The organism is Streptomyces sp. NPDC002734 (assembly GCF_040295685.1).
Classification (GTDB): Bacteria; Actinomycetota; Actinomycetes; order Streptomycetales; family Streptomycetaceae; genus Streptomyces.
In genome coordinates this window covers 168,872-225,491 of the sequence record NZ_JBEOVU010000005.1, presented here as the reverse complement: position 1 = coordinate 225,491, position 56,620 = coordinate 168,872, and the positions used below count along the sequence as shown (strand labels likewise).

Genomic DNA, 56,620 nt, shown 5'->3' with positions numbered 1-56,620 from the left:
CCAGTAAGCCGGACGAGCACCGGGACTTCCCGCACGGTCACCTCGAAGCGGTCCACCTTTCGGAGCTGGACTGCGCGGTGGCCACTTTCGAGCCCGGTTGGCGGTGGTCGCGGGACCTCGCGCCGATAGCCGGGACCGACAGCTGCCAGGTCCACCACAACGGACTGGTGGTGCAGGGCCGGATGCACATCCGCATGGACGACGGCGCCGAGTTGGAGGTCGGCCCCGGGGAGGTGTTCGTGTGCTCCCCCGGGCACGACGCGTGGACCGTCGGCGACGAGCCCTGCACGGTGTACGACTTCGCCGGTCAGATGGCGAACAGGTACGCGAAGTCCTAGAAGGCGGCATCCGGAGGTGCCGCCCGCCGACGCCGGGAGCCCGGCGTCGACAGCGCTGAACCGTGGCCGGGGGCGGTGTGTGCGAGGTGTGACGCCTCGCGGGCACTCGCCCCCGGCCTTCGGCGTTCGCGCCGCCCGTCCGTCCTGGGGGTGACCGGGGACGGGCCGTCGGTCCTCAACCGGGGAATCCGTTGCGGAACGCGCGGCGGATGGGTCCGGGATTTCTTTTCACCTGATCAGGTCCAGGACCAATCCGCCCCCGGGGGCGGTACCGGATTCCCGGCGTGAGGGACGAGGAGAAGGATCAGCGGGGCCGGCCGGGGCCGTGGTCACGCGCGGCGCCGGCGGCGCTGAGCGGGCTGACCGCCTGCGCCGCGGCGCTGGCGGTGGCCGAGCTGGTGGCGGCGGCGGTGCGGCGCCCGCGGTCCGGTCCGGTCGTCGCGGTGGGAGGCGCGTCCGTCGACGTGACGCCCGCCGCGGTCAAGGACTGGGCGATCCGCCAGTTCGGCGCCGACGACAAGCTCGTGCTGCAGCTCGGCATCCTCGCCGTGGTGTCGTTGCTGGCACTGGGCCTGGGCGTCGTGGCGGTGCGGTACCGGTGGGCCGGGATCGCCGGTGTCCTGCTCCTCGGGTGCGTCGGGGCGGCCGTCGCCGTCGGCCGCCCCGACTCCGCCGGGGTCGTCGACGCACTCCCCTCGGCCGTGGGCGCCGCGACGGGGGCCGCGCTCCTGTCCCTGCTGGTGGGCCGCCTGACCGCGGCGACCGTGAGGGTGCCCGCCGGCCCTGCGGGACCTACCGGACCCACCGGACCTGCGGCGCCTGACGCCCATGCAGGGCCTGACAGCACAGGACCCGACGCGTCGGCAGGACCCGAGGGCGCGGGGCCTCGCACACCCGCGGCACCCGCGGCACCCGAGACACCCGAGGCACCCGAGGCACCCGAGGCCCCCACGGGACGGAGCCGGCGCGGATTCGTCGTCGCCGTCGCGTCCACCGCGGTGGGCGCGGGCGTGGCGGGTGTGGCCGGCCGGGTGCTGAACGCCCGGCACGGTCAGGGCGCGGCCGCCTCACGCGCCGCGGTCGTGCTGCCCCGTCCCGGGTCGCCGGCGCGGCCCGTGCCCAGGCGGTCCGGGCTGCGCGTCGCCGGGGTCGGCCCGTTCGTCACCCCGAACCGGGACTTCTACCGTGTGGACACCGCCCTGGTGGTGCCCGAGGTGGACGCCTCCCGCTGGCGGCTGCGTGTGCACGGCAGGGGCGTGAGCCGTCCCGCCGTGTACTCCCTGGACGATCTGCTGCGCCGGGAGCTGGTCGAGCGGGACATCACCCTGACCTGCGTCTCCAACGAGGTCGGCGGCCCCTACGTGGGCACCGCGCGCTGGACCGGCGTCCGGCTGGCCGACCTGCTCGCCGAGTGCGGGGTGCGGCCGCCGTCCCGGGGCGGCCCGGCGGACCAGCTGGTGGCCCGCTCGGTGGACGGCATGACGATCGGCAGCCCGGTGGAGGAGCTGATGGACGGCCGCGACGCCCTGCTCGCGGTCGGCATGAACGGCGAGCCGCTGCCGTTCGCGCACGGCTTCCCGGTGCGGATGGTCGTCCCCGGCCTGTACGGCTACGTGTCCGCCTGCAAGTGGATCGAGGACATCGAGCTTTCGACGTTCGCCGACTACGACCCGTACTGGGTCAGGCGGGGCTGGGCGCGCAGGGCGCCGGTGAAGACCCAGTCCCGGATCGACACGCCCAAGCCGTTCGCCCGCCTCGGGACCGGCACGGTGATGATCGCCGGCGTCGCCTGGGCCCAGCACCGGGGCGTCGACAAGGTCGAGGTGCGGGTGGACGACGGTCCCTGGCAGGAGGCGCACCTGGCGGCCGAGGCCACCCGTGACACCTGGCGTCAGTGGTCCCTCGCCTGGCCGGCCACCCGGGGCGGTCACACCCTCACCGTGCGCGCCACCGACCGGGACGGCCTCGTGCAGACCGCCGGACGCACCCGCACGCTTCCCGACGGCGCCACCGGCCGGCATTCCGTGGTCGTGACCGTGGAGTGATCCCCCGGCACCGGTGATCGGCCCGGCTCGCGGCTCCGGCCCCGGCCGTCCCGAACCACCTTCCGTGACACCCCGTTCCGTGACACCCCCGGACGCAGCAGAGCGCTGCGCCGTTCCGACAGGAGAACTCGATGAACACCCGTATCCGCCGTACCACCGGTCTCCTCGCCGCCGCCGCGGTGCTGCCGCTGACGCTGAGCGCCTGCTCGAGCGACAGCGGCGACGCGGACGCGGCCGGCTCCTCGAAGAAGGCGTCGGCCTCGGAGAGCAGGGGCGGTGACGAGGGCATGGGCGGCTCGGCGACCGCGAGCGGCGTCGACCAGCCGTTCGGCCCGGCCTGTTCCTCCGTCCCGAAGGAGGGCGCCGGCTCCTTCGAGGGCATGGCGATGGACCCGGTGGCCACCGCGGCCTCCAACAACCCGGCCCTGTCCACCCTGGTGACGGCGGTGAAGAAGGCGGGCCTGGTCGACACGCTCAACAACGCGCAGGACATCACCGTCTTCGCCCCGACCAACGACGCCTTCGACAAGATCCCGAAGAAGACCCTGGACGCGGTGCTGAACGACAAGGAGCAGCTGACCAAGATCCTCACCTACCACGTCGTCGGCGAGAAGCTGGCGCCCGCCGACCTGGAGAACGGCTCCTTCACGACGCTGGAGAAGTCGAAGCTGACGACCTCCGGCTCGGGCGAGTCCTTCACGGTCGGCGACTCCGCCAAGGTCGTCTGCGGCGGGGTGAAGACGGCGAACGCCCACGTCTACATCATCGACTCGGTGCTGATGCCGGCGAGCTGACGCCCGGAGCGGATGAACGAGGGGGGAGCCCGGCGCCGGCCGGGCTCCCCCCTCGACGTGCGCCGGACGCCGGGCGCCGGACGCCGGGCGCCGGGGCGTCCGACGCAGGGCGTCAGGTCGGCACGCCGAGCAGGGCGACCGGTTCCGAGGTGGGCCGCCGCGAGCCACCGGCCGGCTCCACCGTGATGCCGACGCCCGAGGCGTCGTCGACCGGACCCCGCATGAGCATGGTCTGGCTGCCGCGTCCGGGGTCCATCAGGCCGGCCGGGCGCATCTCGTCTCCGTCGGCGAACCAGAGCTGGTAGACCTTGCCGGGCGGCGGCGCCGCCATCCTCGACGCGACGAACACCGCCCGGTCCTGCTCGGCGGAGACCACCAGCGTGCCCACCCCGCCGGCCACCTTCGCCGAGCGCGACACCGCGTCCGGTGCGGCCAGCACCGCCGCCGCCTCCTCGGCCCGCCGTTCCGCGAGCGCCGCCCGGTCCCGGGCGTCCTGGGCGCGCTCGTACTGCCACAGGGCGGCGCCGCCGAAGGCGGACGCGGCGGCCACGCAGGCGGCGAGCGCCCACCGGGCCAGGACCGGCCCGCTCCGCGCACCGCCGCGCGGGCGCCGCGGGGGCGCGGTGTCGGGCGGCACCTGGCGCACGGTGGTGACGCGCCGCAGCACCTCCTCGCGCAGGGCGGGCCGTGGGCGCACGGTCGCGGCGAGGGCGAGTCGTGCGGCGGTGGCGGTGAACTCCGCCGCCTCCTGCGCGCAGGTCGCGCAGTCGGCGAGGTGGCGTTCGAAGGCGGCCCGTTCGTCGTCGTGCAGCGCGTCCAGGGCGTAGGCGCCGGTCAGGGCATGCGGGTCGGTGGTGGTCACGCGGTCACCCCCAGGCAGTCGCGGAGCCGGATGAGTCCGTCGCGCAGCCGTGTCTTGACGGTCCCGAGCGGAAGGGCGAGCGCCTCGGCGACCTCCCGGTAGGTCAGGCCGCGGTAGTAGGCCAAGGTGACCGACTGGCGCTGCAGTTCGGTCAGGGTGCGCAGGCAGCGGCGTACCTGCTCCTGCTCCAGGCGCGTCTCGACCTGCTCGGTCACCTCGTCGTAGGCGGGCTGGTGCCCGAGCAGGGCGGCCTTGGTGTCGCGGGCCGCCGCGGCTTCCACCGACCGGACCCGGTCGACCGCCCTGCGGTGGGCGAGGGTCAGGATCCAGTTGACGGCCGTGCCACGCTCGGGGCGGTACCGCGGTGCGGTGCGCCACACCTCCACCAGGACGTCCTGAGCCACCTCCTCCGACTGCGCCCGGTCGCGCAGGACGGCCCGGACGACGCCGAGGACGGAGCCGGCCACGGCGTCGTAGACCGCCGCGAAGGCCTCGTGGTCGCCCAGCGCCACCTCTCGCAGCAGGTGCTGGAGGTCGGGTTTCGCGGTGCGGCCGGTGGCGATGTGCACTGGTTCCTTCACGAATACGTCTCCCGTGGGCGTGGCGGGGCAGGGCAGGGCAGGGCAGGGCGTGCACGGGTGATCCGTTGCCGGGAGGGCCGCGGATTGGTGCGTGCCGGCCCGTGGGTGCGTGCGGAGGTCCGCGTCGCCCGGCCGCGGCCGCGCGACGAGCCGTGCAGGCATGGTTCGGCCATGCGGGGGCGCGCGGATGCGGCTGCCGACGGATGGCGGGCGACGTCTCGGCACGTGGGGTCCTCGTAAGCCTCCGCTTCCGATGCGGCCGACCGGACGGGAGGACACGCAGCGTGGCCGGGCGTGGCCGTGGGCGACCGGGCGCGGCCGACCGGAACCCGCGGTCCGCATCCCGTCGTGACCGGCCCCTGGCTGCACCGGACCACTGCCACTAACCTGCTCCTCGTGCCGGTCGATCAGGCGTCAACGGGCGCCTTCCAGCTCACGTGGGAACTACGGAAGCACGGTTGGGCCAGGTGTCATCTGGCCGAGGGATCGCGGCGGACCTCACTCACGGTGAGTTACGGCACGGACGCGCTGGCGGACCTCGTCTCGGCGGCCGGTCTGCTGTACGGGGGGTACGGGGAGCGGCGCACGGCGCGGTTCTTCTTCGACGCCGAACCGCAGGAGTTGCGCTGGGTGGTCCGGGCCGGGGAGGCGGCCGGGGAGGACGAGGTGGACGTCACCGTCTACCGGTTCCCCGACGTGGGCGTCGTTCCGGCCCTTCCGGACGCCGAGGGCACGGTGCTGTGGCGGTCGGCCCATCCGCGCGGGGTGTTCGCGCACGCCGTGCTGGACGCGGCGCAGGGCGTGCTCGCCGAGCACGGCGAGGCCGGTTACCGCGCGAGGTGGGTGCTGCACCCCTTCCCGGCGGGCCCGCTCCAGGATCTGCGCCGCCTGCATCTGCGGGACGACGGCTGCCCGATGCCGCACTGAAGCGGCCGGCCCGGGGCTCTCGCCGCACCGGCCGCCGCACCGCACGCCGGAGCGGCTGATTCCGGGCGCCCGGCGTCCCCGGCGCCCGCACCGCTCCGTTTCCGGGGTGAAGCAGCGGGCAAGCGGGCGGCATGACGGGTATATCGACGACGTGGCGCGCCCGGAGCACCGCTCGGCGCGCCGCCAACAGCTCCGCGATGGACCGTGCGGCCCGAGCCGGTTTCGCGGCGCGCGGCGTGCTCTACCTGCTCATCGGGTTCATCGCGCTGCGCGTGGCGTTCCACGAGGACGGCGGCAAGCAGGCGGACCGCTCCGGCGCGCTCGCCGAGATCGCCGGCAAGCCGTTCGGTTCGGTGCTGCTGTGGGCGCTGGGCATCGCCACCGCCGGGATGGCGCTGTGGCGGCTCTCCGAGGCGGCGTTCGGCGCGTCGGGGCCGGACGGGCACAAGGCGCGCAAGCGTCTGTTCTCCGCCTGCCGCGCCGTCTTCTACGGCTTCGTGGCCTACTCCGTGCTGGCCTTCGCCGCGCACCAGGGCGGTGGGGGCGGCGGCGGTGGCGGCAACTCCTCCGACCGGCAGTCCCGGGACTTCACCGCCAAGGCGCTCGAGATGCCGGCGGGTCGCTGGCTGGTGGGCGCCGTGGGGATCGGGGTGATCGTCGCGGGCGCCTGGATCCTCATCCGTGCGGTGCGGCGGAAGTTCCGCAAGCACCTCAAGACGGCGCAGATGGGCCCGCGGGTCCGCCGGACGGTCGACGTGCTCGGCGTCTGCGGCGGCGTGGCGCGCGGCGTCCTGTTCGGCACGATCGGGGTGTTCGCGCTGATCGCGGCGGTCCGGTTCGACCCGGACAAGGCGAAGGGCATCGACGACACCCTGCGTTCCTTCACCCAGACTTCGGCCGGTCCGTGGCTGCTGGTCGTGATCGCCGTGGGGCTGGTGGCCTTCAGCGGCTTCTCGTTCGCCAGCGCGCGCTACCGCAAGACCTGACGGCGACGGCGCGGCGCCCCGAGCCCCGGACTCCGGGTCACTCCGGTACCGGTCACCGGCTCATCCGGTCGCCGCGCCGTTCCGCACCACCGCGTCCGTCGCGCCGTTCCGCACCACCGCGTCCGTCGCGCCGTTCCGCACCACCGCGTCCGTCGTGTCCGCCGCTCCGTCCGCCGCCCCGTCGCCGGCCGGGGCGGCGTTCTCGTGCTGCGGCCGGGCCGGGTTCCAGAGGCGGTCGGCCTCGCCGCGGGCGAGATGCTCCTGGTAGATCCGCACCTTGAACCGCATGACGTCCAGCGCCTCCCGCAGCTCACCGATCTGCGCCTCGACCCGGCCCTCGTGACGGCGCAGCAGTTCCAGCCGTTCGGCCTCGTTGCCGGGGCCCTGGCGGACCAGCTCGACGTACCGGCGGATCAGCGCCAGCGCCATGCCGGACGAGCGCAGTTTGGTGCAGACGGCCAGCCACTCGAGGTCTTCCTCGTGGTAGATCCGGCGGCCGTTGGACAGGCGGCGCACCGGATTGGCGAACAGGCCCTCCTGCTCGTAGAACCGCAGCGTGTGGACGCTCAGTCCGCTGCGTCGTGCCACTTCACCGATGCTCAGGTCCATGAGCGGCCCTCCGTTCCGTCGATCACTGCGGTCAGGCCCTTGATCTAGAGCCGACTCTAACTTCTAGCGTCGGGTCACCGGCCGGTTCTCGGCCGGCCGGTGGGACGTCGGAAGAGGACGGGGAACAGGCATGGGCGTGTGGTTCGTGACAGGGGCGTCGCGTGGGCTCGGCGCGGAGATCACCCGGGAGGCGCTGGAGCGGGGACACCGCGTGATCGCCGCGGCGCGCGACACCGCGGCGGTGCTGCGGGCGTACCCGGTGCGGCCGGAGGGTCTGCTGGCGGTGCGGGCGGACGTGACGGCGCCGGAGCAGCTCACGGCGGCGGTGGAGGAGGGACTGGCCGCGTTCGGCCGGATCGACGTCGTGGTCAACAACGCCGGTCACGGCCTGGTGGGCGCGGTCGAGGAGGTCTCCGACGAGGCGGCCCGCGCCCTGTTCGACGTCAACGTGTTCGGGGTGCTCAACACGCTGCGGGCGACCCTGCCGACGCTGCGGGCGCAGCGTTCCGGTCACGTCGTCACCATCGGGTCCATCGGCGGATTCGCCACCGCGCCGGCGGTGGGGGTGTACGGGGCGTCGAAGTTCGCGCTCGAGGGGATCACGGAGGCGCTGTGGGGCGAGCTGGCCCCACTCGGCGTCCACGTCACCGTCGTCGAGCCGGGCGGCTTCCGCACGGACTTCCTCAACGGCTCCAGCCTCCGGGTCGAGCCGGCCTCCATCGCCGACTACGCGGCCGGCGCGGGCCCGGTGCGGGAGGCCCTGGCCGGGAACGACGGCCGCCAGCCGGGGGATCCGGCGAAGGCGGCGAGGGCGATCGTGGACCTCACCGAGGGCGAGGAACCGCCGCTGCGCCTCCAGTTGGGCGCGGACGCGGTGGAACGCGTCGAGGCGAAGCTGGACCTGGTGCGACGCGAGCTCGACCGGTGGCGCCACGTGGCCCTCTCGACGGGGGTGTGACGCCGCGGGGTGGGCGCCGGGCCGCCGGGGCCGGGAGTGGGGCGGCTACCCACGGGCCGTGAGTACGAGCGCTCATGTCCGGGCCCTCACGGCGGCCGTAGCGTGCGGGCATGGCGAAGAACCTCGGTCGGCGGCAGGGCCGTCCCATGCGGCGTTACGTGGGTCTGGGCATCGGCATCGGCGTGGGCGCGGTCCTGCTGACGCGGTTCGGGCCGGTGCCCCCGCAGACCGCGGCGCGGGTGTGGGAGCAGCTCGCGGCCCGCGCGTCCGCGGTGGACCCGCAGCGGCTCCTCCCCCACCACAACCCGCCCGGCCAGGCCGCGGCCACGTACCGCGCCACCACGGCCTGGTGCCGTGAGCGGGCGGGCCGGGCCGGCGCGATGGCCCGCCGGGCCGCGAAGGCCGCCCCGTCCCACACCGCCCTCACGGCCCGCCGCCCCTCCCCCCGGCCCCCGCACCCCCGCCGCCGGGACTCCGGCCCCGCCGTCTGACGCCCAGCCCGGACCGGCAGAAGCCGCCCGGCCGCCGCCGCCCACGAAGAGGTCCCGGACCGCTCACGGTCCGGGACCTCGGTGTGTGCACCGTGGAAGGGCTCCGCCCCGCTCACGCGCCCGGGCGGTGGGCCTTGCTGCCGCTGGCGGCTGCCGTGACGGCGCAGACGAGGGCGGTGGCGGCCAGTGAGCCGGCGGTGATCAGGGCGACGCCGACGACGAAGAGGCCGCTGGCGTCGTCCGACCAGTCGTACCAGGCGGCCGCGGCGAGGCCGGCCGTCGTCCCGAGCACCGCGCCGGCGAAGTGGCGGCGGGAGGCGGCCCACACCACGGGCGCCAGGAGGGTCAGGACCAGGCCGATCACCTGCCAGGCCTCGTACGGTCCGGTGGTGGAGCCGTCCGGGTGGACGTCGCGGTGCTGGTCCCAGCCGAGCCAGGCGGCCCAGAGGCCTGCCGCCACGACGGCGAGGAGGAGTCCCGCGAGAACCTGACGGGGGACGGAGGGCGTGATCGTTCGCGTGGTCATGGGCCCATCGTGGACGGTTGCCCCCGCCCGTCCGCAGAGTGCGCGTACTCAGCTTGGGAGTGAGTATCCCGAGGCGGGACGGTGCGCGGTGGCGGGCGGTCGAGCGCGTCCCGCCGGTTAGGCTCCGTGGCATGACCAATGCTGAGGGTTCGGTGTTCGACGTCGAGATCGGTGCGCTCACGGGCGGTTCCGCGGAGCTGGGCCGGTACGCCGGGAACACGGCGCTGCTGATCGTGAACGTGGCGTCCAGGTGCGGCCTCACGCCGCAGTACAACGGGCTGGAGAAGCTCCACGAGCGGTACGCGGAGCGCGGGTTCGCCGTGCTGGGCGTGCCGTGCAACCAGTTCATGGGGCAGGAGCCCGGGACGTCCGAGGAGATCGCCGAGTTCTGCTCGGCGACGTACGGCGTGACCTTCCCGATGACCGAGAAGGTGGACGTCAACGGTGAGGACCGGCACCCGCTCTACCGGCGGCTGACGGGCTTCGCGGACGCCGAGGGGCACAGCGGGGACATCCGCTGGAACTTCGAGAAGTTCCTGGTGGACGGGGACGGCCGGGTCGTGGCGCGCTTCGCCCCGCAGACCGAGCCGGAGTCCGACGAGGTCGTCTCCGCGATCGAGAAGGTCCTCGGCCGATAGCCCGCCAAGGGGCGCGGGCGGCGGGCGGGGACCGGCGGCGGGCGGGGACCGGCGGCGGCCGGCCGTCGGGCACGGCCGCGGACGTGTGGTTGACCTTGCCCCTGGGTCAAGGCCCAGTCTCCCCGTCACCGGGCCGAGGGTCCGGTGACGGAGGAGGCCATGGGCGTGGACACGGGTGACGACGAGCTGATCAGCATCGGCGTGTTCGCCGCCAGGGTCCGGCTGTCCGCGAAGGCGTTGCGGCTGTACGACCGGCTGGGGCTGCTGCCCCCGGCGCACGTCGACCCGGTGAGCGGCTACCGCTCCTACCGGCCCGCTCAGGTGGAGCTCGCCCGGACGATCGTGCACCTGCGGCATCTCGACATGCCGCTGGCGGCGGTCGCCGAGGTGGTGGAGCTGATGGGCCGGGACGGTCCGGCGGCCGCCGAGAGGGTGGACGCCTACTGGGCGGACGTCGAGGCGCGGCTCGCCGGGCAGCGGGCCCTCGTGGACTTCCTCCGTGCGCGACTGGACGGAAGGACCTCCCTGATGAGCGAGCGGTACACGACGGAGACGGCGGACGTGCCCGGGTGCACGGTGCTCACCCTGAAGCGGCACGTCCTGGTGGGCGAGCTGCCCGCCTGGATCGGGACCACCCTGGACCGGCTGCACGCGGTGGCGGCCGAGGAGTGCGGAGGCGTCCCGGCGGCGCCGTTCGTGGTCTACCACTCGGAGGTGTCGCAGGAGAGCGACGGGCCCGCCGAGGTGTGCGTCCCGGTGCGGGACGCGGAGGCGGCACGGGAGTGGGCGGCACGGCACGGCAAGGGCGTGGGCGTGCGCGAGGAGCCCGCGCGGCGCCTGGCGTACACCCGCATCGCCAAGGCCGAGGTGGCCCAGCCGATGATCCTCAACGCCTTCGAGGCGGTGGAGCGGTGGATCACCGAACGGGACCTGCGCGTCGCCGGGCCGTGCCGAGAGGTCTACTTCGCGGACTGGTCCGCCGCGGGGCCGACGGACCCGGTGTGCGACGTGGCGTACCCGGTGGAGGCGCCGCCGGGGGCCTGAGCGCTCCGCCCCGACGGCGGTGGCCGTGGCCCGGCCACCGCCCGGCTGCCGCCCGGTTGTCCGGCTGTGAGCCGCCCGGCTGGCCGCCGCCCGGCCGCCCGGTTGCCCGCCCCGCGGACGCCTAGGGGCTCTGCGGGGCATCCTCCGGCTCGGGGCACGGTGTGCCGCGCTGCATCCGGTAACGGGCGGCGAGGTGGTACGTGCCCGGGCCGGGGGCGTCCAGGACGGTCCAGGCGACGCCCCAGGCGTCCTCCTCGCCGGACGCCAGGCAGCCGTGCGTGTTCGAGCCGTCCGGTCCGGGCGCCGGCAGGAGTTCCCCTTCGGCGTCGTAGAGGCCCAGCCACGGGGAGTGCGCCACCCGCACCGTGTAGCGGCCGGCGCGCGGCACCCGGACGGTGAGCTCGCCCTCGTCGGCGCGCAGGACCTCGGCCGGCGCGTCGGCCAGCGGGGTGGGGTCGACGACGGCGTACAGCCGCCAGTTGTCGTCGGCCCACACCTCCTCCAGGTACGGCAGGCCGCCCTCTATCAACTGCCGTTCCTGGCGGCCGCCCTCGCCGTCCGGCGACCCGTGCAGCGGGAGCACCACCTGGTGCACGGCCCAGCGGCGCAGCCAGGCGCGGTAGCTCCCGGCGTCCAGCGTGCCGTCGTAGAAGAGCGGGTTGCGCTCCCGGTCGGCCTGGCGGTTCCAGCCGCGGGCCAGGTTGACGTACGGGACCAGGGCGGAGGACTCGGCGTGCGAGCTGGCGGGGACCACCTCGACGCGGCCCGCCCCGGTGTCGGCGCGCTGCAGCCGGTCGACCAGCGGGGCGAGGTCGCGGGCCCAGATGGCGTCCGGCTTCATGCTGATCACGTCGGTGACGGTGCCGACGCCGACCCAGGCGGTGAACAGCGTGAAGGAGGCCAGCACCGCGTACCGCCGCCGGGTGCGCGGCGCGGTCGTCGGCAGCGCGGCGAGCAGGGCGACGCCGGCGAACAGCATCGGCAGGCGGGTGATGTTGGAGCCGATCTGGGAGCTGACCGCCCACACCAGCAGGGTCGCGGCGGCGTAGACCAGGCAGGTGGTCCGGACGGTCCGCCACCGCGCCGGGCTCACCGCGTACACCAGGAGGGCCGTCGTCACCGGCAGGACGGCGGTCAGGATGCCCATCGGCTGCGTCCCGGAGAACGGGAACAGCCAGGCGGAGGCGGCGACCACGACGGACGGGCCCAGCCCCAGCGCCCACGCCCCGGGACGGCGGCGCTGAAGGAACAGGGCGACGGCGATCAGGCCGAGGAAGAGCCCGGCGACCGGCGACGCCATGGTGGCGAGGGCGGCCGGCGGGGCCACCCACAGCGCCTTCGCCCAGCGCCGTGGCCGCCCGCGCAGCGGCAGGCAGAAGACGCCGGCGACGGCCGCGAGGGCGAACAGCACGCCGAGGCCGAAGGTGACGCGTCCGGAGACGGCGTTGCAGAGCAGGCCGAAGACGCCGGCGAGGGCGGCCGGCCACACCTGCCGGTGGCCGGACCCCTGGCGGGTGCGGCAGAGGATGAGGGTGAGCAGCCCGGCGGAGAGCGTGCCGGAGAGCATCATCGTGGCCCGCACGCCGAGGACGTGCATCAGGTAGGGCGACAGCACGCTGTAGGAGACCGGGTGCATGCCGCCGTACCAGGCCAGGTTGTAGGCCGAGTCCGGGTGCCGGCCGACGAACTCGGCCCAGGCGTCCTGCGCCGCCAGGTCCCCGCCGCTGTTCGCCATCGCGAAGAACCAGAGGACGTGGAGGACGCCGGTGAGGGCGGTGACGACGGCCACCGGGTGGCGGAGGAGACGGCCGAGGCGGGCAAGACGTGACCGGGGGGCCTGGGCGGCCCGCGGGTGCTCCGTCGCGGGGCGGTCAACCGCCCCGTCCTCCGCACCGGCCCCTCGTCCCGGTTCCGGCTCCGTCCCCGGCCCGGCCGGTGGCGCGGAGCGTGGCGCCGGCACACGGTCGGTGCCGGTCCGTGCGGCGGGCGCCGGCCCGTGGGCGGGGTCCGTGCCGTCCGTGACGGTGGACGGCGTCTCCGTCGGTTCCGCTGTGCTCACCTGGACGAACCTCTCTGCCCCGGGCGCCGGTCCCGCTGCCCGCGCGGTCACGGCACAGCCCGGCGACGCTAGCACGGCGCCCCGGTGCGGACCCGCCGGACCGGCGGGTCCGCACCGGGGCGCGGATGGAGCGGGTGGAGCAGCCGCGGGTGATGCGGCGGGGGGAGCGGCCGCGGGTGGTGCGGCGAGAGGAGCGGGGGCGGGCCGCGGGGCCCGCCTTCTCAGGCGACGCGGGTGAGCCTGGCTCCCGTGGACGGCTCCTGGAGGTCGCTGCCGAGCTGCACCGGCACCTTCACGGCGCCGCCCTCGGCGTCGCCGACGGTCAGCGAACCGACCTTGGTGCCCTCGGGCGCGGCGTGCGGCATCGCCGGGTCGGGGGCGAAGGTCAGCTTGACCTCGTGACCCGCCCAGCCGACCGCCTTGACGTCCTCGGAGACGACCACCGGCGTGCGCCCGCCGAGCTGGTCGTCGACGTACCCGACGACGTCGCCCTTCTTCAGGATGGTCTCCGACTCCAGCGCGTCCTGGGTGGCCAGCATCGCCGTCTTGGACACGGCGTTGACGGTGTCGAGGATGAACGGCTTGTGCTGCCCGAGGACCGCCCCGACCAGCGTCACGGTCTCGCCGCCGACCTCCTTGGTGGCGGCGAAGAGCAGGTTGCCGCCGGCCTTGGTGGTCGAGCCGGTCTTGATGCCGATGGCGTTGTTGTACGGGACCAGGGTGTTGTAGTTGTAGTGGATCCGGCCCGAAGGGTCCTTCCAGGAACCCTTGTTGGTGATGTTCACCATGGCGGGCATCTTCATCATCTCGACGCCCAGCTTCACCTGGTCCTCCGCCGTGGAGACGGTCGTCTCCTTGAGGCCGGAGGGGTCGGTGTAGGTGGTGTTCTTCATGCCGAGCTCGGCGGCGGTCTTGTTCATCTTCTCGACGAACGCGGCCTCCGAACCGGCGTCCCAACGGGCCAGCAGCCGCGCGATGTTGTTCGCGGACGGGATCATCACGGCGGACAGCGCGTCGCGCAGGGAGAGCTTCTGGCCCTCCTTGACGGTGTTCAGCGTGGACTCGTCACCCGTCTTGTCGTAGCCGCCCTCCTTCTCGGCGAGCGCGTCGACGGGGATCGAGGGACCGTCCTCGCCCACCTTCAGCGGGTGGTTCTTCATGATCACGTAGGCGGTCATCGACTTGGTGACCGAGGCGATCGGCACGGGCTTCGCCTCGCCGAACGAGTCGACCGTGCCGATACCGGTGACGTCCATCCAGCCCTGGCCCTCGTCCGGCCACGGCAGGGCGACCGGGTCGCCGTCGAAACGGAAGGACTCCTCGGCGGTCAGCACCAGGGACGGCTCGGGCAGCGGGCGGACCATCTGCACGACCGCGAGCACGATCGCCAGCAGCACCACCACCGGGGTCCAGATCTTGACCCGGCGGACCAACCGGCGCGGCAGGTTGTCCGGCGGCGGCGGGGTGTTGGTCAGCTCGGCCAGCAGGTCCAGCGGCGGCTTGGGCGGCAGCGGCTGCTGGGTGGTGCGCTCCGGGCCGATCTGCGGGATCGCGGTGGTCTCGGTCGACGCCGCGACGGGGGCGGGGCCGGCGGATCCCGCGGAACCCGCCGGGGAGCCGGGGCGCCCGGGGGGCGTCGGGCCCGCCGGGGGCGTCGAGGGCTTGCGGGTGGGGGACGGCGAGCGGTCGCCGACCTTCAGCTGCGTGGTGGGCTGATCCACCGGGGGCCTGGCGGCCGGGCGACCGCCGAGACGGATCGCGGTGGTGGGCTGGTCCACCGGCTTGCCGGAACCCTTGCCCTTCGCGTCCGGCCCGCCCTCCGGGGGCGCGACCTTGCCGAGGGTGCGGGTCGCGTCGCTCTTCTCCTCGGCGGGCAGCGGTGCGGCCGCCCACCCGGGACGCCGCGACCCGGAGGGGTCCGTCGCGTCGGGGGCGTCGGGCCCGTCCGTGTCCTCGGGCTCGGCCGTGTCCTCGGGCCCGTCCGTGTCCTCGCCTTCGGGGTCGCCGGACGGGTCGTCGGCGTCGCCCGCGGCAGCGGCGTCGCCCGCGGAGTCGGCATCGGCATCGGCATCGGCATCACGGTCGCCGGACGGCGCGTCGGCGTCTGCGTCTGCGTCTGCGTCTGCGGTGCCGGAACGCTCGTCGGCGTCATCCGCGACGGCGTCGGCGGCGTCCGGGTCGGCAGCGTCCGTGTCGTCGGCACCGTCGGAGTCGTCGGAGCTGTCGGCACCCTTCGGCGCGTCCTCAGGCGCGTCCTCGTCCGCCTCCGGGTCCGCCTCCGCACCGGCCGCACGCGCGTCACGGTCGGCGGGGCGCGCGGCCTCGACGGCGTCCGCCACCGGCTCGTCGCCGTCCCGGTCCTCATCGGCGTCGGAGTGCGCGTCGGCGGTCGCAGGCTCGTCGCGGACCTCGTCCGCGGGCTCGTCGGCGTCCACGACCGGCTCGTCCCGGACGTCACCGGCACCGGACGGAACCGCGTCGCCGATCCCGTCGGACGGCTCCGGGCTCAGGCCGGCGGCCGGAGCGTCCTCGCTCACGCCCGCCGCCGCGCCGTAGGCCGGCACGTTCGAGCCGTCGGAGTCCTCGGCACCGCCCGCGACCGGCTCGTCCTCGGCCTCGGCAGCACCGGCCGGAACCGCGTCGGACGGCTCCTCCTCGTCCCGGCCACCCACCGGGGCGTCCTCGTCGAGGCCCGCCGCCGCGCCGTAGGCAGGCACGTTCCGCCCGTCGGAGTCCTCGGCACCGGCCACAACCGCGTCGACCGGCTCGTCCCCGGCCTCGGCCGCGGCGGACGGCTCCTCGGCGGAGGGCGTCCCGTCCGTGTCCTCGGAGGCGGTCACGCGGTCCGCGGGGTCCTCCTCGTCGGCGCCCACGCTTGACGCGTCTGCGTCAGACGCCTCCGAGGGGGCCTCGTGGGCCGTTCCGGCGGCCCGGGGGCCCTCCGGCCCCTCCAGGGCCTCCTGGGCGCTCTCAGGGCCGTCCACGGCCGTCAGGGGTTCGGAGTCCTCCGCGACAGGGGCGGGCCCGTCGGACGCGTCGGACGCGTCGGACGCGTCGGACACCTCGTCCGCACCGCCCTCCACACCGTCCTCGGCCCCGTCCGCGTCCCGCTCGGAGGGAGGGTCCGCCACGGCGGTGCGGGCGAAGGCGGCGCGCGGGTCGGCGGACGCCGACGCCGCGGCGGTCTCCGCAACCGGTTCCCCCGGGCCCGGCGTCATACCCGCCGAGGACTCTCGCTGCTTCGACCTGTCGGGGGACTCGCCCGCCACCTGTGCCTCCTCCATACGCCGCACTCCCCGTGCGCCTGCCCAACCAGCCGACCGTGAACTCCGGCGGCCACCGTCCGGACCAGGTTCCAGTCTCGCGTCAGCGCTCCCGGCCCTTCCGCAGGGACGAGAACGACATACCTGCCGGTTCCATCCGATAGCGGACTCGCACTCTCGACAGATGAGTGTGAGAGGGGTCACCCTGTCGTACATCCACGCGGGGAGGCATGGATGGGCAGGAGCCGCAGAACACTTCCGGAGGAGCTTCTGCTGCTGGCGTTGGACCCGGCCACGGGTACCACTGCACAGCCGCAGTCGCTCGACCTGGGTCTGGCCGGAGCACAGCTCGTCGAGCTGGCCATGGCCGGACGGATAGCCCCGGACGGGGATCGTATCTCCGTGGTGATGCCACGGCCGACAGGAGATCCGACTCTGGACCACGCACTGGAGTTGCTGCGCCGACGCGGCGCCCCGGTACGCGCGGTCCACTGGATCGGCGGACCCCGTTTGGGGCTCCGCCAGACGTACCTCGCGCACCTGGAGCGGTGCGGCATGGTTCATGCCGTCGCCGGTCCGATGTGCGGAGTACTGCCGACGACTCGCTACCAGGCGACGGACACGGCGATCAGCCGGGAGATCAGAGCCCGGCTGGACACGGCGATCAAGACGGGTGTCCCACCGGACCCCCGCACCGCCGCGCTCGCGGCGCTGGCCCACGCGGTCGGCCTCGGCAAGCACCTGTATCCGGGCAACGAGGGCCGCTCGGCCCGTTCCCGGCTGCGGGACCTGATCAGGCACGACCCGATGGGCGGCCTCGTCGCGCACGCGGTCATGGACGTCCAGAACGGCGCCGCGGCGCAACCACGCCGCGCCCAGGCGCCGGCCGCCCGCACGCCGGTCCCGGCGCACGGGCGGGCGACCGCTCCGCAGCAGGCGCCCCGGGGTGTGACGGCCGAGCCGCACCCGGGGTCGATGATGCGGGCCGTCGCACGCTGACCTCGGCACGGGCACATGCCCGGACGGGCGGCGGACCTTCCCGGTCCGCCCCCGTCCGGGCATGACCCGTTCCCCGGGGCCGTCGCCGGACCCCTGCGGGCCAGCCGTCAACTCCCGACGTCAAGTCGAACCCGAAAGCGTGAACCGTTGCCGCGGATCCGCTCCCAGGAGGGACGCCGGGTGACCAGGACGTCACGCATGGGCAGCGATTGTGCGCCGTTTCCCAGCGGCGGCCCACACCCAGGTGGCAATCTGCTGAACAGCAGATACGCAAAGTTGAGGTACGCAGCCGGAGGTGCCGTCCGTGGCGTCCAGTGTCAACCCCACCGTCAGGCGCCGCCGCCTGGGCCAGGAGCTCCGCAGGCTCCGCGAGCAGAAGGGCATGACCGCCGAGGAAGTGGCGGAGCGGCTGCTGGTCTCGCAGTCGAAGATCAGCCGGCTGGAGAACGGCCGCAGGTCCATCAGCCAGCGTGACGTCCGCGACCTCTGCGGGGTCTACGAGGTCGACGACCAGCGGATCGTCGAGTCGCTCATGCAGATGGCCAAGGACTCCCGCCAGCAGGGCTGGTGGCACTCCTTCGGCGACATCCCGTACAGCGTCTACATCGGTCTGGAGACCGACGCGGCCAGCCTGCGCGTCTACGACCCGCAGGTGGTGCCGGGGCTGCTCCAGACGCGGCGGTACGCGGAGTCCCTGATCACCGGCGCGCTGCCGGAGACGGCGGCCGCGGACATCGAGAAGCGGGTGCAGGTGCGCCTGCGCCGGCAGCAGCGGATCAACTCCCGGGAGAACCCGCTGCGCCTGTGGACGGTGCTCGACGAGGCGGCCCTGCGCCGCATGGTCGGGAACCAGGCCGTGATGCGCGAGCAGCTGGAGCACCTGGTCGAGCAGGCGCAGATGCCGCACGTGACGGTGCAGGTGATCCCGTTCGACCTGGGCGCCCACCCGGGGCTCAACGGCCAGTACGCGATCCTCGAGTTCCCCGACGCGTCGGACTCCAGCGTGGTCTACATCGAGGGCGTCACCAGCGACCTGTACCTGGAGAAGCCCAACGACGTGCAGAAGTACAGCGTGATGTACGAGCACCTGCGCGCCCAGGCGCTGAACGTGGAGCAGTCGCGGCAGTTCATCGAGGACATCGCGAAGTCCTACGCGTGAGGGGCGCCGACCGCCTTCACACTGCGTGACGCCGTAACCTCGAATCCGTTGCCGTTGGACTTTGCCAACGGCAAAGGGAGGAACCGTACACGCACAACTGCTGGTGCGGTAGGGGCTATTGGGACATGCCATCCGCACGAGTGAATGGACTCCTCCGAAACGCGGGGCGGCGAGTAGCGTCGATCACGCCAACGGTCACAGCCAGTTGGCGGAGATCAGTCGCATCGTCACCCTCAGTTAACTCGGAGCAGAAAATGGCTATTCGTCAGGGCGCCACCCCCACGTGGACCAAGTCCTCCTACTCGACCGGCAACGGAGCGTGCGTGGAGGTCAAGTCCCCGGTGCGCGAGGAGCTCGCGGTGCGGGACTCCAAGGTTCCGGCGGGCCCGACCCTCGCCTTCCCGGCGGGTTCCTGGAGCGCGTTCGTCTCCGGGGTCAACCGTGGTGCGTTCGGCGGGATCTGACCGACCGCCGCGACAACGGGCCGCACCGGCCCGGCACCTGGGCACCACCCTGTACGGCCCTCTCGTCCGGCTCGCCGTCCTGGCCGAGGGGGCTCGCCCAATGCCGAACCGGTCGGTCGAATGTCCAGCGGGACGTCCGTTCAGCCGGACGTCCGTTCAGCGGGGATAGCGGGCCAGCCAGCCGGGGGACGCGTAGGACGGCCCGTGCAGGGCCGGCCCCTGGGTCATCTCGACCGCGAAGTCGTCGGCCAGCACCACCAGGGTGGGGCGGCCCTCGAGTTCGGCCAGCCATGCCGGTGGCAGTGCCGTCTCCCCGTGGAGCGCCCCCAGCAGTCCGCCCGCCAGTGCCCCGGTGACACTCGCCGGACCACCGAGGTTCACCGCCAGGCACAGGGCGTGCCGCACGTCCTCCCCGTCCAGCGCGCAGCGCACGGCGGCTCCCAGGACCTCGTCCGCACCCGCGTCGGCCTCCAGCGGGTGCGGCGGCTCCTCGGCGCCCGCCAGGGCGGCCTCCAGGGCCTTGACGACCTCCTGGTGGCCGGGCCACGGCTCGACCGCCCCGATCGCCGTCCGCACGGCCTGCGGCAACGCCTCCCCGCGTGCCAGGCCGTGCACGGTGACCGCGTAGGCGCCGGCCGCGAGGCAGGCCGTGGGGTGGCCGTGCGTCTGCGCGGCGCACTCCACGGCCAGCTGGGCGACGAGCTGCGGCTCCCAGCCCACCAGCAGGCCGAACGCCGCGGAGCGGGCCGCCGCGTGCGGTCCGCGCTCACGGGGGTTCCGTGGTTCGGCGGGCGTCCCCATGCTCTCGCCGCGCAGCGCCAGCAGGGTGGGGCCGTGGGGGTCGCGGCGGGCGTAGAGCCATTCCTCGCGGGCCAGCCAGCCGTCGTCCTCCCGCCGCTCGTCGGGGCCCCAGTCGTCCTGGGTGACCGCCCAGCGGCGCCAGGCGCGGTGCAGGTCGCTGGGCGGGTGCCAGACGCCGGTGTCCCGGCGCACCTGGGCGCGGATCAGCCCGTCCACGGTGAACAGCGACAGTTGGGTGACGTCGGTGACGGCGCCGAGCCGTCCGTACGCGGGGACCGGCGCGGCCAGCCCCTCGGGGCCGTGCGCGGCCACGATCTCGCCGGGTGTCAGTCCGTCGAGCGGTGCGCCCAGCGCGTCGCCCACGGCCGATCCGAGCACGACGCCGCGCACCCTGCTCCGGAAGTCCTGCAACTCGGCCCGGCCCCACGCACCAGCCACCGCCCGACCTCCCACGGCCGTCGTCCACGCCTGCGGAACCGGGCCTGGGCCCCGTCCCCCGCCGACGCTAACCGGCCGCCGCTCCGGGCGGAACGGGCATTTCCGGCCGATGTGCATGTACGGCTCCGGGGCCGTCCGCGCTTCCACCGGATCCCCTCCGGATCCGCACACCTCCCGTGCGCGCGCTCACCGGAACGACGGCGCCCGCCCCTCGCGTGGGCGAGGGGCGGGCGCCGTGACGGTGGCGGGTTCCGCCGGGGTCAGTACCGCAGCCGGGGGATCCGATCCGCGTCGACGACGCCGGTGAACGCCCGGACGTTGTCGACCGCCCCGTGGAAGTACTCGCCCCAGCCGTCCGCGGTGTGTCCGCGGCCGATCTGCAGCGGGCCCTCGGCGGACCAGGGGGCGTCGAAGGCCGCCTCGTCGCCGAGTGACCCGTCCACGTAGAGCCGGACGGTGTCGGCCGAGTCGTCGTGCACCACCGCGATGTGGTGGCCGTCGCCCTTCCCGCCGTCCGGGGCCGTGATGCGTGAGGCCACGGTCTCCTCGGCGTCCGGCCCCTCGCCGTCCGTCACCACCAGCTGCCACGCGTGGGTGGCGGGGTCGTAGCGGACCTTGAACGCGTCACCGTGCTCGCCGCCCTGGGAGAGCACCGTCATGGGCCCCGCCGGCTCCTTGTCGGCCAGCCGGACCTGGGCGGCGACGGTGTAGCTGCCGGACGTGTCGACGACCGGCCCCTCGCCGGCCGCGTGGCCGGCGGAGCCGTCCAGCTCCAGATGGGCGTCGCCCACCAGGGCGGACGGGCCGGGAACGCATTCCGGGTCGATCCAGCAGTCCGGGTCGTCCACGTACCGGAAGACGGTGGCGCCGTCGTGCAGCGTCAGCGCGCCGCCCGCACCGCCGGGGGCGCTGCCGTCGGTCACCGACTCGAAGTCCCAGACCCCGGCGTCCTGCGGCTCGCGCTTCGCCAGCGCCGCAGCCTCCGCGCCGACGACCACCCGGTCCCAGACCCGGACGTCCGCCAGGTCGCCCTGCCAGCGCCGTCCGCCGTCGCCGCGGGCCCGGCCGAGCTGGAAGGCGCCCGGCGCCGCGACGGGGCCGGTCTTCGCCGGCTCGCCGACGGCCCTGCCGTCGACGTAGAGGCGCAGGGTGTCGTCCTCGGTGTCGAAGACACCCAGCACGTGGGCCCAGTCGCCGGTCTCCGGGCCGCCGCCCGCGACGGTCGCGCCGCCGAAGGTGAACGCCCAGTCGGCGTCGCCGTCCGCTGCGGGCTTCAGGCCCAGCGTGAAGGCGGAGGTGCCGTCGGCGGCGTCCTGGCTCGCGACCGTCATGGCGCGGTCGGTGCGGTCCGGGCGGACCCAGCCGCCGACCGCGAAGGTCGTCCCGGTGTCCGCCACCGGTGCGTCCGGCGTCAGGTAGCCGTTGCCCTCGCCGCTGAGCCGTGCGCTGCCGGTGAGGCCCGTGCCGTACGGAGCGGCCTCGCGGAACGTCACGCCGTCCTCGGCCCGCAGGGCCGGTCCGGCCTCGGCGGAGGCGTCGGTGAGCTTCCAGTGGGCGACGGGGGCGCGGCCCTTGGCCACCAGGAACCGGTGAGAGGTCGTGGGACTGGAGTTACCGGCGCGGTCGACCGCCCTGACCGTCAGGGAGTCGGGTCCGTCCTTCCGAGGCATGAAGCGGAGTGTCACCGGCCCACCCGCCTCCTCCGGTTCCACGGTGCGATCGGATTCGCCGGTGAACCGGTAGACATAGGCGACCACGTCGTCGGACGGCGAGTCGAAGGTGAAGCCGCCGTAGACGCCCACCCCGTCGTGCCAGGCGGTGTCGTCGTAGCGGTCCGAGGTGATCGTCGCCTGCTGGGGGTGGTCGGTGTCCACCACGAACTGGCAGGGACGGCCGTCCCCTTCATCACTCCACGCGGACATCGCCCCCTGATCGCCGATGGCCCGCACCCGCCACGAGACCAGGGTGTCGGTGGGGACGTCGGAGGACGGCGTGACCCGGAGCGGGACGTCCGGGGTGCTCTCGTGGGTCGTGAGCGTCTCACGCCGCTCGGCGCCCGCGGCGTCGGTCCACCACACCTCGATCTCGGCACTCGCCCAGGCCCCCGAGTCGGGATTCCGCAGCGTCACCTCGAGCTGTGGCCTTTCCCCCACGTACGGCGCGGAGGCCCCCGTCGCACACGCGCCGTAGCCCGTCCTCAGGTCCTCGACCCGCGGCTGCGGCAGTGTGCTCTCCGCCGCGGACGCGACCCCCGGCGTCGCCAGCAGCAGCGCGGCGGTCGCCGACGCGACCACTCCCCGTCTGCTTCGATCCTTGTTCCGCACGGAACGCCCCCTCTGACGTGTACTCAGCAACGTGACGTGAACCTAACAAGGGTTACCGACGGTCCGGCATCGAATTACCCGCGGAAACCCCCTCCGCACGACCGGACGCCCGTGTTTGCCCAGCTCGTGCCGCTCGTATGCTCGGGGGATGACGACTTCCGCCAGCTCCGGAACCGGCCGCCCCACCGAGAACTCGATGCGCCGTGCCCTCAGGCGGGCACGGGACGGGGTCGCGCTGGACGTGGCCGAGGCGGCGGTGCTGCTCCAGGCGCGCGGGGCGGACCTGGACGACCTGTGCGCCACCGCCTCGCGGGTGCGGGACGCGGGCCTGGAGGCGGCCGGACGGCCCGGCGTCATCACGTACTCGAAGAGCGTGTTCATCCCGCTCACCCGGCTGTGCCGGGACAAGTGCCACTACTGCACCTTCGTCACCGTCCCCGGCAAGCTGCGCCGCGCGGGCCACGGGATGTTCATGTCGCCGGACGAGGTGCTGGACGTCGCCCGGCGCGGGGCGGCGATGGGGTGCAAGGAGGCGCTGATCACCCTCGGCGACAAGCCGGAGGACCGCTGGCCCGAGGCGCGGGAGTGGCTGGACGCGCACGGCTACGACGACACCATCGCCTACGTGCGGGCGATCTCGATCCGGATCCTGGAGGAGACGGGTCTGCTGCCGCACCTGAACCCCGGGGTGCTGAGCTGGACGGACTTCCAGCGGCTGAAGCCGGTCGCCCCGTCGATGGGGATGATGCTGGAGACGACGGCGACCCGGCTGTGGTCCGAGCCGGGCGGGCCGCACCACGGCTCCCCCGACAAGGAGCCGGCCGTGCGGCTGCGGGTGCTGGAGGACGCGGGCCGTTCCTCGGTGCCGTTCACCAGCGGGATCCTGCTCGGCATCGGCGAGACCTACGAGGAGCGCGCCGAGTCGCTGTTCGCGCTGCGGAAGGTGGCGCGGGCGTACCACTCGGTGCAGGAGCTGATCATCCAGAACTTCCGCGCCAAGCCGGACACCGCGATGCGCGGCATGCCGGACGCGGAGCTGGACGACCTGGTCGCCGCGGTGGCGGTGGCGCGGGTGGTCATGGGGCCGTCGGCCTGCCTTCAGGCGCCGCCGAACCTGGTCGACGCCGAGTACGAGCGGCTGATCCGGGCGGGCGTCGACGACTGGGGCGGGGTCTCGCCGCTCACCATCGACCACGTGAACCCGGAGCGGCCCTGGCCACAGATCGACGAGCTGGCCGAGCGGTCCGCGGCGGCCGGCTTCGAGCTGCGGGAACGGCTGTGTGTATACCCCGAGTTCGTGCGGCGGGGCGAGCCGTGGCTGGATCCGCGGGTGCTGCCGCACGTGCGGGCGCTGACCGATCCGCAGACCGGCCTCGCGGTGCCGGACGCGGTGGTCGAGGGACGGCCCTGGCAGGAGCCGGACGAGGCGTTCACGCCGTCGGGCCGGACCGACCTGCACCGCACCATCGACTCCGAGGGCCGCACGGCCGACCGGCGGGACGACTTCGACGAGGTGTACGGCGACTGGGAGTCGCTGCGGGAGGCCGCCGCCCCCGGCATGGTGCCGGAGCGGATCGACGGCGACGTGCGGGCGGCGCTGCGCACCGCCGCGGACGACCCGACGAAGCTGACCGACGAGGAGGCGCTCGCCCTGTTCCACGCGGACGGGGCGGCCCTGGACGCGCTGTGCCGCGTCGCCGACGACGTGCGCAGGTCGGTGGTCGGCGACGACGTGACGTACATCGTCACGCGGAACATCAACTTCACCAACGTCTGCTACACCGGCTGCCGTTTCTGCGCCTTCGCGCAGCGCCGCACCGACGCGGACGCGTACACGCTGTCGCTGGAACAGGTCGCCGACCGGGCCCAGCAGGCGTGGGACGTGGGTGCGGTGGAGGTCTGCATGCAGGGCGGCATCCACCCGGACCTGCCGGGCACGGCGTACTTCGACATCGCGCGGGCGGTGAAGGAGCGGGTGCCGGGGATGCACGTGCACGCCTTCTCCCCGATGGAGGTCGTCAACGGGGCCACCCGGACCGGGATGTCGATCCGCGAGTGGCTGACCGCCGCGAAGGAGGCCGGTCTGGACACCATCCCGGGCACGGCGGCGGAGATCCTCGACGACGAGGTGCGGTGGGTGCTCACCAAGGGCAAGCTGCCCACCGCCACCTGGGTCGAGGTGGTCACCACGGCGCACGAGCTGGGCATCCGGTCGTCCTCGACGATGATGTACGGCCACGTCGACCAGCCGCGGCACTGGCTGGGGCACCTGCGGACACTGGCCGGCATCCAGCAGCGCACCGGCGGGTTCACCGAGTTCGTGACGCTGCCGTTCGTGCACACCAACGCCCCCGTGTACCTGGCCGGCATCGCCCGCCCGGGGCCGACCGTCCGGGACAACCGGGCGGTCACCGCGATGGCCCGGCTGCTGCTGCACCCGCACATCCCGAACATCCAGACCAGCTGGGTGAAGCTGGGGACCGAGGGCGCGGCCGAGATGCTGCGGTCGGGCGCCAACGACCTGGGCGGGACGCTGATGGAGGAGACCATCTCCCGGATGGCGGGCTCCTCCTACGGCTCCTACCGCTCGGTGGCCGACCTGGTGGCGATCGCCGACGCGGCGGGGCGTCCGTCCCGGCCGCGCACCACGCTGTACGGCGAGGTCCCCGAGGAGCGGCAGCACGCGGCCGCCGCCTCCGACGGTCACCTCCCCGAACTGCTGCCGGTCCTGGACTGACACGGGAGGGCGGCGGACGGGCCGGGGGCGTCGGATTCCCCGGGCCCGGCCGTCGGATTCCCCGGGCCCGGCCGGTAGGTCTCCGCGGCTGGCCCGTGGGATTGCCGGGCCGGGCCCGTGGGATTGCCGGGCCGGGCCCCTGGTCAGGGGCGGGGAGGGTCGCCGTAGGATGATCCGACTCTGTTCCCGCCGCGGCCCGTGACCGGGCCCGTTGCTGAGGAGATGCGTACACGTGGCTTCCCGAGGGCTTCCCACCTGGGCCTGGGTGACCGGCCTGACCAGCGCGGCGATCGTGGTGGTCATCGGACTGGCCGTGCAGGCCGGCTCGGGGCCGAAGCCCGCCGCCCTGGACGACCGGAGCCCGGTGGCCTCGGCCTCCGAGACGCCCCGTCCGAAGAAGTCGCTGTCCGAGGACGGCGAGGACGGCAAGGGCGGCGAGGAGTCCGCCGGGACGTCGGTGCCGGCGGAGTCCGGGACCGGGCGGCGGCTCGTGTACGGCCTGGAGGCCGACCGGGTGTGGCTGGTCGACGCCGGCGACAAGGCGCTGCGCAGCTTCACGGTGTGGCCCGGCACGCTCGACCCGGAGCCCGGGGAGTACGAGGCGGGCACCCGCACCGCGGCCACCACCGGGTCCGACGGGGTGGCCATCGAGCACGTCGTGTACTTCGCCTTCTCGGGCGGCGTGAATTTCGCGTTCTCGCACGCGAAGGACGGCGCCTCGCCCGCCCCCGCCGACGGCAAGCAGACGGCCGGCGTCCGCATGAAGGTCCAGGACGGCGCGGCCCTGTGGGAGTTCGCCTCCACCGGCACCCCGGTGGTCGTCGTCCCCTGAGCCGAACCTGCGGCCCACGCCCGCGGCCCCGGTCCCCACGCTCTCGTGGGGACCGGGGCCGCGGACCGTTCCACGGGCAGACGGGCAGACGGGCAGACGGGCGGGCGGACCGGCGGGCAGGCGAACCGGCGGACCGGCGCGGGCGCGTCAGCCGTCGTACGACAGCCCGTGCCCCAGCGGGAAGAGCACCGTGGCCGGGTCGTCGGCCCGCTGGACCGGCACCGGCAGGGTGCCGCGCGGCTCGACCCGGCCGGCGATCACCCGTGCCGCGGCGCGCAGTTCGACCTCCGTCCAGCAGTAGGAGGCGAGTGACGCCGGGACGTCGCCGAGGTGGGCGATGTCGTAGGGGTTGCGCACCGCGAGGTGGACGACGGGCACGCCGGTCGCGAGCAGCCGGGCCACCAGGGTGCGCTGGGCGCTGGTGGCGCCGACGTTGTCGGTGGTGACCACCACCGCGTCCCGTCCCCGCGCCGCGGCCACCGCCTCGTCGATCTTCGCCGTGTCGGGCGTCCGGCCGGTGGCGAGCTGGGTGGTGCCGTAGCCCAGTTCCTCGAACGCCTTGGCCAGCTCGGGCACCGTGGTGCGGGTGGCGTCGGTCGGGAACGCCGGGCTCGCGCCCACCACGAGCAGCTTCCGCTGCGTCCGGCGCAGCGGGAGCGCCCTGTCGTCGTTGACCAGCAGGGTGGTGGTGCGCTCGGCGATCCGGGCGGCGGCGAGCCGGTGCGCGCGGGCGCCGACGACCCGGTCGACCTCCTTCGGCGAGACGTACGGGCTGCCGTCGAGCAGTCCGGCCTTGTCCTTGAGCCGCAGGACGCGCCGGACCGACTCGTCGAGCCGCTCCTCGGTGATCTCCCCCGCGCGCACGGCGGCCAGGACGCCGTTGTAGGCGACGTCGATGTCCGGCGGGAACAGCAACTGGTCGGCGCCGGCCTTGAGGGCGAGGACGGGCACCCGGTCGTCGCCGTACTTGGTGCGGACGCCGCGCATGTTGAGCGCGTCGGTGACGATCACGCCGTCGAAGCCGAGTTCGCCGCGCAGCACGCCCCGCAGGATCGCGGGCGACAGGGTGGCCGGGTCGTTGCTGGGGTCGAGCGCCGGGACCTGGAGGTGCGCGGTCATGATCGAGTCGACGCCGGCGGCGATCGCGGCGCGGAAGGGCGGGGCGTCGACACGTTCCCACTCCTCGCGGCTGTGGGTGATCACGGGCAGCCCGGTGTGGCTGTCCTCGCCGGTGTCCCCGTGGCCGGGGAAGTGCTTGGCGCAGGCCACCACGCCGGCCCGCCGGTAGCCGGTCACCTGGGCCGCCACCATGCGGCCGACCTCGCGGGGGTCGGCGCCGAAGGAGCGGACGTTGATGATGGGATTGGCCGGGTTGACGTTGACGTCGGCGACCGGGGCGAAGTTCTGGTGGATGCCGAGGGCGGCGAGTTCGGCGCCCGAGATGTACCCGGCGGTGCGCGCGTCGGACGCCGACCCGCCCGCGCCGAGGGCCATCGCGCCGGGGAGCTGGGTGGCGCCGCTCCCGATGCGGACGTTGGCCCCGTGCTCCTGGTCGATGGAGATCAGCGACGGCACGGGGGTGGGCAGGGCGAGCGAGGCCCGCTGCACCCCGTTGGTCAGCTCCGCGACCTGGGCAGGGTCCTGGATGTTGTTGGCCCAGCCGGAGAAGTAGATGACCCCGCCGACCTGGTACTTGGCGATCAGCTCGGCCACGGTGCGGACGCCGAGTTCCGCGAGGTTGCGGTCCTGGTCGAGCGCGCTGGGGGAGGTCGCCGACGTGCCGTAGAAGTACGGCACGAAGAGCTGGCCGATCTTCGCCTCAACGCTCATCGCGGCGATGATCTTCTCGATGCGGTCGCCTCGGCGGTGCGCGGCCGCGGGGGTGGCCGTCGCGCCGACGACGCCCGCCGCGCTCGCGGCGGCCACGGTCGCGGAGGCGAGAACGGTTCGTCGGGACAGACTCCGGTCCTGCATACGGACGTGCTCCTTCCAGCCTTGCGGGGCAAGGGAGTTGAAGGAAACGTGAGGTACTCCGAACAGCGGGAAACGTAGCCGTCGGGTCCGGTCCGGACAAGAGGTCTAGACATATTAGGTCTAGACAAGGCGGGATCTCGCCGTGCCGCCGGGACGGCCACCCGGGCCGGGGCGGGGCCGGCCATCCGGCGGGTGGCACTCCCCCAGGGGCGGACCGAGGGCTGATGGGCGCCCCGGGCCCGGGCGGGCCGGGTGGTGCCGGGTGGTGCCGGGTGCGGCAGCCCGCAGCCCGCAGACCCGAGGCCGGTGGCCCCGGGGAGGGCGCAGGAGGCCCTCGCAGGCCGGGCGGCGACCCGGGGGTCAGGCCGGGCGGGCGGTGCCGGTGCCCTTCTCCGCGTCGAGGGCGTAGACGCAACGATCCTTGCTGCACGCGTAGACGACACCGCCGCGCACCACCGGCGACCCGGTGATCTCCCCGCCGGTGGCCAGCTTCCACCGCAGCCGGCCGTCGTCGGCCTTGAGCGTGTACAGCAGGTGGTCGGAGGAGCCGAAGTGGATCCGGCCCTCGGCGACCACCGGCGCGCCCACGATGTCCCCGCCCGCCTGGAAGCGCCACTTGGGCGTGCCGGTGACCGCGTCGAGCGTGTAGAGGCCCTTGCCGCTGGCGACGTGGATGTGCCCGGCGGCGACCAGCACCGGTTCCACCGAGGACCGCGCCTCGGTGGCGATCCGCCACCGGTCCCGGCCGTCCGCCGCGTCCAGCGCGTACACCGTGCCGAGGTAGTCGGCGAGGTACACCCCGCCCCCCCGTCACGGCGGCGCCCGGCACGAAGGCGGGCGGGCCGAGGAAGACCGCCGGGGCCTCGAAGTGCCAGTGCACATGGCCGTTCGCCACGTTGATCGCCAGCACCCGGGTGCCGGCGGACACGTACACGCACCCGTCGGAGGCGTGGCTCAGCCGTACCGGGACGCCCCCGCAGGAGGCCGCGTCGCCGATCGGGTACGACCACCGCTCCTCGCCGGTGCGCATGTCGAGGGCGCGCAGCCGGGCGTCCTGCCAGACGTAGGCGGTTCCCTCGTGCAGCGCCGGTCCGGCCTCGGGGGTCTCGAAGTCGGTCTGCGCGCCGTTCAGCTGCCACAGCCTGCGGCCGGTGGCCGCCTCCCACGCCTGGACGCCGCCGCCGCGCGTGCCGGTGAGCACGTAGCCGCGCTCGGCCTGCAGCGAGTACACCCAGGCCTCGGCGGAGAGCCGCCACAGGTCGGAGCCGTCGCGGGCGTCCAGGGCGAACAGGGAGGGACCGTCGGAGGCGTGGATGCGCCCGTCGGCGACCTTCATCGACCAGGCGACGTCGCGGGTCTTGAAACGGCGGCGGCCGGTCTGCACGTCGAGGGCGTGCACCTCGAAGGAGGTGACGTAGACCAGGTCGTCGGCCACCTCGGGGGTGCCCCAGACGTCGTTGGACATCCGGAAACGCCACGGCCGCCAGCCGCCCCGGCCGTCCGCCGGCTGCTCGTCGCCGGCCGGGCCGGGCTGCCCCACCTGCTGCTGGGGCACCGGCGCGGCGCCCTGCTGGGGCCGCGACCAGGAGGCGGCGAGACCGGCCTCCGGCAGCGGCGCGCGGGCGCCGGCCGCGGCGCGCACCTCGGCGACCACGGGCCCCGCGCCGATCGGCACCCGGGCGCCCGGCAGCAGCACCGGCCCGAGGTCGGGCTGCGAGCCCGCCGGCGACGGGTGCGGGAGGGGGCCGCCGGGCCCGGGACCGTGGTGCGGCCGCACCGGCGGGGCCGGGTCGTGCGCGGGCCGCGGAGGCACCTGCGGGCGGCCCTGGCCGGGCTGCGGCGCGGGGAAGGTGGTGGTCCGGCCGCCGTTGCGGCGCTGCTCGATGAGGTGGACGGCACGCTCCGGCAGCCACGCGGAGGCGGTGCCGCTGTCGTCGGAGCCGGCCCCGAACAGGTGGGGGGCCAGCTGTGCCTGGAGGTCGGCCGGGCTGGGGCGGGCCGAGGCGTCCATCTTCATGCAGGCGTCGATCAGGGGCCGCAGCTCGTCGGGCAGCCCCTCCATGTCGGGCTCCTCACGCAGCAGCATGAAGACCGTCTCCACCGGGTTGGCGCCGTGGAACGGCGGGTGGCCGGTGGCGGCGAAGACCAGGGTGGAGCCCAGGGAGAAGACGTCGCTGGCGCCGGTGACGCTGCGGGAGTCCTTCGCCTGTTCCGGCGACATGTACGCGGGGGTGCCCACGGCCACGTTGGTCATGGTCAGCCGGGTGGAGGAGACCCCGGAGGCGATGCCGAAGTCGATGACCCGCGGACCGTCCTCGACCACCAGGACGTTGGACGGCTTGAGGTCACGGTGCACCAGACCGGCGCCGTGGATCGACTGCAGCGCCTCGGCGACGCCGGCGGCCAGCCAGCGGACCGCCTGCACGGGCAGCGGGCCGCACTCGTTCACGATCTCCTCGAGCGAGGGCGCCGGCACGTACGCGGTGGCCAGCCACGGCACCGCGGCGCGCGGATCGGCGTCGACGACGGCGGCCGTGTAGAAGCCGGAGACGGCGCGGGCCGCCTCCACCTCACGCGTGAAACGGACGCGGAACAGCTGGTCCTCGGCGAGCTCCGTCCGCACGGTCTTGATCGCCACCCGGCGCCCGGAAGCCGAGCGCGCGAGATAGACCAGGCCCATGCCGCCGGCCCCCAGGCGTCCGAGCACCTCGAACGGACCGATCCGGCGCGGATCGGTCTGTGTCAGCTGATCCACCACTTGCCTGCCACCTCCCCGTGAGAGCCGCGTCGCCTTCGTGTGTACGCGACCCCGTGCAGCGTCTCACCACCGCACCGCCGTGGCGGCACGCACCCCGATTCTTCCCTGCCCGAGCGCCGCCGCGCGAACCCGGGGGCGAACCCGGCGTCGCTCGCCCCTGGGTACCGTGCACGGCGGCCCGGGTCCAGACCCCGGCCAGGACCCGTTCCCGGGCCCCGGACCGCCCGCCACGGCCCTTCGCCGCCTTCCCGCTGCTCAGCGCCGTACCCGCCGCCCGCTCCGTCTCCTTCACCGTCCGGCGCCGCGTCGGCTCTCCAGGAGGGCGAACGAGGCGTTCTGGTTGTCCGTCACCACCGCCACCGCGCCCCGGTCGGTGGTGAAGGGCTGCGCCTGCACCCTGCCGCCGAGGCGGTAGACCGCGCCGAGCGCGCCCTCCAGGTCGTCCACCGAGAAATGCACCAGAAAGTGCGACGGCATGACTTCCGGAAAAACGCCCGCCAGGGGGGCGATGCCGTCCCGCAGGCCGCCGAACACGTGTCGCCAGAACGGCCGGGCGCCCTCCGGGTCACGGGTGTGGAGCACCGCCCCGGCGAACCCGCCACGGGCCGGAGGGCGCCGCCCGAAGCCCTCGTGCAGGGCCGGCTCCCAGAGCCCGAACACGGCCCCCTCGGGGCCGACCGCGAGCGCCTGGCGCCCCAGCCGGCCCATCGGCGCGGGGGCGCTGATCATCTGGCCGCCCTCCTCGGTGATCCGCCGGGCCACCGCCGTCGCGTCGCGGGTGGCCAGGTAGGCCGTCCACACCGTCGGCATCCGGCCGTCCCGCTTGGGGAGCAACGAGGCCACCGGCTCGCCCTCACGGTGCGCCCAGGCGGCGCCGAGCGGTCCGCCCTCCACCCCGCGCGGGCCCACCGCGTCGAAACTCCACCCGAACAGTTCCCCGTAGAAACGCTTGCCCGCCTCCACGTCGGGAAGCGAGGCGTCCACCCAGCAGGGAACGCCTTCGGCGGCTTCGCCGCCCTCCGTATTCACGGATGCCCCATTTTCGGCCATGGCGTCAAGTTAGCGGCACGGGAACGGTCACGCAGAGCACGCGCACCCCATTTGCAGTCTGCCGAATAGCGCGCGAATCCCCCGTCGATAAGCTGACGACATGACAGGACACGTACGCACGGTCGACGGCCGCGTGGCTGGTCGGCGAGGGCAGGCGACGCGGCAGAAGCTGCTGGACTGCCTCGGAGAAATGCTCGGTTCCGCCCCCTACCGGGACGTCAAGGTGATCGACGTCGCGCGCCGGGCCGGCACCTCCCCCGCGACCTTCTACCAGTACTTCCCGGACGTCGAGAGCGCCGTCCTGGAGATCGCCGAGGACCTGGCGGCGGGCGGCGCGGGACTGGGCGGCCTGCTGGAGGGCCGGTCCTGGACGGGGCGCGCGGGATGGCAGACCGCCCAGGAGCTGGTCGACGGGTTCATGGACTTCTGGCGGGCCAACGACGCGATCCTGCGGGTCGTCGACCTGGCCGCGGCCGAGGGGGACAAACGGTTCTCCAAGCTGCGTGTGCGCATCCTGGGGACCCTGCACAAGGGGTTGACGGAGGCGATCGACGGCCTGCGCTCCAAGGGCAAGGTCGACCAGGACGTGAGCCCGGCGGCGACGGCCGCCTCGCTGGTCGCCATGCTCTCCGCGGCGGCCTCGCACCAGAAGGGCGGGCACCAGGGCTGGGGCTACAAGGCCGCCGAACTCCGGCCGAGCCTGGCGCAGCTGGTGCACCTCGGGGTCACCGGGAAGAAGCCGACGCGTTAGTACGCCGTCGGGGTTCGCATCCTGTCATCACGCGCGGTTTTCGGCGGCCCGCCCTCGCCGCTCTCGCGGAGGGCTCGCGCCGCTCTTCCGCCGGGCTTCCGTCGCCCTTCCGCCGCTCTTCCGCCGGGCTTCACAATTCACCCGTGAGCGTGACCGATTCGGAATCAATTCCGATCTTGAATGAGACCAATCGAGTGATGCCGTGCATAGGATTTCGGCATCATGCTCGAAAAGCCTGTCCCTCAGGACTCCCGGTCCCGCGCCCAGCACCCCGTCTACGTCATCGGCGGCGGACCCGGAGGCCTGGCAGCCGCCCAGGCGCTGCGGGCCCGCGGAATCCGCGCCGTGGTCCTGGAGAAGGCGCCCCGGGTGGGCGACTCCTGGCGCCGCCACTACGACCGGCTCCGGCTGCACACCACCCGCAAGCGGTCCTCGCTGCCCGGGCTGCCGATGCCGCGTTCCTTCGGCCGGTGGCCGGCCCGCGACGACGTGGTGCGCTACCTGGAGAAGTACGTCGAGCACCACGGTCTCGAGGTCGTCACCGGCGTCGAGGTGACCCGCCTGGAGCGGGCCGGCGACGGTGACGGCGGCGGCGCCTGGGTGCTGCACGCCACCGGCGGCCGGCGGCTCACCGGCAGCGCCGTCGTCGTGGCGACCGGCTACAACCACACCCCGCGCGTCCCCGGCTGGCCCGGCCTCGACGACTTCGCCGGGGAGTTCCTGCACGCCTCGGACTACCGCTCGGGCGCCGCCTTCGCCGGACGCGACGTGCTGGTCGTCGGCGTGGGCAACACCGGCGCGGAACTCGCCGTCGACCTCGTCGAGGGCGGCGCGGCGCGGGTGCGGCTGGCCGTGCGGACGGCGCCGCACATCGTGCGCCGCTCCACGGCGGGGTGGCCCGCGCAGAACACGGCGATCCTGGTGCGGCGGCTGCCGGTGCCGGTGGTGGACCGGCTGGCCCGCGCGATGGCGAGGATCAGCGTCCCCGACCTGTCCGCGCACGGGCTGCCGCGTCCGGACACCGGCCTGTACTCCCGGGTGCGGCAGGGGGCGATCCCGGTGCAGGACGCCGGTCTGATCGACGCGGTCCGGCGGGGGCGGGTGGAGGTCGTCGCCGCGGTCGACGGGTTCGACGGGGCGGAGGTCCTGCTGGCGGACGGGTCGCGGATCACGCCCGAGGCGGTGGTCGCGGCGACGGGGTACGACCGGGGGCTGGAGGGGCTGCTCGGGCACCTCGACGTGCTCGACGCGCGGGGGCTTCCCGCGGCGCACGGTCCGCGGTCCCCGCGGAACGCGCCGGGACTCTTCTTCACGGGCTTCACCACGCCGATCAGCGGCACCCTCCGGGAGCTCTCCCGCGACGCGGAACGCCTCGCCAAGGCCATCTCCCGCGCCGCCCGCTGACCTGCGGCCCGCAGCCGCCCGGGCACCCACCATTCCGCATCACCCTCCCGCGGGCAGCGGGCAGCGGGCCGCGCACCGGCTCTCTTGAGCGACCGGCCCTCCGGCGGGGAGCATGGCCGCATGCCGAGCATCGTGGTCGTCGACGCCCCTTCCAACCTCGGCCTGCGCCCTCCGGCCCCCGGTACCGTCCCCGGTTGCCACAAGCTGGCCGGAGCACTGCGGGACAACGGGATCGTGCGCAGGACCGGAGCCCTCGAGGGAGGCGTCGTCGTGCCGCCGCGCTACGACCGGGGGGACTGGCGGGAGGGCGACGGGGTCTTCAACGCCGCGGCGATCGCCGCGTACACGCGCAAACTGGCCGATCGGATCGAACACCATGTCCGCGGGGGCCGGTTCCCCCTCGTCCTCGGCGGGGACTGTTCCATCCAGCTCGGCGCCGCGCTCGCCCTGCGCCGCCTCGGCCGCTACGGCCTGGTCTCGGTAGACGCCTCGCCCGACTTCCGTCATCCGGGCAACTCCCACCGCGTCGGCGCCGCCGCCGGAGAGGAACTCGCCCTCTCCACCGGCCGCGGGCAGGACGACCTGACCGACCTCGAAGGACTCCGCCCCTACCTACGGGACGAGGACATCGTCCTCCTCGGCACCCGGGACGCGTACGCCGACGACGCCGAGGTGACCGAACTCCGCGCGGCCGAGGTCCCCGTCACCACGGTCCGGGACCTGCGCCGCCTCGGCCCCGCCGCTCGTGGAGCCGCCACCGCCGCCCGTCTGGACCACGCCGGGACCGACGGGTTCTGGGTCCACCTGGACGCCGACGTCCTCGACCCCTCGGTCATGCCGGCGGTCGACAGCCCGGACCCCGACGGCCTCATGCCCGACGAACTCACCGCGCTGCTGCGTCCCCTCGTCCGCTCACCGCGCTGCGTGGGCCTCAACGTCACCGTCTACGACCCCGACCTCGACCCGGACGGCACCGCCGGCGCCCTGCTGACCGACCTGGTGGTCTCGGCCCTCACCGACCACTGACACCGGACCCCGCCGCGGCGGGCCCGCCCTCCTGGCGGACCGTGGCCGCGGACCTCGCGCCTCGGCGGATGACGAGGACCATGAGGGCCGCGGCCGCGCACAGGGCGCCGGAGGCGTAGAAGACCACGTCGTACGTGCCGAACACGTCCCGCGCCACCCCGCCGAGGAACGCGACCGCCGCCGCCCCGGCCTGGTGGGAGGCCAGGACCCATCCGAACACGATCGGCCCGTCCTCGCCGAAGTGCTCCCGGCAGAGCGCGATCGTCGGCGGCACCGTCGCCACCCAGTCCAGCCCGTAGAAGACGATGAAGAAGAGCATCGGCGGATGGACCGCCGGCGCCAGCAGCATCGGCAGGAACAGCAGCGAGACCCCCCGCAGCGCGTAGTACACGGCGAGCAGCCGACGCGAGTCGAACCGGTCCGTGAGCCAGCCGGAGGCGATCGTGCCGACCACGTCGAAGATCCCGACGACCGCCAGCAGCGAGGCCGCCGCGGTGACCGGCATGTGGTGCGGGTGATCGTGCGCGGCGGGCACGAAGTGGGTCTGGATCAGCCCGTTCGTGGAGGCCCCGCAGATCGCGAAGGACCCGGCGAGCAGCCAGAACGTGCCGGTGCGCACCGCCCGCGACAGCACCGTCAGCGCACGCCGGGCCACCCCGGGGACCGGGGGCGGCGGCGGGGTCACCTCGGTGGCGCCGAGGAGCGGGAGCCCCACGTCGGCGGGGTGGTCCCGCATCAGCAGCCAGGCGAGCGGCACCACGGCCAGCGCCGCCAGCGCCACCGTGGCGGTGGCCGGCCGCCAGCCGTGGGCGACGACCAGCCAGGACAGCACCGGCAGGAACACCAGCTGCCCCGAGGCCCCGGCCGCCGTGAGGATGCCGGAGACCAGTCCGCGGCGCTCGGCGAACCACCGGTTGGTGACGGTGGCCGCGAACCCGGTGGCCAGCGCGCCGGTGCCCAGCCCCACGAACACGCCCCACAGCAGCAGGAGCTGCCACGCCTCCCGCATGACCACGCCCGCGCCGACGCCCACCGCGATCAGGCCGAGCGCGCCGGTCACCACCCGGCGGATGCCGAAGCGGTCCATCAGCGCGGCGGAGAACGGCGCGATCAAGCCGTTGAGCACGAGGTTGACGGAGACGGCCGCGCCGATGGTGCCGCGCGACCACCCGAAGTCCTCGGCGAGCGGGTCGGTGACCAGCCCCGGCAGGGTGCGGAAGGCCGCGGCGCCGATGATCGTCACGAAGGCGACCGCCACCACCAGCCAGGCGCGGTGCGGCATCCATGCCTTCGGGCCCCGCGGCCCCAGCGGGCCCTTCGTGCGTGGCGGCCGTGCCGGGAGGGCGGGGGCGGATGAACCGAGTTCCGTCTGTGTCACCGGGACAGCATCCGTTCTCCGGTCCCTCCGGGACGAGTGGCCCGAGGGACACCGTTCGACAGGATCGGGCCACACGCCCCTCCGTCCGGGGCTACGCTCCCCGCATGACGGAGCAGGACGCAGGCGGGACACAGCAGGGCCCGGGGCCGGACCGCGGGCCGCACCGGGTGGCGGTGCTGGTGCGGGACGGGCTGATCCCCTTCGAGCTGGGCATACCGCACCGCATCTTCGGCCGGGCCCGGAGCGCGGACGGCCGCCCGCTGTACGAGGTGACGACCTGCTCGGCCGGTCCGCCCGGCGAGGTCCGCACCGACGCCGACTTCGCGGTGCGGGTCGAGCACGGTCCGGAGGCGCTGGCCCGGGCGGACACCGTGGTGGTGCCGGCCTCCCACGAGCGGGGCGTGCTGCACGAGCGGGGCGTGCTCACCGACGAACTGGCGGCGGCGTTCACCGTGATCCGCCCCGGCACCCGGCTGGTGTCCATCTGCACGGGCGCCTACGTGCTGGCCGCGGCCGGCGTGCTGGACGACCGCCCGGCCACCACCCACTGGGCGAGCACCGAGCACTTCCAACGGCTCTTCCCGCAGGTCAGGGTGGACCCCGACGTCCTGTTCGTCGACGACGGCGACGTGCTGACCTCGGCGGGAGTGGCCGCGGGCATCGACCTCTGCCTGCACCTGGTGCGCCGGGACCACGGGGCGGCGGTGGCCGCGGAGGTCGCCCGGGTCACGGTGGTGCCGCCGCACCGCGACGGTGGGCAGGCACAGTACGTACGGCGTCCGGTGCCGGAGGCGCGGGCGGCGGGCACGGCGCGGGCCCGGGCCTGGGCGCTCGAGCGGTTGCACGAGCCGGTACGGCTGCGTGACCTGGCGGAACGCGAAGCGCTGTCGGTGCGGACCTTCACCCGGCGGTTCCGCGAGGAGACCGGGGTGAGCCCCGGGGAGTGGCTGACCCTGCAACGGGTGGAGCGGGCGCGGCACCTGCTGGAGACCACCGACCTGCCGGTGGAACGCATCGCCCGCGACGCGGGGTTCGGCAGCGTGCAGTCCCTGCGCCAGCACGTCCGCGCCGTCCTCGGCGTGGCCCCGACGACCTACCGCCGCACGTTCCACGAGACCCGCTGAAAGTTGTCCACACCCTGTGGACAACTTTTCGCCCCCTCTGTTCAGCGACACCGGAGGGGAGGAAGGGAGAGAAGAAGAAGGGGGAGACCGGGGAGGCAGCACGCACAGGCCGGCGCGCCGCACGTGCGCGAGGCGCGGCCCGGAACACCGCGGGCCATCAGCCGCTCACGCTCGGCCGGGCACAGCCAGGGGAAGGCATCGAGGAACGCCGCGCGTTCAGGCCCCGCGTTCAGGCCGTCCGCACGGACCGCCCGTTCGTCCCGCGCGGTCAGACGGCCTCGTAGGCCAGGCCGCCGCACGCCGCGACGCCCGTGCCGTACGCGACCGTCGCCGCGCCGCCCGTGCCGGACTGTGCGCCGCGGTCGAGTTCGCACCAGATCCGCTTGCCGGCGCCCTCACGGGTCCAGCCCCAGCGGTCGGCCAGACCGTCGACCAGCGCGAGGCCGCGGCCGCCCGTCTCGTCCTCGTCGGAACATCGCGGCACCGGCGCCCGGCAGTCCGCGTCGGCGACCTCCAGGCGGACCGGAGGCATCGCGCCGGCCGGGGCCTCGCCCGGGTCCTCGGCCGGCAGCACCAGCCGTAGTACCGCGGGACACCCCGTGTGCACCACCGCGTTGGTCACCAGCTCCGACACGAGCAGGATCACCGTCTCGGCCAGCGACTCGTCGGCGTCCATGCCGGACCCCGCGAGCCGCGACCGGGCCCATCTCCGGGCTCTCCCCACTTCCGCGGGGTCGGGCCGGATCTCCAACTGCACTTGAAGCACCTGCACCGCTCACACCATCCGAACCGGCGGACACGACACGGAGTCACGGTCCGTGACTCCCTTGAAGCACAGCATGGTTGACACTGAGTCACGCCAACAAGCGCTTCGGGCATATTCCAGCGCGAAGGAGTACCCGTGCGGCATACTGTGCGACGACTCCCGCCGTGCGATGCGTCCTCGCACAAGGGCCGTTGGGCCCTGGCATCCGTCGCATTTCACCCAAGGTACCCGAGGGCGGACCGACATCGGGCGGCGGGCGGATCCGGTCCCGCGCCCGGGTGCGTCAACTCTCCGTGACCGCGCGGCCGCGACGGTGCGTGACGTGCGTCTCCTGATCACGCACGGGTGAACCCCGGCCGCGAGGCGGCTTTCAACTGGACGGCGCATCGGGCGTGTTGCGTGCTCGCGTGTCCCGGTCCCGGCCCGGCTCACGCCGACATCGGGCGGATGTCGTCGTCCAGCGCCGCGTCCGCGTCGGGGAAGACCTCGAAGAGCCGCCGCACCCCGAGCGCGCCCAGCACCCGGTTCACGTGCGACCCGTCCTCCGCGCCCGCGGCCGGCAGCACCAGCCGCAGCCGGCCTCCGCAGGAACGCAGCAGCCGCCGGGCGGCGATCAGCACGCCCACGCCGCTGGAGTCGCAGAAGAAGACGCCGGAGAGGTCGACGACCACGCTGCGGTGCCCCCCGGCCACCGCGTCGTGCACCCGACGGCGCAGCTCGGGCGAGGTCATCAGGTCCATCTCGCCGGACACCCGGAGCACGACCCATCCGTCGTGCTCGGTGCCGGTCACCGTGAACGCCACATCATGCCCCTTACTCGCCGGAGGCGGTCCTGTGGCAGCGCCCCTGCCCCCGCCACACCTCCATGAAACCCAGGGCCGGACCGGGAGAACCAGACATCGACCAGCCACTTTCAGGCTTATTCGACCTCATTCGATCGAAAATTCTCACACATCGATCAATTGCGGTCGCCGTAGGGGGACAAGACGCACACCTGGTGCCACCGGAGCCCGCGCCGCGCGACCCTTATCACGTGGGAGCGCTTCCGGGGCGCGCGTTTACGGGAAAGAGCCGTGCGCGGCACCGGGTGCCGACTACATTCGTCGGGGAGGACCCCCGCAGGGGCGGGGCGGAAGTGACGGGGCACGGGGGCAACCGGAGGGAGGGGACTGTGGCGGTCGCCACGGACGGACCGGTCCGCGCGGAGCGCAGGATGCAGCAACGGCTCGAGCGCGGGGAGGCCGCGGCACTCAGCGAGCTCTACGACCGGTACGCCTCCCTGGTCCACGGACTGGCCAACCGGGTGCTCGACGACGAGCGGGCCGCCGACGCGGTGACCCGCGAGGTCTTCACCCACGTCTGGGAGAACCCCTCCGCCTACGACCCGGGCCGCGGCCCGGTGCGCACCTGGCTCTCCGAGCTGACCCGCGACCTCGCGGTGCGCCGGCTGCACGCGCGGGGAGCCGCCGAACTGCGGCGCGACGGCGCCGACCCGGAGGACCCCGAGGCGCGCGAGGAGCTCCAGGAGAAGGTCCGCGAGGCGGCCGTGGCCGCCCGCGCCGACTACATCGTGACGTCGATGCCCGCCTCGCTGCGGGCCGCGCTGAACCTCGCCTACCACCACCGCCGGGACTACCGGGGAGCCGCCGCCGACCTCGGCGTCACCGAGGTGGAGATCCGCCGCCGGATGCGTCTGGGCCTCCAGCTGCTGTCCACCGCGCACGCGGTCGTCCCGCCGGAGTCCCTGCCGCAGTCCCTGCCGGACGCCGGTCACGGCCCGGGAGGCGCGGCGTGAACGGGGACGCGGAGGCGTACGACGGGCAGCCCCATGGCGAGCGGCCCTGGTCGCAGGACGCGGCCGCCCCGGGGCGCGGGCCCGGGCGGCGCCCCGCCGCCGGCGCCGGCCCGCACCGGAGCCACGGGGGACGGCTGCCGTCGGCGGCCGGTTCCGCGGAGCCCTCGCGCAGTCCGGGGACACGCGAGGAGCGCCCGCCGGCGGTGCCCGCCACGCACGCGGAGCTGAAGGCCATGCTGGGCGCCTGGGCGCTCGCGGTCTGCACGCCCGCCGAGACGGCCGCGGTCGACGCCCATCTGGCGGTGTGCCGCCGCTGCTCCGACGAGGCCCGGTCGCTGCGCGACGCGGTGCCGCTGCTTCAGCGCCCGGAGAGCCTGGACCTGGACCCGCTGCTGCGGACCCGGGTGCTGGACGCCTGCCTCGACCGGCGCCCGCCGCGCATCCCGGTCCCGGAGTGGGCGACGCCCTACGACGCGGAGACCGCCCGGCTGGACGCGCTGCTCCAGGACATCGACGAGGCGGAGTGGCACGCCCCGGTCCGGCTGCGCTGGATCGAGGAGGACGAGGAGCGCCACCACCGCTCCACCGTCGCCAAGGTGATCGCCCACCTGATGGCGGTGGACGGGCTGGTCGCCGTCGCCCTGGGCCTCGCCGACCCGCTGGCCGCGCTGCCGGGCCCCGCCCCGGCCGGCGGCACCGGAACCCCGACCTCCCGCACCCGGGCCTACTGGGCGGCGCTGAACCGTCCGCCCACCCGCGAGGTGCGCGACCCCTGGCGGGCGCAGAGCCACGACCTGGTGCGGACCGCCTCGTTCACCGGCGGCACCACGGGCGGCCTGCCGGTGGCGTACGGGCCGTGCGAGATCCCGCTGCGGGACGCCATGCTGGAGCGGGCCTTCGCCTGCTGGGTGCACGGCGGCGACATCGCGGACGCGGTGAACTACCCCTACCGGCCGCCCGCGCCGCGTCATCTGCACGCCCTGCTCGACCTGGCGGCCCGCCGGCTGCCGGACGCGCTGGCCACCAGGCGCCGGGCCGGCCGGGCCGCGCAGCCCTCCCCCGGCGCACGCCATCTGGTCTCCGCGGGCCGTCCGGGGCGCAGCCTGATGCTGGAGATCGAGGGACGTGGCGGCGGCGACTGGCTGATCCCGCTGGACTCCCCCGCCGCGCTGCCCTCGGAGCACCACGTCGTCGCCCATGTGGTGCTGGACGACGAGGAGTTCGCCCAGGTGGTGGCCGGCCACATAAGGCCGCGGGACGCGGCGGCCGGCCAGAGCGGCGACCGGGCCGCCGTCGAGGACGTGCTCTACGCGGCGGCCTCGCTCAGCCGGCTCTGAGGGTCAGGACTGCGAGGGTCAGGACTGCGGGTCAGGAGAAGACGACCGTGCGACGGCCGTTGAGCAGCACCCGCCGCTCGGCGTGCCACTTCACGGCACGGGCCAGCGCCTGGCACTCGACGTCACGGCCGACCGCGACCAGCTGCTCGGGCGCCAGCTCGTGGCCGACCCGCTCGACCTCCTGCTCGATGATCGGGCCCTCGTCGAGGTCCGCGGTCACGTAGTGCGCGGTGGCGCCGATCAGCTTGACGCCGCGGGTGTGCGCCTGGTGGTACGGCTTGGCGCCCTTGAAGCTCGGCAGGAAGGAGTGGTGGATGTTGATGATCCGCCCACTGAGCTGCTTGCACAGGTCGTCGGAGAGCACCTGCATGTAGCGGGCCAGGACGACGAGTTCGACGCCCTCCTCACGGACGATCTCCAGCAGGCGGGCCTCGGACTGCTCCTTGGTGTCCCGGGTCACCGGGATGTGGTGGAACGGCACGTCATACGAGCCCACCAGCTCGGCGAAGTCGGTGTGGTTGGACACCACCGCGACGACGTCCACCGGGAGCGCGCCGGTGGAGGCGCGGAAGAGCAGGTCGTTCAGGCAGTGGCCGAAGCGGCTCACCATCAGCAGCACGCGCATCTTCTCGCCGGCCTGGCCGATCTGCCATTCCATGTGGAACGAGTCGCCGATCGCCGCGAAGCTGGCGCGGAGCTTGTCCAGGCTGACCGGGGCGGGGGCCGAGAAGTGGACCCGCATGAAGAACAGTCCCGTGTCGTGGTCGCCGAACTGCTGGCTGTCCTCGATGTTGCAGCCGGTCATGAAGAGGTAGCTCGACACGGCGTGGACGATGCCCTGCTTGTCCGGGCAGGCGAGGGTGAGGACGTACTGCTCGACAGGCGCGGCGGCGGACTGTTCACTCATGCCCGTCAGGGTCGCACATCGTCTCCCGCCCACGCCGACCTTGTCCTCCATCCGGGACACCCTGTCGCCGAGGTCAGGCGGTGCGGGTGAGGATGCGCAGCACTTCGAGGGACTGGGGCGGGGTGTCGGGGTCGTCGCCGTCCCCGACGGCCATCCGCACGTGCGCGTCCCGGGCCGCGCGGACCGCCTCCGGCCACCCGGCGTGCGCCATGTAGGCCGACACCGGCGCGTCCGGCCCCACCTGGTGCATGATCCGCAGCACCCGCAGCACGGCCGTGTCGACCAGCGCCGCCTCCTGCGAGTCCCGGAAGATCGTGCCGACGTACTTCTCGGCGGACCAGTTGTCCAGCCAGGTGTCCTCGACCAGGCGGTAGACGGCGTCCGTGACGTCGCCGTACCCGTCGGCCCCGGCCAGCCAGACGTCGCGCTGGAAGTCCGGGTCGGAGAGCATGTGCAGCGCCGAGCGGACGTTCCCGCGCCAGCGCCACCACGGCATGTCGTTGAGGGGCATGACGCCCATGGTGGAGGAGCGACGCCCGTGGCGGGAAGAGTTCACCGAAGTCTGCACGACATCCGATCGTACGTTCCGCCCGCGGCCGCGGACCCCGGGGGCGACCCCCGAACGGCCGTCACGGCAGCGGGCCCGGGGGTGTCGCCGCAGGTCAGAGCTGGATCGGACGCCGCTCCGTGAGCTTCCACTCCTTGGCGATCGGGTTCCACAGGTCGGACGCCTTCTGCTTCTCCGCGGTGGCGGTGCCGCTCTGCTCGACGGCGGCGCCGGTCTCCGGGGTGTTGCGGGCGTGGCCGTGCTTGCAGAACTTGCCGCGGTCGCCGGCCACCTGGTCCGCCCAGTTCGCGTAGTGCTCGTCGGCGGACTTCGAGGCCTGCCAGGCCTTGGTGAGCGCCTGGGTCAGCGCGGCGTGCTGCGGGAGCTGGTCGACCTGGATCTCGTTGAGACGGGTGACCAGGTCGGCGCGCTGCTGGGCGGCGCCGCGCAGCGCCTGGGCGGCCTCGCCCAGCTTCTCGCAGCGGCGGACGTTCTCGACGGCGCCGACCACCGCGGAGCGGCTGTTGCCGCTGTCGGCGAGCAGCTTGTCCAGGGCGACGGCCTGCTCGCGCGCCTTGTTCTCCTCCTTCTCCGCCCCGCCGGAGTCCTCCTCCTGCGCGTCGGAGGGCGTCGGGGAGTCCACCGCGGCCGAGCCCTTGCCGGAGTCGTCGGCGCCGTCCATCAGCGAGCCGATGCCGATGCCCAGCACCACGATGCCGACGCCGGCCGCCGCCAGCAGCGGGATCCGGCCGCCGCGCCGGACGGGGGCGGCCGGGGCGGGATGCGGGTCGTAGCCGCCGGGGGCGGGCTGACCGTAGTCCGGGCGCGGGGCGTGGGAGCGGAAGAGGTTGTCGAACTCGGCGGGCGGCGGCCGGTTCTCGTCGGCGCCGTAGCCGCCGCCGGGGACGGGCGGGAGGTACTGGGTGGCCTCGCCGTCGCCGCCGCCGCCGGGAGACTGCGCCTGGGGCCCGGGGATCCGGCGCAGCATCTGGGTGTCGCGGTCCATGCCCTGCTGCGGGGAATGCTGCTGAGGGTGCTGCCCGGGGTTCTGCGGTCCGTCCGCGGACTGCGGCGGGACCGGCGGGAGGTACTGGGTGGCGGCCTGGTCGCCGGCCGGCACCGGGGGGATGAACTGGGTGGCGGCCGAGTCGCCGGGCGCCGCGGGTATGGGCTGTATGAACTGGGTGGCGGCCTCGTCGGCGAAGCCGCCGGCCCCGGCCTGACCGGGAAGCCCCTGGTGACCCGGCTGCCCCGGGTGGCCCGGCTGTCCCGGGTGCCCCTGCCCGCGGTGCCCGCCGTGCGACGCGGACGGACCCGTCGGCCCGGACGGTCCCGGAGGCACCGGCGGGAGGTACTGGGTGGCCTCGCCGTGACCGCTGCCCGCCGGGGTCTCGGGGGGCAGCGGGCCGGGTCCGGGCGCGCCGGTCCACAGCTGCGGTGCGGAGTCCCAGGCGCCATGGGCACCGTCGCCGTGGGTCCCGTCGCCGTGGGCGCCGTCGCCGTGGGTCCCGGCGCCCTGCCAGTTCTCCTCGGGCTGCGCCTGGCGCGGGTACGGCGGCCGGTCCGGCTGGTCCGGCGTCCACGGACCGCCGTGTCCACTCTGCGTCACCGGGGCTCCTACATCGGGGGCTTGCGGAATCGTCGGCTCACGCTACCCGCTCGTCCGCCGTGCCCTCCACCCAACCTCCCACCGCGCCCTGTGAGCAGCGCAGTTGGAGCCGGCGCCGCCCGCCGGGCGCGGCCGCGCGCCCTCGCCTCACGCCACGGCCAGGCGCTCCGTGAAGGCGCGGACCGGGGCCTCGGAGCGGTACGGCTCCAGGCGGTGCCGGAAGTCGTCCAGGTACTCGGCGCCCCGGTTGGAGCGCAGCGAGCCGAGGATTCCCGCGGCGTCCAGCGCGGTCGCGCAGGCCTGTTCCAGCTCCCGCCGCTGAAGCTGGGCCGTGGCGAGCAGCACGTGGCCGATGGCCCGGCGGCGTGCCCTGGTCGCGGGGTGGCCGTCCAGCGACCGGCGGGCGTAGCGCTCGGCCTGCTCGGCCTGCCCGAGGTCCCGGTGGCAGTGGGCCAGTTCGTCGGCGAGGTAGGCCTCGTCGAAGTGGCTGATCCACACCGGGTCGTCGCCGGCCTCGGTGGCGGTCGGCGCCGCCTCCATGGCGTCCAGCGCCCTGCCGCAGGCCACCTCGGCCGCCGCCGCGTCGCCCAGCACCGCGTGTCCCCGCGCCTCTGCGGCGTGGAACATCGCCTGGGCGCGCGGGGTGACCCGGCCGCGCGCGCCCTCCTGGGCCGCGCGGGCCAGCTGGGCGATCTCCCGCGGGTTGCCGAGCTGCGCCGCCAGGTGGCTCATGGAGGCCGCGAGCACGTAGCCGCCGTAGCCGCGGTCGCCCGCCGCCTGGGCCAGGCGCAGCGCCTGGATGTAGTAGCGCTGGGCGAGGGCGGGCTGCCCGGTGTCCACCGCCATGTAGCCGGCCAGTTCGGTGAGGCGGGCGACCGCGGCGAACAGCTCGCGCCCCACCGACTCCTTGTAGGACCCGGAGAGCAGCCCGGAGACCACGCTGTTGAGGTAGTGGACCAGGACCGGCCGGACGTGACCGCTGCCGAAGCGGTGGTCCAGGTCGACCAGGGCCTGCGTCATCGCCTTGACCGCGTCCACGTCGGAGGGGCCGACCCGGGGGCCGACCGCGCGGGCGACCTGCGGGTCCGGGGCGGAGATCAGCCAGTCACGGCTGGGCTCCACCAGGGCCGAGGCGGCCACCGAGGTGCCGGCCAGGAAGTCCCGCCGCCCCACGTCGCTGCGCCACAGCTCGCTGACCTGCTCGACCGCGCCCGCCACGGTGGGGGCGAACTGCAGGCCGACGCCGGTGGCGAGGTTCTTGCCGTTGGCCATGCCGATCTCGTCGATGGTGACGGCGCGCCCGAGCTTGCGGCCGAGGGCCTCGGCGATGACGGCGGGGGCGCGCCCCCGGGGCTGCTGTCCGCGGAGCCAGCGGGCCACCGAGGTCTTGTCGTAGCGCAGGTCGAGACCGTGTTCCGCGCCGCACAGGTTGACCCGGCGGGCCAGCCCGGCGTTGGAGCAGCCCGCCTCCTGGATGAGTGCCTGCAGCCGTTCGTTGGGCTGCCGTGCGACGAGTGGCCTGGCGGCCATGAGTACCCCCTGTTGCTGCCGTTGGTGCCTGGGTGGTGCCTGGTGTGGTCCCGCGATCACGCGGGTCCTGGCCGGTGCGCCCGGCCGGGACCCCCCAGTGGCTACCCAGCGCCCGCTCGCCCGCCGCCCGCGCGCCCCCTCGAATGCACCTGTGCGCCCCGCGCTCCCTGGCGCGGCCGTTCCCCGTCCGCGTGTCCGGCGTAACCCGGACGTGTGAGAGGAGTTGAGTCGTTCGTGGAAAATACGATCTCCGGCACCGAAGTCACCTCCATCCCCCAGCAGCGCGGTGAGGCAGGCCCGCAGGGCTCCGACGACGCCCGCACACCGGTCTCCTCCGCGCTCGAGGCCGCCGTGCGCTACGCCGAGCAGTGGCAGTGGCAGGTCTTCCCCGGGGTGTCGCTGGAGACGACGGCGGGTGTGGTGCGCTGCTCCTGCGGCGACGCGGCCTGCCCGTTGCCGGGGGCGCACCCGGAGGGGCCGGACTGGGCGACCCAGGCCACGCTCAGCGGGGCGGTCGCCCGGCGGATGTGGAGCGACCGGCCCGACGCCGCGGTGCTGCTCCCGACGGGGCACGGGTTCGACGTGGTGGACGTCCCGGAGACGGCCGGGTTCCTGGCGCTGGCCCGGCTGGACCGGCTGGGCACCGAGGGCGCGGCGGGCCCGGTGCTGCTGTCGCCGGACCGCCGGATGCGGTTCCTGGTGGCTCCGGGAGCGGTGGCGCGGGTGCCGCGCGCGGTCCGGGCGCTGGGGTGGGCCCCCGAGACCCTGGACCTCACGGTCACCGGCGCGGGCGGATGGATCCCGGCGCCGCCCACACGCTACGGGGCGCGGGGTCCGGTCCAGTGGGTCCGGACGCCGGCCGGCCGCCGCCTTCCCGACGCGACCGTGCTGGTCCCCGCCCTCGCCTACGCCTGCACCCGCTGACCCTCCCTTCGAGCCCGTACGCCCGCACCCGCTGACGCTCCCTCGGAGCCCGTACGCCCGCACCCGCTGACGCTCCCCCGGCGCCGGCGGCGGTTCCGCCCCCGGCCGGAGGCGGAACCGCCCGGAGGTCCGGTTCGTCGCTGTGGAGGGGGAGCCGCGCGGCCGTGGGGGCCATAGGGTCGGTTCCGTGCCCGGTACCGACCCAGCGGAGGGATGAGATGACTGCCGCCGTACGCGTGGAAGGCCTCTGGAAACGTTTCGGCGACCACGTCGCCGTCGGCGGGATCGACCTGGAGCTGCCCGCCGGGCGGTTCGTCGGCCTGGTCGGCCCCAACGGCGCCGGCAAGACCACCACCCTCTCGATGATCACCGGGCTGCTCCGGCCCGACCAGGGCAGGGTGGAGGTCGTCGGGCACGACGTGTGGCGCGACCCCGCCGCGGTGAAGGCGCGTATCGGCGTCCTCCCCGAGGGGCTGCGGCTCTTCGAGCGGCTCTCGGGGAGCGAGCTCCTCTCCTACGCGGGCCGCCTGCGGGGTCTGCCCGGCGAGGAGACCGACAAGCGGGCGGCCCAGCTGATCGAGGTCCTCGACCTCTCCGCCGCCCGCGACAAGCTGGTCGTCGACTACTCCACCGGCATGCGCAAGAAGATCGGTCTCGCCTCGGCGCTGCTGCACAATCCCGAGGTGCTCTTCCTCGACGAGCCGTTCGAGGGCGTCGACCCGGTCTCCGCGCAGACCATCCGCACGGTGCTGGAGCGGTACACCGCCTCCGGCGCGACGGTGGTGTTCTCCTCGCACGTCATGGAACTGGTGGAGTCCCTCTGCGACTGGGTGGCGGTGCTGGCCGCCGGCCGGATCCGCGCCGCGGGCCCGCTGGCGGAGGTGCGCGGGGACGCCGCCTCGCTGCAGCAGGCCTTCCTCGAGCTGGTCGGCGCGGGCGACCGGGCCGTCGGCAGCAGCCTGGACTGGCTGGGCGGCGCGCGATGACGGAGCGTCCCGCACCGGCCGGCGCGGCTCCCTCCTCCGTCGCTCCCCCGGGCGCCCCCGGCACCCCGGCCCCTTCCCCGGTCTCCGCCGCCCGGGCCGACTCCGTCACCGGGGTGATGGTCCGGCTGAAGCTGTCGATCGTGCGCAACGGCCTGCGGCAGTCCGGCGGCCGGCGCGCGGCCTACATCGCCTCCGCGGTCGTGGTGCTGCTGCTGGCCGCGTTCCTCCTGCTCGGGCTGCTCCTGCTGCGCGGCCACCCGCACGCCGCCTCCGTGGTGGTGCCGCTGACCGCCGTGCTGGCGCTGGGCTGGGCGGTGATGCCGCTCTTCTCCTCCAGCGGCGACGAGACCCTGGACGCGACCCGGCTGGTCCTGCTGCCGCTGCGCCCCCGCCCGCTGGTGCGGGCGCTGCTGGCCGCCTCGCTGGTGGGCATCGGCCCGCTGTTCACGCTCTGCCTGCTGACCGGTTCGGCGATCGCCGTGGCGCGCGGCGCGGCCGGCGCGGCGACCGCGGTGGTCGCGGTGGCGCTGGCGCTGCTGACCTGTGTGGCGCTGGCCCGGGCCGTGGTCACCGCGAACACCCGGCTGCTCTCCAGCCGCCGCGGCCGCGACCTCGCCGTGGTCAGCGGCCTGGTCGTGGCGATCGGGGCGCAGGCCGTCAACTTTGGCGTGCAGCGGCTCGGCGCGTCCGGGTTGGCCCAGCTCGACCCGTTCGCCGAGGTGCTCCGCTGGGTCCCGCCCGCCTCCGCGATCGGTGCCGTGGACGCCGCGAGCGACGGCGCGTACGGCACGGCCGCCGTCCAACTCGGTCTCACCGCGTTGGCGTTGACGCTCGCGCTGCGCTGGTGGTCGGCGACGCTGACCCGGCTGATGACCGCGCCCGACTCCTCCACCCTTCAGGCCGCCGAACCGGCGGCGGACCGCGCGGGGCGCCGCTCCGGCGGCCCGGTGGTCGCCCGGCTGCTGCCGCCCGGGCGGGTCCGCACCGTGATGGAGCGCAGCCTGCGCTACGCCTGGCGCGACCCCAAGACCCGGGCCGCGCTGGTCGTCTCGCTCGCGGTCGGGCTGATCGTGCCGCTCTTCAACGCGCTCCAGGGCTCGGGGTCGGTGTACTTCGCCTGCTTCGCCGCCGGGATGCTCGGCTCGATGATGTACAACCAGTTCGGCCAGGACTACTCGGGTTTCTGGATGGTCGCGATGACCATCTCCTCCCCCCGGGACGCGCTGCGCGAGCTGTGGGGCCGGGCCCTGGCGCTGGTCTCGTACGCGGTGCCCTACTCGGTGCTGGTGTGTGTGGCGACGGTGGCGGTGCTCGGCGAGTGGGGCAGGCTCCCCGAGGCCCTGGGCCTGTCGCTGTCGCTGCTCGGCGCGATGACGGCGACCGGCGCGTGGGCCTCCGTGCGCCACCCCTACTCCATCCCGCCGGAGGGCAACCGGAACGTGGCCCCCGGCCAGGTCGGGCTGGTGTGGATGGCGATCTTCGGCGGCATGGCGGCCGCGGCGGTCCTCTCCGCGCCGGTGATCGCGCTGACCGTCTGGCTGCACCTGGCGGGCTACGCCGCCGCGTGGGGCTGGCTGCTCCTGCCGGTGGGCACGGCCTACGGCGCCCTCCTGGCCGTGACCGGCCTGCGCCTGGCCGCGCCCCGGGCGGCCGCCCGTCTCCCGGAGATCCTGGCCGCCGTCAGCAAGGGCTGAGCGGGGGCCACGGGCCGCCGGGGCGCTCAAGGGGTGAGGACTCCCTGGAGGAAGGGGGTCAGCAGGTCCTGCCAGGCGTCGGGCTGGTCGTGGTGGAGGAGGTGGCCGGCGTCGGGGATCTCCGCGTACTCGCCGCGCGGCAGGACGCGGACCATCTCGTGGGCCTCGGCCCGGCCCAGCTGGCCGTCCACGCCGCGCACCACCAGGGCGGGGCACTGCACCTGGGCGAGCTCCTCCCAGTGGGCGTCGAAGGCCCAGCCGCGACGGGCGAGCCGCATCTGGTCGGGGTCGAACACGGGGCGCCAGCCGTCCGGCGCGTGGGTCATCACCTCGGCGAAGTAGCCGGCCCGGGCCTCGCTGGGACGCTCCACCCACGGATCACGGGAGAACCACTTCCGGACCTCCCCCAGCGTGGCGAAGGGCGTGGGCCAGGCCGCCAGCCAGTCCTCCCACTCACGCTGCATCGCCGCCCCGACGGCCGCCGCGCGCATCTCCGCCAGCACCAGCCCGCGCACCAGGTCGGGCCGGGCGACGGCGAGCCGCCAGCCGATCATCGCTCCCATGCCGTGCCCCACCACCACGGCGGGCCCCAGCCCCAGCTGCTCCAGGGCCGCCTCGGCGTCGGCGACGAAGGCCTCGGGCGTCAGCCCGGCCGGCCCCTCCGGATGGTCGCTGAGCCCGTGCCCGCGCTGGTCGAGCGCCACGGCGCGGCACCTGCCGGACAGGCCCCGGGCGGTCTGCGCCCAGTGCGAGGCCCGGCCCAGCAGCCCGTGCAGTAACAGGACCCCCGGCCCCTGCGACGGCTCCTCCTCCGGCTCCCGGCGCGGTCCGGGCCCGGACACGGCCACCGGGGCCGCCACGGGCGCCGGGCCAGAGGGAGAACCGTCCGGCCGTCCCCGCGAGCCCGCCTGCCCGGCCGGCTTGGGGGGCTCGGCGAACTCCCAGGCGGCCAGGCGCAGGCCACCCGCTCCGGTCAGGTCGATCCGCCGTGCCATCCGTGCCCCCTCAATGCGCGCCCTGTCGCGCGCCCATCCTGACGCCTGTCTGCCCGGTTGTGCGCTGCTTTGCGCCATCTCCCGCAGACTATCGAATCTGTATTCGAAAACGCGGGTTCATATCGCCGACACCCCTCGTTCGAGTGACCACGGCCGGGGATTGACCGTCGTCGACGCGGGGAGATCCTGAGCGGGAGGCGGACCACTCGGGGAAAAGCGGTCCGCGGGGACGACCGACCTCGGGAGCTCGGGGCTCCAGGTCGGCACAGGGGAGGACGGGCCCCGGCACGGCCGACGCCGCGCCGGGGCCCTGTTGCGTGGGTCGCCCCTCGGGGCGGGGTCCTCGGGTCATATGCCTCGCCCACCACACTGCCCCACGGTGAGCCACCTTGAAAAGGCGGGCGGCGTGAAAGACGGCGCGCGACACGGGCGTCACGACATCCGCGCGGGAGCGCACGACGCCCGCGAGCGTCCGCGGAGGCGACGTCGGAAGCGGCCGCGCCGGGCTCCCGCCGCAGCGCGCGCCTCGGTGAGTGCGGCTAGGGCTTGGCCACGAAGACGTGCGAGGCGACCTCGCCGTCCAGCTCGGCGGCCTCGCCGCCGCTGCCCACCAGCAGACCGGAGGGGGACTCGGTCACGCTGACCACCGAACCGGGCTGCACGCCCGCCCGGCGCAGCGCGTACATCAGCTGCGCGTCCGTCTGGATGGGCTCGCCGATGCGGCGCACGACGACCGTCTTGCCCTCGTGGCCGGGCTCCAGGTCGGCCAGCGACACCATGCCCTCGTCGAGGAACGGGTCTGCCGTGGCCTCCTGCCCGAGCTCCTCGAGGCCGGGGATGGGGTTGCCGTAGGGCGACTCGGTCGGGTGGCGGAGCAGCTCGAGGACGCGCCGCTCGACGGCCTCGCTCATCACGTGCTCCCAGCGGCAGGCCTCGGCGTGCACCTGCTCCCACTCCAGGCCGATGACGTCCACCAGCAGGCACTCGGCCAGCCGGTGCTTGCGCATCACCCGCGTCGCCAGCCGGCGGCCCTCCTCGGTCAGCTCCAGGTGACGGTCGCTGGCCACGGAGAGCAGGCCGTCCCGCTCCATCCGCGCCACCGTCTGGCTGACCGTCGGGCCGCTCTGGTCGAGCCGTTCCGCGATTCGGGCGCGCATGGGGACCACACCTTCCTCCTCGAGCTCGAGGATGGTGCGGAGATACATCTCCGTGGTGTCGATCAGTCCGGACATACGTGCCCCTCGCAATACATCTGCCGATAAGCCGCGCGCAGCCTCGGCGGTCAGGCCTGCCCGGCTGCTCCGGGCGGCGCGCCGACTCCGCATCCAATTCTTACGCATGCGGCCGACAAGCGTGCCCTGCCGGAGGAGTCGAAACAGTCCGGTTCGGCTCCCTACTGCCCCTCGGCGAACGGCCGATGCCACCCGTTGACACCGTTGTGGTCCAGACCTCACGGTGATCATCGACACACAGGAGGGAGCCTGCCGGTGAGCGGACACGCGGACGATCTGGTCGGCCGGTACTTCGACGCGGCGGAACGGCTGCTGCGGCGGGTCCGGGTGGAGGAGACGGAGGCGATCGCCGCCGCCGGGGAACTGGTGGCGGACACGGTGAGCTCCGGAGGGCGGCTGTTCGCCTTCGGCGCGGGGCACTCGTCGCTGGCCGCGCAGGACGTGGTCTACCGGGCGGGCGGCATGGCGCTGATGAACCTGCTGTCCGTGCCGGGGCTGACCGGCGTCGACGTGCGCCCGGCCACCCTGGGCTCGGCGCTGGAGCGGGTGGAGGGGCTGGCGGCCACGGTGCTCGACGTCTCCCCGCTGCGGGCCGGGGACCTGCTGGTGGTGATCTCCCTGTCCGGGCGCAACGCGCTCCCGGTGGAGATGGCCTCCGAGGCCCGGGCGCGCGGGGTGCGGGTGGTCGGGGTGACCTCGGTGGCCTACGCGCGGGAGACCGCGCCCGGCCACCCCTCGGGCACCTTCCTGAAGGACCACTGCGACGTGGTGGTCGACTCCAAGGTCGCGGTGGGCGACGCGGAACTCACCCTGGAGGGTGTCGGCGCGCCGTTCGCCTCCGCCTCCACGGTGGTGACCTCGGCGGTCATGCAGTCCGTGATGGCGGTCGCGGCGGGCACGCTCGCGGAGCGGGGCGTGGAGCCGCCGCTGCTGCGGTCGGGCAACGTGGACGGTGGCCGCGACTGGAACGACGCGGTCTTCGACCGGTACCGGGACCGGATCTTCCACCAGCACTGAGCTCCCCCGGGCGCCGGCGCCGAGCTCTCCCGGGGCAGGCGCCCCGGCGGAGGTCACCCGGCGGTGTCCTCCAGGGCCGCAGCGAGGTCCAGGGCGGCGGCCACCCGGCCCGCCACCTCCTCGCCGTGCGCGACGTCGTGGCGGCCGAACGGCCCGCGGGCCGGGCCGCGCAGGAAGGTCACCACGCCCAGCGTGCGGCCCCGGCTGCGCAGCGGGACGCACAGGGCGTGCGCGGCGTCCTGCGGCCACTGCCGGGTGAACCCGGCGGCGGCGGACACCCGCACGGTGCCCGCGCGTTCCGCGCACCGCAGCGCCGGGTGCCCGGACGGGTAGGGCACCGGCAGGCCCGAGCGGTCGGCGCCCTCGCCGCCGCCCGGGGTGCCGAACGGCGTGGCGGCCGTCCGCACCAGGCGCAGCGGCGTCTCCTCGTCGTCCGGCACCGCGCCGCCGGCCGCCCGGTCCAGCAGCGCGTGGTCGGCGAAGCCGGCGAGCGCGAAGTCCAGGTGGACGGCGGCGGCCTCGGCCGGGCTGTCGCACTCGGCGGCGGCGCGCGACGCCCGGTGCAACTGGGCGGCGCGGAAGCGGGTGACCGCGGCCTCCTGCTCGGTGGTGCGGGCCTCGGTGACGTCCTGGAACAGCCAGCCCACGCCGAGCGGGGTGGGTTCCTCGGTCAGCGGGGACGCCAGGCGCACGAAGCCGCTGCGCCAGCAGCGGCGCTCCCCCGGCGCCGCACCGGCGGCCGCCCCCGAAGCCGCACCGGGAGCCGCACCGGCGCCACCGGGCGCGGCGGGCGCGGCGACGGTGACCCACAGGTCGGCGGGGGCGGGGGGCGCGCCCTGCGCGAGGACATGGGTCAGCGCGGCCTCCACCTCGCGGACGCCCTCGGTGAGCATCTCGCCCAGCGGGCGCCCGAGCAGCGCGGCGCGGCCGCGTCCCAGGGCGCGGGCGGCGTGGGCGTTCACCACGGCGGGGCGCAGGTCCGCGTCGACCAGGACCACGCCCCAGGGGGCGTCGGAGAAGAGGGCCTCGCTCAGGGCGAGGGAGCGCTCCAGGTCGGTCTGCGCGTCGGCGGGGCCGAAGGCGAGGTACACGCCGGCGGGTCTGCCGTCCGGGCCGGGGACTGCGGCGGACTGGGTCCGCACCAGGACGCGGCCGCCGTCCTTGGTGAGCAGCGCGAAGTCGTGGACGCGGCGGCCGGGCGCGTGCATGGCCGCCATCAGGCGGGCCTCGGTGCCGGCCGCGTCGGCGGGGCGGACCGCCCAGCCGGCCAGGCCGCGGCGGCCCACCGCCTCGGCGGCGCTCCAGCCGAGGACGCGTTCCGCCTCGCGGTTCCAGTGGGTCACCACGCCGTCGGCGTCGAAGGCGCAGAGGGCGGCGTCCATGCCGTTCAGCAGGGCGGCGAGGAGTCGGTCGCCGCACTGGTCCTCGCCGGTCGGAGCGGTCACGGTGGTTCTCCCTGTGACTGGGCCGTGGGGCTCCCATTCAACTCCACCGCACCCCGGCCGAACAGCACTTTCACCGACCCGCTCGGCTCCTCCCGGCCCCGGCGCCGGGGCCGGCCGGCGGGCTCGGGGACAAGGGGGGAAAAAGCCGTTGTCCTCACGGAGGGACCGGTCGTACGGTGGGGCTACACGGGAAAGGAGGTGATCGGGTACATGAGTGACACCCGGACGCGTGAGGTGGCTGCGGGCTGAACGCCCGTGACCACGACGGGCCTCGGCCCAGCACCAGCAGTCACCCGACCCGCGAGCTCGCCGGCACGTCCGGCCGGCCCCCTTCCGTGGGACCAGAGCTCGCGGGTCGTTCCCTTTCCCGGGACGTGACCCGCGACGGCGGTCAGCCCGCGATGTCCCCGTAGCCCTCGATCGCCTCGACCGGCCGCGTCGCCGGACCGACGTACCGCGCGGAGGGCCGCACCAGGCGCCCCGTCCGCTTCTGCTCCAGGATGTGCGCCGACCACCCCGCCGTGCGGGCGCAGGTGAACATCGAGGTGAACATGTGCGCCGGCACCTCGGCGAAGTCGAGGACGATGGCCGCCCAGAACTCCACGTTGGTGGCCAGCACCCGGTCCGGCCGCCGCGCGTGCAGCTCGGCCAGCGCCGCCTTCTCCAGCGCCTCGGCGACCTCGTAGCGCGGAGCGCCCAGCTCGCGGGCGGTGCGCCGCAGCACCCGGGCGCGCGGGTCCTCGGCCCGGTAGACCCGGTGGCCGAAGCCCATCAGCCGCTCGCCCCGGTCCAGCGCGCCCCGTACGTACGCGTCGGCGTCCCCGGTGCGCTCGATCTCCTCGATCATGCCGAGCACCCGCGAGGGCGCGCCGCCGTGCAGCGGGCCGGACATCGCGCCGACCGCGCCGGAGAGCGCGGCGGCGACGTCCGCGCCGGTGGAGGCGATGACCCGGGCGGTGAAGGTGGAGGCGTTCATGCCGTGCTCGGCGGCCGAGGTCCAGTAGGCGTCGACGGCGGCCACGTGCTTCGGGTCCGGCTCGCCGCGCCAGCGGACCATGAACCGCTCGGCGATGGAGTTCGCCTTGTCGATCTCCTTCTGCGGCACCATCGGCACGCCCTGCCCGCGCGCCGACTGGGCGACGTAGGACAGCGCCATCACGGCCGCGCGGGCGAGGTCGTCACGGGCCTGCTCGACGGAGATGTCCAGCAGCGGCCGGAGCCCCCAGGCGGGCGCGAGCATCGCGAGCGCCGCCTGCACGTCCACCCGGACGTCGCCGGAGTGGACCGGGATGGGGAACGGCTCGGCGGGCGGCAGGCCGGGGTTGAACGATCCGTCGACCAGCAGGCCCCAGACGTGGCCGAACCCGACCGTGCCCACCAGGTCCTCGATGTCGACGCCCCGGTAGCGGAGCGCGCCGCCCTCCTTGTCCGGTTCGGCGATCTCCGTCTCGAATGCGACGACTCCCTCGAGCCCGGGAACGAAGTCGGACATGTGCGGCTCCTCGACAGTTGTGGGTCTGCCCCGTGCATCGGATCGTATCCACGAGTGCCACTTTTGGGGAGAGGCGCGGCACTCAGTGCCACCTCCGGTCACGCGACGCGGCCCGGAAGGCACCACCGGCCGTGACCCGAACGTGTCTGCGCATACGGCAAGATGATCGCGTGACCGACCGAGATGCCGCCCTCGACCCGTCCGACGACACCGCTCCCGCCCTCGTGCCCGACCCGGCCGCGATACGCCGGCACTACCAGGCGGAGGGCCTGGGCAGGTCCCAGCTGGCCGCAACGCCCGTGGAGCAGTTCGGCCGCTGGTTCCGCGAGGCCACCGACACCCCCGCGGTGTTCGAGCCGAACGCGATGGTGGTCTCCACCGCCGACGCCCAGGGCCGCCCCAGCGCGCGGACGGTGCTGCTCAAGCACTACGACGAGCAGGGGTTCGTCTTCTACACCAACTACGGCTCCCGCAAGGGCCGCGAGCTCACCGAGAACCCGCACGTCTCGCTGCTGTTCCCCTGGTACCCGCTGGCCCGGCAGGTGATCGTCACCGGCACGGCCGCCCGCACCGGCCGGGACGAGACCGCCGCCTACTTCCGCACCCGGCCGCACGGCTCCCAGCTGGGCGCCTGGGCCAGCGAGCAGTCCACGGTGATCTCCTCGCGCGAGGAGCTGGACCGCGCCTTCACCGAGCTGGACGCCCGCTACCCGGCCGACGAGCAGGTGCCGGTCCCGCCGCACTGGGGCGGCTTCCGGGTCGTGCCGCGGAGCGTGGAGTTCTGGCAGGGCCGCAGCAACCGGCTGCACGACCGGCTCCGGTACGTCGCGCTGCCGGACGGCGGCTGGCGGACCGAGCGCCTCAGCCCCTGAGCGGAGCGCTCGACATCAGCCCCTGTGCGGCGGGCCCAGCCTCTGTACGGCGGGCTTCAGCCTCTGAGCGGCGGCCCCAGCGCCTCGTCGAGCAGCGCCGCCCACTGGGCGACCACCCGCTCCCGGCGGGCC

47 protein-coding genes and 1 pseudogene (2 of these 48 cut by a window edge) are annotated in these 56,620 nt (G+C 74.6%); 25 read left to right on the top strand and 23 right to left on the bottom strand.

The window, feature by feature from the left end; genetic code table 11:
• The 3 genes from ABT026_RS07415 to ABT026_RS07405 form a co-directional block, all read left to right on the top strand.
• Nucleotides 1-338 carry the 3' portion of a cupin domain-containing protein gene (locus ABT026_RS07415; RefSeq protein ID WP_351113105.1) on the top strand. It extends 19 nt beyond the left edge of the window, so the window shows 338 of its 357 coding nt (coding positions 20-357); the start codon falls outside the window, past its left edge; the stop codon is at nucleotides 336-338.
• Between the two features lie 284 nt (nucleotides 339-622).
• On the top strand, nucleotides 623-2,383 hold the full coding sequence (locus tag ABT026_RS07410) for a molybdopterin-dependent oxidoreductase (protein ID WP_502967916.1): 1,761 nt from the start codon (nucleotides 623-625) through the stop codon (nucleotides 2,381-2,383).
• Nucleotides 2,384-2,514: 131 nt separating this feature from the next.
• The gene (locus ABT026_RS07405) at nucleotides 2,515-3,177 is read left to right on the top strand and encodes a fasciclin domain-containing protein (RefSeq protein ID WP_351113104.1); all 663 of its coding nucleotides are present in this window, start codon (nucleotides 2,515-2,517) and stop codon (nucleotides 3,175-3,177) included.
• 112 nt (nucleotides 3,178-3,289) lie between these two features.
• On the opposite strand, the gene ABT026_RS07400 is transcribed toward ABT026_RS07405, so the two are convergent.
• Together ABT026_RS07400 and sigK are read right to left on the bottom strand one after the other, a co-directional pair.
• Entirely contained in the window at nucleotides 3,290-4,039 is a 750-nt protein-coding gene (locus tag ABT026_RS07400) for an anti-sigma factor (protein WP_351113103.1), read from the bottom strand.
• Nucleotides 4,036-4,620, bottom strand: a complete 585-nt coding sequence (gene sigK, locus ABT026_RS07395) for an ECF RNA polymerase sigma factor SigK (protein WP_351113102.1) — start codon at nucleotides 4,618-4,620, stop codon at nucleotides 4,036-4,038. The genes ABT026_RS07400 and sigK overlap by 4 nt, the downstream gene beginning before the upstream one ends.
• 507 nt (nucleotides 4,621-5,127) lie before the next feature.
• On the opposite strand from sigK, the gene ABT026_RS07390 reads away from it, so the two are divergent.
• Both ABT026_RS07390 and ABT026_RS07385 read left to right on the top strand, forming a co-directional pair.
• Nucleotides 5,128-5,547, top strand: a complete 420-nt coding sequence (locus ABT026_RS07390; protein ID WP_351113101.1) for a hypothetical protein — start codon at nucleotides 5,128-5,130, stop codon at nucleotides 5,545-5,547.
• A gap of 131 nt (nucleotides 5,548-5,678) precedes the next feature.
• A complete protein-coding gene (locus ABT026_RS07385; RefSeq protein WP_502967915.1) occupies nucleotides 5,679-6,533 on the top strand; it encodes a DUF1206 domain-containing protein in 855 nt (284 codons plus the stop codon).
• A gap of 60 nt (nucleotides 6,534-6,593) precedes the next feature.
• Here the strand turns inward: ABT026_RS07385 and ABT026_RS07380 are convergent, their stop codons facing one another.
• The gene (locus ABT026_RS07380) at nucleotides 6,594-7,142 is read right to left on the bottom strand and encodes a MerR family transcriptional regulator (RefSeq protein WP_351113099.1); all 549 of its coding nucleotides are present in this window, start codon (nucleotides 7,140-7,142) and stop codon (nucleotides 6,594-6,596) included.
• A 130-nt stretch (nucleotides 7,143-7,272) separates the two neighbouring features.
• On the opposite strand from ABT026_RS07380, the gene ABT026_RS07375 reads away from it, so the two are divergent.
• Complete coding sequence (locus ABT026_RS07375; RefSeq protein WP_351113098.1) at nucleotides 7,273-8,100, top strand: oxidoreductase; 828 nt, start codon at nucleotides 7,273-7,275, stop codon at nucleotides 8,098-8,100.
• A 110-nt stretch (nucleotides 8,101-8,210) separates the two neighbouring features.
• Complete coding sequence (locus ABT026_RS07370) at nucleotides 8,211-8,591, top strand: hypothetical protein (RefSeq protein ID WP_351113097.1); 381 nt, start codon at nucleotides 8,211-8,213, stop codon at nucleotides 8,589-8,591.
• Between the two features lie 112 nt (nucleotides 8,592-8,703).
• Here ABT026_RS07370 and ABT026_RS07365 read toward each other — a convergent pair whose 3' ends face one another.
• Complete coding sequence (locus tag ABT026_RS07365; RefSeq protein ID WP_351113095.1) at nucleotides 8,704-9,117, bottom strand: hypothetical protein; 414 nt, start codon at nucleotides 9,115-9,117, stop codon at nucleotides 8,704-8,706.
• 131 nt (nucleotides 9,118-9,248) lie between these two features.
• Here ABT026_RS07365 and ABT026_RS07360 point away from each other — a divergent pair, with 131 nt between their 5' ends.
• Both ABT026_RS07360 and ABT026_RS07355 read left to right on the top strand, forming a co-directional pair.
• Nucleotides 9,249-9,755 (top strand): glutathione peroxidase, encoded by a 507-nt coding sequence (locus ABT026_RS07360; RefSeq protein WP_351113094.1) that lies wholly within the window; start codon nucleotides 9,249-9,251, stop codon nucleotides 9,753-9,755.
• Nucleotides 9,756-9,914: 159 nt separating this feature from the next.
• The gene (locus tag ABT026_RS07355; protein WP_351113093.1) at nucleotides 9,915-10,799 is read left to right on the top strand and encodes a MerR family transcriptional regulator; all 885 of its coding nucleotides are present in this window, start codon (nucleotides 9,915-9,917) and stop codon (nucleotides 10,797-10,799) included.
• 121 nt (nucleotides 10,800-10,920) lie between these two features.
• Here the strand turns inward: ABT026_RS07355 and ABT026_RS07350 are convergent, their stop codons facing one another.
• The gene (locus ABT026_RS07350) at nucleotides 10,921-12,858 is read right to left on the bottom strand and encodes a DUF8823 domain-containing protein (RefSeq protein WP_502967914.1); all 1,938 of its coding nucleotides are present in this window, start codon (nucleotides 12,856-12,858) and stop codon (nucleotides 10,921-10,923) included.
• Between the two features lie 221 nt (nucleotides 12,859-13,079).
• Nucleotides 13,080-16,142: a D-alanyl-D-alanine carboxypeptidase gene (locus tag ABT026_RS07345; protein WP_351113092.1), complete on the bottom strand. Its 3,063-nt coding sequence runs from the start codon at nucleotides 16,140-16,142 to the stop codon at nucleotides 13,080-13,082.
• A 213-nt stretch (nucleotides 16,143-16,355) separates the two neighbouring features.
• On the opposite strand from ABT026_RS07345, the gene ABT026_RS07340 reads away from it, so the two are divergent.
• The 3 genes from ABT026_RS07340 (at nucleotide 16,356) to ABT026_RS07330 (ending at nucleotide 18,743) form a co-directional block, all read left to right on the top strand.
• Nucleotides 16,356-17,120 (top strand): GOLPH3/VPS74 family protein, encoded by a 765-nt coding sequence (locus tag ABT026_RS07340; protein ID WP_351113091.1) that lies wholly within the window; start codon nucleotides 16,356-16,358, stop codon nucleotides 17,118-17,120.
• 304 nt (nucleotides 17,121-17,424) lie between these two features.
• Nucleotides 17,425-18,279, top strand: a complete 855-nt coding sequence (locus ABT026_RS07335; protein ID WP_351113090.1) for a helix-turn-helix domain-containing protein — start codon at nucleotides 17,425-17,427, stop codon at nucleotides 18,277-18,279.
• A gap of 254 nt (nucleotides 18,280-18,533) precedes the next feature.
• On the top strand, nucleotides 18,534-18,743 hold the full coding sequence (locus ABT026_RS07330; RefSeq protein WP_351113089.1) for a DUF397 domain-containing protein: 210 nt from the start codon (nucleotides 18,534-18,536) through the stop codon (nucleotides 18,741-18,743).
• Nucleotides 18,744-18,899: 156 nt separating this feature from the next.
• On the opposite strand, the gene ABT026_RS07325 is transcribed toward ABT026_RS07330, so the two are convergent.
• Both ABT026_RS07325 and ABT026_RS07320 read right to left on the bottom strand, forming a co-directional pair.
• On the bottom strand, nucleotides 18,900-19,982 hold the full coding sequence (locus ABT026_RS07325) for an ADP-ribosylglycohydrolase family protein (protein ID WP_351113088.1): 1,083 nt from the start codon (nucleotides 19,980-19,982) through the stop codon (nucleotides 18,900-18,902).
• 260 nt (nucleotides 19,983-20,242) lie between these two features.
• Entirely contained in the window at nucleotides 20,243-22,276 is a 2,034-nt protein-coding gene (locus ABT026_RS07320; protein ID WP_351113087.1) for a LamG domain-containing protein, read from the bottom strand.
• 178 nt (nucleotides 22,277-22,454) lie between these two features.
• Between ABT026_RS07320 and ABT026_RS07315 the strand changes: the two genes are divergently transcribed.
• Nucleotides 22,455-25,043: a bifunctional FO biosynthesis protein CofGH gene (locus tag ABT026_RS07315; RefSeq protein ID WP_351113086.1), complete on the top strand. Its 2,589-nt coding sequence runs from the start codon at nucleotides 22,455-22,457 to the stop codon at nucleotides 25,041-25,043.
• A 232-nt stretch (nucleotides 25,044-25,275) separates the two neighbouring features.
• Entirely contained in the window at nucleotides 25,276-25,875 is a 600-nt protein-coding gene (locus tag ABT026_RS07310; protein ID WP_351113085.1) for a hypothetical protein, read from the top strand.
• Nucleotides 25,876-26,022: 147 nt separating this feature from the next.
• Here the strand turns inward: ABT026_RS07310 and ABT026_RS07305 are convergent, their stop codons facing one another.
• The 3 genes and pseudogenes from ABT026_RS07305 to kbpA all read right to left on the bottom strand — a co-directional run bounded on the left by ABT026_RS07305 (nucleotide 26,023) and on the right by kbpA (nucleotide 31,657).
• Entirely contained in the window at nucleotides 26,023-27,849 is a 1,827-nt protein-coding gene (locus ABT026_RS07305; RefSeq protein ID WP_351113084.1) for a glycoside hydrolase family 3 protein, read from the bottom strand.
• A gap of 360 nt (nucleotides 27,850-28,209) precedes the next feature.
• A pseudogene (gene afsK / locus ABT026_RS07300) lies at nucleotides 28,210-30,607 on the bottom strand (protein serine/threonine kinase AfsK).
• Between the two features lie 288 nt (nucleotides 30,608-30,895).
• A complete protein-coding gene (kbpA, locus tag ABT026_RS07295) occupies nucleotides 30,896-31,657 on the bottom strand; it encodes an AfsK-binding protein KbpA (RefSeq protein ID WP_502967913.1) in 762 nt (253 codons plus the stop codon).
• Nucleotides 31,658-31,757: 100 nt separating this feature from the next.
• Between kbpA and ABT026_RS07290 the strand changes: the two genes are divergently transcribed.
• The 3 genes from ABT026_RS07290 to ABT026_RS07280 all read left to right on the top strand — a co-directional run bounded on the left by ABT026_RS07290 (nucleotide 31,758) and on the right by ABT026_RS07280 (nucleotide 34,838).
• Nucleotides 31,758-32,408, top strand: a complete 651-nt coding sequence (locus tag ABT026_RS07290) for a TetR family transcriptional regulator (RefSeq protein WP_351113082.1) — start codon at nucleotides 31,758-31,760, stop codon at nucleotides 32,406-32,408.
• 222 nt (nucleotides 32,409-32,630) lie between these two features.
• Complete coding sequence (locus tag ABT026_RS07285; protein WP_351113081.1) at nucleotides 32,631-33,812, top strand: flavin-containing monooxygenase; 1,182 nt, start codon at nucleotides 32,631-32,633, stop codon at nucleotides 33,810-33,812.
• 120 nt (nucleotides 33,813-33,932) lie between these two features.
• On the top strand, nucleotides 33,933-34,838 hold the full coding sequence (locus ABT026_RS07280; RefSeq protein ID WP_351113080.1) for an arginase family protein: 906 nt from the start codon (nucleotides 33,933-33,935) through the stop codon (nucleotides 34,836-34,838).
• On the opposite strand, the gene ABT026_RS07275 is transcribed toward ABT026_RS07280, so the two are convergent.
• Nucleotides 34,825-36,120: an MFS transporter gene (locus ABT026_RS07275; protein WP_351113079.1), complete on the bottom strand. Its 1,296-nt coding sequence runs from the start codon at nucleotides 36,118-36,120 to the stop codon at nucleotides 34,825-34,827. The two genes, ABT026_RS07280 and ABT026_RS07275, sit on opposite strands and share 14 nt — an antisense overlap.
• Before the next feature lie 200 nt (nucleotides 36,121-36,320).
• On the opposite strand from ABT026_RS07275, the gene ABT026_RS07270 reads away from it, so the two are divergent.
• Entirely contained in the window at nucleotides 36,321-37,340 is a 1,020-nt protein-coding gene (locus ABT026_RS07270; protein WP_351113078.1) for a GlxA family transcriptional regulator, read from the top strand.
• A gap of 268 nt (nucleotides 37,341-37,608) precedes the next feature.
• Here the strand turns inward: ABT026_RS07270 and ABT026_RS07265 are convergent, their stop codons facing one another.
• Complete coding sequence (locus tag ABT026_RS07265) at nucleotides 37,609-38,097, bottom strand: ATP-binding protein (protein WP_351113137.1); 489 nt, start codon at nucleotides 38,095-38,097, stop codon at nucleotides 37,609-37,611.
• 437 nt (nucleotides 38,098-38,534) lie between these two features.
• Entirely contained in the window at nucleotides 38,535-38,909 is a 375-nt protein-coding gene (locus ABT026_RS07260; RefSeq protein WP_351113077.1) for an STAS domain-containing protein, read from the bottom strand.
• Nucleotides 38,910-39,319: 410 nt separating this feature from the next.
• Between ABT026_RS07260 and ABT026_RS07255 the strand changes: the two genes are divergently transcribed.
• Together ABT026_RS07255 and ABT026_RS07250 are read left to right on the top strand one after the other, a co-directional pair.
• Complete coding sequence (locus ABT026_RS07255; RefSeq protein ID WP_351113135.1) at nucleotides 39,320-39,901, top strand: sigma-70 family RNA polymerase sigma factor; 582 nt, start codon at nucleotides 39,320-39,322, stop codon at nucleotides 39,899-39,901.
• Nucleotides 39,898-41,238 carry a zf-HC2 domain-containing protein gene (locus tag ABT026_RS07250; RefSeq protein ID WP_502967912.1) on the top strand — a complete coding sequence of 447 codons (1,341 nt, stop codon included), beginning with the start codon at nucleotides 39,898-39,900 and terminating at the stop codon, nucleotides 41,236-41,238. Before ABT026_RS07255 ends, ABT026_RS07250 begins: the two co-directional genes overlap by 4 nt.
• A gap of 31 nt (nucleotides 41,239-41,269) precedes the next feature.
• On the opposite strand, the gene purU is transcribed toward ABT026_RS07250, so the two are convergent.
• From purU to ABT026_RS07230, 4 genes are all read right to left on the bottom strand, one after another.
• Complete coding sequence (gene purU, locus ABT026_RS07245) at nucleotides 41,270-42,145, bottom strand: formyltetrahydrofolate deformylase (RefSeq protein WP_351113075.1); 876 nt, start codon at nucleotides 42,143-42,145, stop codon at nucleotides 41,270-41,272.
• A 73-nt stretch (nucleotides 42,146-42,218) separates the two neighbouring features.
• Nucleotides 42,219-42,656: an SCO4402 family protein gene (locus ABT026_RS07240; protein WP_351113074.1), complete on the bottom strand. Its 438-nt coding sequence runs from the start codon at nucleotides 42,654-42,656 to the stop codon at nucleotides 42,219-42,221.
• 151 nt (nucleotides 42,657-42,807) lie between these two features.
• Nucleotides 42,808-44,301: a hypothetical protein gene (locus ABT026_RS07235; RefSeq protein ID WP_351113073.1), complete on the bottom strand. Its 1,494-nt coding sequence runs from the start codon at nucleotides 44,299-44,301 to the stop codon at nucleotides 42,808-42,810.
• Between the two features lie 147 nt (nucleotides 44,302-44,448).
• Nucleotides 44,449-45,831, bottom strand: a complete 1,383-nt coding sequence (locus ABT026_RS07230; RefSeq protein ID WP_351113072.1) for an NsdA family TPR-like regulatory protein — start codon at nucleotides 45,829-45,831, stop codon at nucleotides 44,449-44,451.
• Nucleotides 45,832-46,065: 234 nt separating this feature from the next.
• Here ABT026_RS07230 and ABT026_RS07225 point away from each other — a divergent pair, with 234 nt between their 5' ends.
• The 3 genes from ABT026_RS07225 (at nucleotide 46,066) to ABT026_RS07215 (ending at nucleotide 49,435) form a co-directional block, all read left to right on the top strand.
• Nucleotides 46,066-46,755 (top strand): bifunctional DNA primase/polymerase, encoded by a 690-nt coding sequence (locus ABT026_RS07225; protein WP_351113070.1) that lies wholly within the window; start codon nucleotides 46,066-46,068, stop codon nucleotides 46,753-46,755.
• 218 nt (nucleotides 46,756-46,973) lie between these two features.
• The gene (locus tag ABT026_RS07220) at nucleotides 46,974-47,741 is read left to right on the top strand and encodes an ABC transporter ATP-binding protein (protein ID WP_351113069.1); all 768 of its coding nucleotides are present in this window, start codon (nucleotides 46,974-46,976) and stop codon (nucleotides 47,739-47,741) included.
• A complete protein-coding gene (locus ABT026_RS07215; protein ID WP_502967911.1) occupies nucleotides 47,738-49,435 on the top strand; it encodes a transporter in 1,698 nt (565 codons plus the stop codon). The genes ABT026_RS07220 and ABT026_RS07215 overlap by 4 nt, the downstream gene beginning before the upstream one ends.
• A 26-nt stretch (nucleotides 49,436-49,461) precedes the next feature.
• Here ABT026_RS07215 and ABT026_RS07210 read toward each other — a convergent pair whose 3' ends face one another.
• Together ABT026_RS07210 and ABT026_RS07205 are read right to left on the bottom strand one after the other, a co-directional pair.
• Entirely contained in the window at nucleotides 49,462-50,430 is a 969-nt protein-coding gene (locus ABT026_RS07210; RefSeq protein WP_351113068.1) for an alpha/beta fold hydrolase, read from the bottom strand.
• A gap of 539 nt (nucleotides 50,431-50,969) precedes the next feature.
• Entirely contained in the window at nucleotides 50,970-51,662 is a 693-nt protein-coding gene (locus ABT026_RS07205) for an iron-dependent transcriptional repressor DtxR (protein ID WP_351113067.1), read from the bottom strand.
• A 255-nt stretch (nucleotides 51,663-51,917) separates the two neighbouring features.
• Here ABT026_RS07205 and ABT026_RS07200 point away from each other — a divergent pair, with 255 nt between their 5' ends.
• Complete coding sequence (locus ABT026_RS07200; RefSeq protein ID WP_351113066.1) at nucleotides 51,918-52,679, top strand: SIS domain-containing protein; 762 nt, start codon at nucleotides 51,918-51,920, stop codon at nucleotides 52,677-52,679.
• A 53-nt stretch (nucleotides 52,680-52,732) separates the two neighbouring features.
• On the opposite strand, the gene ABT026_RS07195 is transcribed toward ABT026_RS07200, so the two are convergent.
• Both ABT026_RS07195 and ABT026_RS07190 read right to left on the bottom strand, forming a co-directional pair.
• On the bottom strand, nucleotides 52,733-54,061 hold the full coding sequence (locus tag ABT026_RS07195; protein WP_502967919.1) for a PAS domain-containing protein: 1,329 nt from the start codon (nucleotides 54,059-54,061) through the stop codon (nucleotides 52,733-52,735).
• Nucleotides 54,062-54,515: 454 nt separating this feature from the next.
• Nucleotides 54,516-55,616, bottom strand: a complete 1,101-nt coding sequence (locus ABT026_RS07190; protein ID WP_351113064.1) for a citrate synthase 2 — start codon at nucleotides 55,614-55,616, stop codon at nucleotides 54,516-54,518.
• Between the two features lie 170 nt (nucleotides 55,617-55,786).
• Between ABT026_RS07190 and pdxH the strand changes: the two genes are divergently transcribed.
• Nucleotides 55,787-56,488, top strand: a complete 702-nt coding sequence (gene pdxH, locus ABT026_RS07185; protein ID WP_351113063.1) for a pyridoxamine 5'-phosphate oxidase — start codon at nucleotides 55,787-55,789, stop codon at nucleotides 56,486-56,488.
• Nucleotides 56,489-56,544: 56 nt separating this feature from the next.
• On the opposite strand, the gene ABT026_RS07180 is transcribed toward pdxH, so the two are convergent.
• On the bottom strand, nucleotides 56,545-56,620 hold the end of the coding sequence (locus tag ABT026_RS07180; RefSeq protein WP_351113062.1) for a TetR/AcrR family transcriptional regulator. Its footprint extends 554 nt past the window's final position; only the last 76 of its 630 coding nucleotides appear in the window; its start codon lies beyond the right edge, outside the window; the stop codon is at nucleotides 56,545-56,547.

What these genes read in the sequence shown, in the direction of transcription:
- ABT026_RS07375 (WP_351113098.1), top strand. Translation starts at nt 7,273, where the DNA reads ATGGGCGTGTGGTTCGTGACAGGGGCGTCGCGTGGGCTCGGCGCGGAG.
- ABT026_RS07285 (WP_351113081.1), top strand. Translation starts at nt 32,631, where the DNA reads ATGCTCGAAAAGCCTGTCCCTCAGGACTCCCGGTCCCGCGCCCAGCAC.
- ABT026_RS07190 (WP_351113064.1), bottom strand. Translation starts at nt 55,616, where the DNA reads ATGTCCGACTTCGTTCCCGGGCTCGAGGGAGTCGTCGCATTCGAGACG.
- ABT026_RS07210 (WP_351113068.1), bottom strand. Translation starts at nt 50,430, where the DNA reads ATGGCACGGCGGATCGACCTGACCGGAGCGGGTGGCCTGCGCCTGGCC.
- ABT026_RS07205 (WP_351113067.1), bottom strand. Translation starts at nt 51,662, where the DNA reads ATGTCCGGACTGATCGACACCACGGAGATGTATCTCCGCACCATCCTC.
- ABT026_RS07270 (WP_351113078.1), top strand. Translation starts at nt 36,321, where the DNA reads ATGACGGAGCAGGACGCAGGCGGGACACAGCAGGGCCCGGGGCCGGAC.
- ABT026_RS07380 (WP_351113099.1), bottom strand. Translation starts at nt 7,142, where the DNA reads ATGGACCTGAGCATCGGTGAAGTGGCACGACGCAGCGGACTGAGCGTC.
- kbpA (WP_502967913.1), bottom strand. Translation starts at nt 31,657, where the DNA reads ATGGCCGAAAATGGGGCATCCGTGAATACGGAGGGCGGCGAAGCCGCC.
- purU (WP_351113075.1), bottom strand. Translation starts at nt 42,145, where the DNA reads ATGAGTGAACAGTCCGCCGCCGCGCCTGTCGAGCAGTACGTCCTCACC.
- ABT026_RS07345 (WP_351113092.1), bottom strand. Translation starts at nt 16,142, where the DNA reads ATGGAGGAGGCACAGGTGGCGGGCGAGTCCCCCGACAGGTCGAAGCAG.
- ABT026_RS07280 (WP_351113080.1), top strand. Translation starts at nt 33,933, where the DNA reads ATGCCGAGCATCGTGGTCGTCGACGCCCCTTCCAACCTCGGCCTGCGC.
- ABT026_RS07315 (WP_351113086.1), top strand. Translation starts at nt 22,455, where the DNA reads ATGACGACTTCCGCCAGCTCCGGAACCGGCCGCCCCACCGAGAACTCG.
- ABT026_RS07240 (WP_351113074.1), bottom strand. Translation starts at nt 42,656, where the DNA reads ATGCCCCTCAACGACATGCCGTGGTGGCGCTGGCGCGGGAACGTCCGC.
- ABT026_RS07215 (WP_502967911.1), top strand. Translation starts at nt 47,738, where the DNA reads ATGACGGAGCGTCCCGCACCGGCCGGCGCGGCTCCCTCCTCCGTCGCT.
- ABT026_RS07355 (WP_351113093.1), top strand. Translation starts at nt 9,915, where the DNA reads ATGGGCGTGGACACGGGTGACGACGAGCTGATCAGCATCGGCGTGTTC.
- ABT026_RS07290 (WP_351113082.1), top strand. Translation starts at nt 31,758, where the DNA reads ATGACAGGACACGTACGCACGGTCGACGGCCGCGTGGCTGGTCGGCGA.
- ABT026_RS07360 (WP_351113094.1), top strand. Translation starts at nt 9,249, where the DNA reads ATGACCAATGCTGAGGGTTCGGTGTTCGACGTCGAGATCGGTGCGCTC.
- ABT026_RS07305 (WP_351113084.1), bottom strand. Translation starts at nt 27,849, where the DNA reads ATGCAGGACCGGAGTCTGTCCCGACGAACCGTTCTCGCCTCCGCGACC.
- ABT026_RS07220 (WP_351113069.1), top strand. Translation starts at nt 46,974, where the DNA reads ATGACTGCCGCCGTACGCGTGGAAGGCCTCTGGAAACGTTTCGGCGAC.
- ABT026_RS07230 (WP_351113072.1), bottom strand. Translation starts at nt 45,831, where the DNA reads ATGGCCGCCAGGCCACTCGTCGCACGGCAGCCCAACGAACGGCTGCAG.
- ABT026_RS07385 (WP_502967915.1), top strand. Translation starts at nt 5,679, where the DNA reads ATGACGGGTATATCGACGACGTGGCGCGCCCGGAGCACCGCTCGGCGC.
- ABT026_RS07370 (WP_351113097.1), top strand. Translation starts at nt 8,211, where the DNA reads ATGGCGAAGAACCTCGGTCGGCGGCAGGGCCGTCCCATGCGGCGTTAC.
- ABT026_RS07255 (WP_351113135.1), top strand. Translation starts at nt 39,320, where the DNA reads ATGCAGCAACGGCTCGAGCGCGGGGAGGCCGCGGCACTCAGCGAGCTC.
- ABT026_RS07330 (WP_351113089.1), top strand. Translation starts at nt 18,534, where the DNA reads ATGGCTATTCGTCAGGGCGCCACCCCCACGTGGACCAAGTCCTCCTAC.
- ABT026_RS07365 (WP_351113095.1), bottom strand. Translation starts at nt 9,117, where the DNA reads ATGACCACGCGAACGATCACGCCCTCCGTCCCCCGTCAGGTTCTCGCG.
- ABT026_RS07405 (WP_351113104.1), top strand. Translation starts at nt 2,515, where the DNA reads ATGAACACCCGTATCCGCCGTACCACCGGTCTCCTCGCCGCCGCCGCG.
- ABT026_RS07275 (WP_351113079.1), bottom strand. Translation starts at nt 36,120, where the DNA reads ATGCCGCACCGCGCCTGGCTGGTGGTGGCGGTCGCCTTCGTGACGATC.
- ABT026_RS07340 (WP_351113091.1), top strand. Translation starts at nt 16,356, where the DNA reads ATGGGCAGGAGCCGCAGAACACTTCCGGAGGAGCTTCTGCTGCTGGCG.
- ABT026_RS07195 (WP_502967919.1), bottom strand. Translation starts at nt 54,061, where the DNA reads ATGGACGCCGCCCTCTGCGCCTTCGACGCCGACGGCGTGGTGACCCAC.